The organism is Oceanisphaera arctica, from assembly GCF_002936955.1.
GTDB lineage: Bacteria > Pseudomonadota > Gammaproteobacteria > Enterobacterales > Aeromonadaceae > Oceanimonas > Oceanimonas arctica.
Genome location: NZ_MPZM01000010.1, coordinates 1 through 56,733, shown reverse-complemented (window position 1 = coordinate 56,733; position 56,733 = coordinate 1). Strand labels below are relative to the sequence as shown.

Sequence of the window (56,733 nt, the reverse complement as noted above, 5' to 3'; positions counted from 1 at the left end):
CGTCTGGTCAAATGATATTCAGAGCCTGTTCGGTTATACCCTGGCGGCCTCGCTGTTCCTGTCTTACGGACTGAACGGCTGGGCGGTCATGGCGGCCATCATTCTGGCCGGCTGCATCGTGATGGTGCTGGTCAACCTGACCGGCAAGCCCAGCGTGAAATACGGCATTCCCTTTCCGGTGATGATCCGGTCCAGCATGGGGGTGCGCGGTGCCAACTTCCCGGCCCTGTTGCGGGCCATCATCGGTATCTTCTGGTACGGGGTACAGACCTACTTCGCCTCGACTGCCGTCACCCTGATGCTGACCGCCCTGTGGGGACCGGGCAGCGGCGAAACCTATCTTGGCATGTCCGGCACCGCCTGGCTGGCCTTCGTAATTGTGTGGGTGTTCCAGATTGCCCTGTTCTGGCAGGGCATCGACAAGATAAAGATATTCCTCAACCTGGCCGGACCGCTGGTGTATGTGGTAATGCTGGTGCTGATGGCCATCGTCTGGTTTGAGGCCGGCGATGAACTGCTCCCCGCGGTCGGCACTATCTTCAGCGGTGGCGCCAGCTACGAGGGGGGCGATATCGCCGCCTTTACCGCCATCGTCGGTACCATGGTTGCCTATTTTGCCGCCGTGGTGATCAACTTCGGCGACTTCACCCGCTTTGTACGCAGTGAACGGGAAATGAAAATCGGCAACCTGGTGGGCCTGCCTCTGAACGTAGCCTTCTTTTCCTTTATTGCGCTGATCATTACCGCCGGTACTCTGGTGCTGTTCGGTGATGCGCTGACCAATCCGGCGGATATCGTCGAACGGGTCGACTCCCTGCCGCTGACCATTATCGCGGCGCTGACCTTCTTTGCGGCCACCGTCGGCATCAACCTGGTGGCGAACTTCATTCCGCCCGCCTACGATCTGGCCAACCTGTTCCCCAGGGTGATCAGCTTCCGTATCGGCGGTCTGCTTACCGCTATCGTGGCCTTTTTTGTCGGCGCCTTGTGGGTATCGGTGATCAGCCAGATCGGTATTCCCGGCTTCGTTAACGCCCTGGGCTCGGTGGTGGCGCCTTTTTACGGCATCATCGTGGTCGATTACTATCTGATCAAGCGCCAGGAACTCAATATGGAGCAGCTATTCTCGGCGGATCCCAAGGGCGCTTATTACTACAACAAGGGCTGGAATGGCCGGGCGCTGCTGGCTTTTGCCATGGCGGCGGTATTTTCCATCTCGACGGTACTGGTGCCGGCACTGAGTAACCTCAACGGCTACGGCTGGTTGCTCGGCGCCGGACTGGGTGGGCTTTTCTACTATGTTCTGATGTCCCGCACCAAGCACTAGCGAACGCCGGAACGAGCATTTCTGCCATGAAAAAGACGAGACTACGGTCTCGTCTTTTTTTGTTTGCCCAGCGAAGCTGGCAAACCCGGAGGGCTGAAAGAAGTCCGGATCACCACGACTGAGGGGAAGACAATCCGACAGGTAAGGGCATGGCCGACCCAAGCGTCGTTATTCTGAACTTAGTATTATTCAGCTTTCTTTTAAGGGGTCGTTCAGGTCTAAAAATCAGAAGAACGAGCCCTTTGCTGTTAACAAAAAGATACCGTATTTGTACTCATAGTGATTTTTATGGGGGGACGTGAAGGGATGCTTCGCCTGTCAATGAACATAGGCCATGATTTTATAGTGTTGTTTTTTTTATTGTTTTTGTTTTTTCGGCAGTGGTGGTGGGCCTTTGTTGTTATCAGTGTTTGTAACAAAGAGGAGATTATTGGTAACAAAATGGTTTGTATTACAATGGATGGCGCATTATTGTTAATGATAGGTTGTGCTTTTCGTGAGCGAAATGTGAGAATGAAGAGCATCACCCAGTCGCACCCGACACCAGTACGATCCGGCCCGTCCATTTTTCGGTGTCGGACCGATTATTTTATTCATTTAGGGAGAGTCATTCATGGATGACAGCAACCTCGACATCAAGCACAGGGATCCCTCGCTGTACAACGAGGATCTGGCCCCGATCAAGCACAAGGACAGATCCTGGGGCTGGTTCGAGATCTTCAACGTCTGGTCAAACGATATTCAGAGCCTGTTCGGTTATACCCTGGCGGCTTCGTTGTTCCTGTCTTACGGACTGAACGGCTGGGCGGTAATGGCAGCCATCATTCTGGCCGGTTTCATCGTGATGGTGCTGGTCAACCTGACCGGCAAGCCCAGCGTGAAATACGGTATTCCCTTTCCGGTGATGATCCGGGCTAGCATGGGGGTGCGTGGCGCCAACTTTCCGGCCCTGTTGCGGGCCATCATCGGTATCTTCTGGTACGGGGTACAGACCTACTTCGCCTCGACTGCCGTCACCCTGATGCTGACCGCCCTGTGGGGACCGGGCAGCGGCGAAACCTATCTTGGCATGTCCGGCACCGCCTGGCTGGCCTTCGTGATTGTGTGGGTGTTCCAGATTGCCCTGTTCTGGCAGGGTATCGACAAGATCACGATATTTCTCAACTGGGCCGGCCCGCTGGTGTATGTGGTAATGCTGGTGCTGATGGCCATCGTCTGGTTTGAAGCCGGCGATGAACTGCTCCCGGCAGTCGGCACCATCTTCAGTGGTGGTGGTGACTACGAAGGAGGGGATATCGCTGCCTTTGCCGCTATCGTCGGTACCATGGTTGCCTATTTTGCCGCCGTGGTGATCAACTTCGGTGACTTCACCCGCTTTGTACGCAGTGAACGGCAAATGAAAATCGGCAACCTGTTGGGTCTGCCCCTGAACGCGGCTTTCTTTTCCTTTATCGCGCTGATCATTACCGCGGGCACCATGGTGCTGTTCGGTGATGCGCTGACCAATCCGGCCGATATCGTCGAGCGAGTCGACTCCCTGCCGCTGACCATTATTGCGGCGCTGACCTTCTTTGCCGCCACAGTGGGCATCAACCTGGTCGCGAACTTCATTCCGCCGGCCTACGATCTGGCCAACCTGTTTCCCAGGGTGATCAGCTTCCGTATCGGTGGTCTTATCACCGCCTTTGTGGCCTTTTTTGTCGGTGGCCTGTGGGTATCGGTGATCAGCCAGATTGGTATTCCCGGCTTCGTTAACGCTCTGGGAGCTGTGGTGGCGCCTTTCTACGGCATCATCGTGATCGATTACTATCTGATCAAGCGCCAGGAACTGAATATGGAGCAGCTGTTCTCATCTGATCCCAAGGGCGCTTATTACTACAACAAGGGCTGGAATGGCCGGGCGCTGGCGGCGTTTGCCATGGCGGCGGTATTTTCCATCTCGACGGTACTGGTGCCGGCATTGAGTAACCTCAACGGTTACGGCTGGCTGCTTGGTGCCGGTCTGGGCGGACTCTTCTATTATCTGCTGATGTTCCGGACCAAGCGCTAACGGGGGCGGGGGCCGTATCCCTGAAATGAAAAAAGACGAGACTCCGGTCTCGTCTTTTTTTTTCGGGTGATTACCGGTGTAAGGCCGGGGATCAGTGCTTTTGTGTCGCCGGTTCGGTAGTGGCGACTTTTTCGGGGCGGGGCACTATCAGGGTGGGAATACGGGACTCGCGCAGCACGTTCTTGGCCACGCTGCCGAGCAGGGTATGAAACCACCCCTTCTCGTGGGCGCCCATCACGATCAGATCGCAGTTCAGCTCCCTGGAGCGCTTGAGGATGGTTTGGGTGGGATAACCTTCTACTACCTCGCAGCCGATGATTTTGCTGCGCATGGGCTGCTCTTGTGGCGCTATCACATCCCAGAAATGGTCCAGGCGCTGCTGCAGCTGGTCCCGGGCGTGATTGAGGCGCTGATGCAGAAACTCTTTACGGCTGCTCTGATTGAGAATGTAGGACTGCAGGGTCAGCCGTTCATCGCTGGACAGCTCTTCGACCACCTTCAGAATATGAATCTCGGCACCGGTCTGTCTGGCCAGATAAACGGCGTACTTGAAGGCGTAAGAGGCGTTCTTGGACAGGTCGGTACAGTAGAGGATCTTGTTTACTTCCGGCAACATGGGCGTATTCCTCATCGTGAATATAAGGACAGGGCCGACAGCTGTCGGCCCTGTCTATCATAGTGAACCCGTCGCTAATATCCCAGCAGTCCGGGCAGGAACAAGGTGATCTGCGGTATGTAGGCGATGATGAACACCGCGAGTACCGAGGTCACGGCAAACGGCAGAGCGCGAACCGAAATTTCTTCGATGGAGGTACCGGACACCCCGGAGGCGATAAACAGGTTTTCGCCCAAAGGCGGGGTCTGGAAGCCGATGGACAGGCAGCACACCACCACTATGCCGAAGTGAATCGGATCTATGCCCAGGTTATAGGCTATCGGCAGCAATACCGGCGTCAGTATCATGATGGCGGCCAGGGTTTCCATGAACATGCCGACAAACAGCAGGAAGAAGATGATCAGCGCCCAGATAAGATACAGGTTGGTGGTCATTTCCAGCATGGAGGCGGCGACGATGGCCGGGATCTGGTTCTCGACCAGCAGACGGCCGAACACAGTGGCGGTAAACAGGATAAGCAGCACCCGCCCGGTCAGCCAGGTGGTGGTTTCCAGCGAGCGCATCACGTCCTTGAACTTCAGTTCCCGGTGCACGAAGAAACCGATCACCAGTGTATAGAAGATGGCGACGATGGCCGACTCGGTGGGGGTGAACAGACCGCTGTAGATGCCGCCCAGAATTACCACCGGCGCCAGTATCGACCAGAACCCCTTGCGCAGGGCAGTTCGGGTAACGCGGGCCGACCAGCCTTCGGTTGTGCCCTTGTAACCGTGCTTGCGACACAGAAAATAGTTCATGATAAGCAAGCCACCCGCCAGCACCATGCCCGGCAAGACACCGGCGATAAACAGCTTGGGAATGGAAACCGACTGAAACTGGCCGTATTGGGCAATGGCCTCGGGAGGCGCCATCATGCCCATGGCGGAAATACCGAAGATCACCATGGGAATGGAAGGCGGTATCACCACACCGAGGCCACCGGATGAGGCGGTAATGGCAGAGGCATAACCCTTACCGTAACCGCGATCTATCATGGCGGGTATCATCAGCATGCCGACGGCGGCAGTGGTGGCCGGACCCGAGCCGGAAATGGCGCCGAAGAACATGCAGGCCATAACGGTGGCGGCCGACATGCCGCCGGTAAAGGGGCCGGCAAAGCTTTCGGCCAGATCCACCAGCCGCTTGGATATGCCCGCCGCTTCCATCAGGGCACCCGCCAGAATAAAGGCAGGCAGGGCCATCAGGGGAAAAGAGCCGACCGAGGTAAAGGCGATCTGCACAAACTTGATGGGGTTCTCGTCCAGATAAATAAAAGACGCCAGAGCGGCTACCCCCAAAGACACACTGATGGGAGCGCCGAGCAGCAGTAACAGCAGAAAGCTCCCGAACAGGATCATGACGACTGATGATTCAACCATGGGTATGCTCCTGCTTTAACTCGGTTGTGCTGGTGGAATTTTTAGAAGAAGAGGAAGATTCGATCAGCTTCTCGACTTCCAGTGATTCGGGATCCCGGATATCTATACCCTTAATCAGCTTGTAATAATTGACCTGCAGTATGCGTATGGTCATGAGTGCGAAGGCAATGGGCAGTATCATGTAGACATATTTCATCGGGAAACCCAGGGTCTGGGATTTCCAGAACAGGTTCATCTTGTTGAACACGAAGTCGTAGCTCAAAAAAACAAAGTAGGCGTTGAAACAGACCCAGATCAGATCCGCGATGGCCTCGGAAATAACGGCGACAATGGGCGGAAAGAATTTGAACTGAAAGGTGACCCTGTTGTGGGCGGCGAGCTTGGTGGCGTAGCTGGCGCCGAAATAAACGAACCACACAAACATGTAGGTCGACAGTTCCTCGGTCCAGGACAATGAATGATCGAATACCTGGCGCGATATGATCTGGATGAAGAGCAGGATGACAAAAGAGGCGAGCAGCGTCCTGCAGATCACGTTTTCGATATTGTCGATAATCTTGAATATCAGTTTGCCGATGGTCATGGCAATTTCTCCCTGAAAAAAGAGCACCCGTTCAGGGGTGCTCTCCGGTTGCAGCAACGGTTTAGATGGTGTCGCGTCCCAGGGATTTAAGGATGGTGTTCAGCTTGTCCTTGCCACCCAGCTGGTCATAGTACTTGGGCCAGACTTGGTTGACGGCTTTCTCCATCCACTCCTTTTCGCCGTTGGCCGGCTTGGTGATTTCCATGCCTTTGGCGGTCAGCTCGGCCTTGATCTTGTCTTCCTGCTCTACCAGCCATTTGGCGCTGTGCTCGGTCGCGGTCTGACCGGCTTCCAGAATGGCCTGCTGTACGTCGGCAGGCTGAGACTGGAACACGGCTTCAGACACGATCAGCGGCTCGATGGAGAACAGGTAGCGGATATCGGTGATGTACTTCTGCACTTCGTCAAACTTCATGGCCGAAACGGTGAGATATGGGTTGTCCTGACCATCTACCACGCCCAGCTGCAGGCCGGTAAAGGTTTCTGACCAGGCCATGGGGGTCGGGTTGATGCCCCAGGCGCGATAGGTATCGATCATGATTTCGTTCTGAGGAACGCGGATCTTAAGGCCTTCCAGATCCGCCAGTGTCTCTACCGGTTTCTTGGAGTTGGTCAGCACCCGGAAACCGGTATAGGTCCAGCCGACGATGCGCACACCGGCGTCACGAATGGTATTTTCTGTCAGTTCCTTGCCAACGTCGCCCTGAGTCAGGGCCACCGCATCTTCCAGGCTCTGCATCATGTAGGGTAGGGTCAGAACGCCAACGGTAGGAGAAAAGGGGGTCACGTTGTTGATGGCCAGAATGGAGAAGTCGAGCAGCCCCATGGAAGCATCGTTGATCGTTGCCTGCTCGTCACCCAGCTGACCGTTGAGGAACATCTTGGTGTCGTGTTTGCCGTTGGTTTTTGCCTTGAACTCTTCCGCAAATTTCAGTCCCAGCGCGTGCTGTGCGCTGCCGGCACCGTCACCGACCGCGACCCTGAAGGTGGCGGCATGGGCCATCGAACTGGCTGCGGCAATGGCGCCCGCACAAAGGGCGAAGGACATAGACTTGATAAAACGTTGCTTGAATAACATGGCTTCTTGCTCCGGTTTTTGATGCTCCGCCACTGGGGGGGAGTCGTGACCTTCCGTGATGCCAGGCGAATGAAGCCTTCTGCTTCAGGTCGCCTACAACTGGCAGTGTTTTTTATTCATGCGCTCTCCCGGCCTGCAGGCTTCCTGCCGGGCCGAGAGGATATACCCATGGTCAATACTCGAATCTGGCCCCTTAAATAGTTAGGGCCACTTGTGTCTGTGGGCTGGGACCAGAATTTAATTTCTTTAATTTCAGATGCTTGCAATTACGCATTGTAAACTTAATGTTATTTTTTGGTTATCTATTTTCCAGCGTCTTACCCATCAACGCCAGCACTTCATCGAATACTTTGTTGTCCAGAGTCCGGCTCAAATCCAGCAGCTGGCTGTGCCGATAGTAGTCGCTCAGATCCAGTCCCACGCCCAGGGCGCAGAGGGAGATTCGGCCCTCCCGTTCCAGCCGGCCACTGACCTGTCGCAGGTGCAAGTCGAGAATATCCTGTTCGTTGCACTGACGGGTTGCGGTGTCCATGGGGCAGCCGTCGGAGATCACCAGCAGCAGCCGATCCTGGGCGGGCTGTGCCAGCAGCCGCTGTTCCGCCCATAACAGCGCCTCGCCATCCAGCCCCTCGCGGAACAAGTCGGCCTTGAGCAGGGCTGCGATATTGCGGCGGGCTCGTCGCCAGGGCGTATCGGCATCTTTGTAGACCAGGTGACAACGTTCGTTCAGCCGGCCGGGATTGGCCGGACGGCCGCTTCGCTGCCAGCGCCGCAGCGGCTGACCGCCGTTCCAGTGACCCGTGGTGAAACCCAGTATTTCCACCTTGGCGCCGACCCGTTCCAGTGCCCGGGCCAGGGTATCCACCAGCATGCTGATACTTTCGATATGGGGACGCATGGAGCCGGAGTTGTCGATGAGGAAGGTGACCACCGCATCGCCTTTCGGCTCTTGCTGTTCCTGCTTGAATACGCGACGGTCGGCCACCGAAGTGACCAGGGTCGACAGCCGGCGGCCGTCGAGTTGCCCTTCTTCTTCGCCGAAGCTCCAGCCCTGACGTTGTGGGCGGGCCAGCAGGCGGCGCAGTTTCTTGGTCAGCACATTCAGGTTCAGCCCCTGCTCACGGATGCGGTTATCCAGACCTTCTCGCAGGCGCTCCAGCAGCTCGGGACGCACCCGCTTGTGAGCGGGCCACTCCCGGTCGAAACTGCCGTCGTAAACGTGATAGTCCAATGCCTCGGCGGCCTGGCGCAGGCGACTATGGTGACTTTGTTCGGCCAGGGCCTGGCCGGCTTCATCGCCGCCTTCCAGATCCAGCAAGAGGCCGAACGCCCGTTTGGTGTCTTCGCTGAGCGCTTCTTCCTGTTTGCCATCGGCGCCTTGCTTCTGGCCGAGATCGTCGATCAGCTCGTTCATACACAGGGCGATAGACAGAGCCTGCTCGGCGAAGGCGGCCTGATCATGGCGATGGCGGCGGATCAGACCGAAGGCGGGGCCTATCTCCCGTAGCAGAAACATGCGGGTCGACTCAATCATCATCTCGGTGGTTTCTTCCAGCGGCCCGCCGCCCAGCTGCACCCAGCTCATCTGGGCCAGGGTGAACAGCAAGAGCCCGATATGGGTTTCGGTCTGGCCCGAGGCCTGAAACTGGTTGCACCAGGCGTCAAATCTGTGATGCAGGTTGTGTTTGCTGCCCGGGTGCCAGGATTCGACCAGAGACTCGACCCTGAGCTGTTCCAGCAGTTCGAACACCAGCCGGGCGATGGGCGGCGTCGGCAGCCAGTGTCGGTGAAGCTCGGCATCGTTGTGGCGCAGGCGCAGGGCGATGGCATCGGCGACGCCACGAAATGAGCCCAGATCGTCCAGCCCCTGCTGCGGGTGCAGATGGGGTGCGCGCAGCGGATAGGGCCGCCCCTGCAATTCCAGCCGGTGCCCCCGGTAACGCAGAGCATGCTGGGCCGACAGGGCGCGGATCAGGGCGGCGCTCAGTTCTTCGAGTCGCTGCTGCCTGCGTTCTTGTTGGGCCTGGTCCTGGCCCTGGCCCGGTGTAGTAGGGGGTGTAGTAGGGGGCGTGGTCATATTGGGGCTTCCTCACAAGACGAGAGAGGGAACCGACGGGGAAAAGGGATTAGCTTAGCCTCCATGAAGGATTGACGGCGAGCCGGGAAAGCCGGCCGTTTTTCCACCACAACGCAGAATGTGGGTATCTACCTTAATCACCGCCGGTTCAATCCGATAATATTGCTTACATCAGGGCCAGCTTGAGTGACCGGGATTCTTCCAGTTCCTGATCGAAACAGCGCTGGTAATACTCGGCTACCAGGGGGCGTTCGGCCTCGTCACACTTGTTGAGAAACGACAACCGGAAAGCCAACGCCGGATCGCCGAAAATCTCGGTGTTTTCGGCCCAGGCGATCAGGGTGCGCGGCGACATCAGGGTAGATAGATCGCCGGCGGCAAAGCCGGATCGGGTCAGCTCGGCCACTGCCACCATGGTGCTGATCAGCTGGTAGCCTCGCTCGTCCGCATAACGGGGCACCTTGCCCTGCACTATGCTGATTTCGTCTTCTCGTGGCAGGTAATCCAGGCTGGCCACTATGTTCCAGCGGTCCATCTGCGCCTGGTTTACTTGCTGGGTGCCGTGATACAGGCCACTGACGTTGCCCAGGCCCACGGTATTGGCGGTGGCGAACAGTCGGAAGTGGGAATGAGGGGTGATCACCTGATTCTGATCGAGCAAGGTGAACTTGCCGTCCTGTTCCAGTATCCGCTGGATCACGAACATCACGTCCGGACGACCGGCATCGAACTCGTCGAAAATCAGTGCCACCGGCCGGCGCAGGGCCCAGGGCACTATGCCTTCCTGAAACTCGGTGATCTGCTTACCGTCCTTCAGCACTATGGTGTCTTTGCCCACCAGATCCAGCCGGCTGATATGGCCATCCAGATTGACCCGTACGCAGGGCCAGTTCAGCCGGGCGGCCACCTGTTCGATATGGGTGGATTTACCGGTGCCATGCAGCCCCTGAATAAGCACCCGCCTGTTGCGGGTAAAGCCGGCCAGAATGGCCATGGTGACATCGGGATTGAAACAATAGGCCGGATCGATATCGGGCACGTGTTCGTCTTTATGCTCGAAGACCGGCACCTTGAAATCGGAATCGATATTGAATAGCTCGCGCACCGAAACAAGCCGGCTCGGATGGTCGTGAATAAGACTGGTCATGGTTCTGCCCTCGGTTGCTATAGCGACACGGGTAAACAAAGTGTTAACAGTGTATCTGTCGACACAGGCCCGGGCAGGGGCCAGTTGACTCGGGGGGATGTGGCCAGTGGACCACCGGCAGGGTTTAGCCCTGCCGGAAGCGTTCAGGCTTTCTGCTGCGTAATGATTTGAGCGTCGGCAGGGCGCTCGCCGGGCGGGGCCACATGACACTCCTGGAAGATCCTGGCGGTACAGGTCTTGCAGACCGCCGGGTCCAGTTGCGCGTAGATGCGGTGAATGGCCCGACCCTTGTTGATGAAGATATGATCCTCACCCAGCCGTTCGATCAGGTTGTTGCGTTTGAGAATACGCAGCACGCCTTCCTTGAGGTTGCTGAGATAGAGGTCACCCCCGGCGGCCCGTCGCCGCAGTGATTCCTGCAGCAGCATTTCGGCCCCGACGATATCCACGAAATTCATGCCGTTGCCCACGATCAGCAACCGAGGCTCGCGAATATTCTGCAGGTATTCCTGCACATGGTTCACGGCGCCGAAGAACAGGGAACCCTCGATGCGGATGATGCGCAGCTGTGGGCAATAGGGCAGACGGCGGTTCTCGGCACCGACAAAGAAGGGATGCCTGGCATCCGGGTCCGGCAAGATGGAGACGATGCGAGGGGTCGAGGTGCGTTTCAGATAAAACACCAGCGACAGTATCACCCCCGCATAAATGGCGAATTCCAGCGCCACCAGCAAGGTGGCGGCAAAGGTGACGATCAGCACAGTGGTTTCGGACTTGGCTGCGCGGACGATCAGTTTGATGTGACGAAAGTCGATCAGGTTCCAGGCCACCACCAGCAGCAGACCGGCCATGGCGGGAATGGGCAGCCAGGCGGTGAGGTCGGAAAACAGCTGCAGTATCACCAGCAGAAAACAGGAGGCAAAAATCGCCGCCATCGGGGTACGGGCCCCGGAGGTATAGTTGACGCCGGTGCGGGTAAATGATCCGGAAGAGGCATAGCAGGAGAAGAAGGCGCCGACCAGATTCGACAAGCCCTGGCCGATAAACTCCTGATTGTCATCCAGTCGCTGGTGAGAGCGACTGGCGATGGCCCGGGAGATGGAGGAGGCTTCTACCAGCCCGAGCAGACTGATGGCCAGGGCGCCCGAGGACAGGGCGCTCATACTGCCGAAGCTGAGATCGGGGATACTCAGTGGCGGTATGCTGGCGGGAATGGCGCCGACCATGGCGATGTGCTGTTGCCCGGGATCGAGAATGAAGGCCAGGCCACTGGCCAGGGTCAGGGCTATCAGCATATTGGGCCAGCGCGGCCGGAGTTTTTTGATGACCACGCAGCTGACCAGGGTCGTCAGGCCCACCGCCAGACTGTAGGGGTCGGCACTGGATAAATGGCTGAGGACCTGCCAACCATTATCGGTAAAGGTGCCTTCGGTCGGCAACGACAGCCCCAGCAGGTTTTGCAGCTGACTGACAACGATGACCACGGCGGCGCCAGCGGTAAAACCGATCACCACCGAGTGGGACACGAAGTTGACCAGGACTCCCAGCCGGGCAGCGGCCATCACCAGCTGAAAGACGCCCTTCATCAGGGTCAGGGTCAGCGCCAGGGCGATGAATTCGGCCGAACCCGGCTCTGCCAGTGGGCTGACCGAGGTGAACACCACGATCGACATGGCGGCGGTGGGGCCAGAAATAAGATGCCAGGAAGAGCCGAACAGGGCGGCGATAATGGCTGGTATGATGGCGGCATAGAGCCCGTATTCCGGCGGTAAGCCGGCGATCAGGGCATAAGCCACGCCCTGGGGCAGCACGATAACAGCGTTGGTCAGCCCGGCCTGGGCGTCGGCCCGCAGACTGACGGCATTGACCATAGGTGCCCACTGCAGGAACGGCAGCAGCCGGGCCCAGATACCCGGCTTCCCCAGGGCTTGGTTTGCCATGTTAGATCTCCCTTCTGTTGTGGCGTGGCCGCTTCCGTCAGCCGACTGGCTGCGGATCATGCAGCGGACCAGATTATTTGGATCTATCGATCGAGGATAACTGGCCATTGTAGCGCCGTTTGCACCCGGATAACGTCACGGCAAGTTTGATCTTTACCATGAGCTCGCGGTGGTGGCGCCAGTGGCGTCTTCCTAGTATATCACCGCTGGCATCATCCCTCGCCGAAGCCGGGGTTCAGGCGGCAGGAGGCCGAAACCAGCATGACGACATTTATTTCCTATCATCCCGCTTCGGGAACTGAGCTGGAGCGCGTCGGTTCGCTGCCGGCCGCCGCTCTAGAGCGGCGGGTGCAACAGAACGCTATGGCCGCGCAGGAATGGCGACACAGTGCCTTCGCCGAGCGCAGCGCCTTGCTGAACCGGCTGGCGTCCTTGCTGTCGGCCAACCGGGAACGACTGGCGCTGACCATGACGCAGGAGATGGGCAAATTGTTGAGCGAAGGGCTGGCCGAGGTAGACCGCTGTGCCCGGGAATGTGCCTATTTTGCCGCTCATGGCCAGGCCATGCTGCCGCTGGCGCGTAGCATGACCACTTTCGAACCCATGGGCACTGTGCTGTTGCTGACATCCTGGCGTTTTCCCCTGTGGCAGGTCTTCCGGGTGCTGGCACCGACGCTGATGGCTGGCAATGCCCTGCTGCTGAAACTGGCCGAGAATCTGCCGCGTTGTGCCCGGGAAATCGAGGCGCTGCTGGCGGAAGCGGAGGCGCCCTATGGTTTGGTGTTCAGCCTGTTGATCGGCAAGCCGCAGGTAGCGACCCTGATTGCCGACGCCCGGGTGAAGGCGCTGGCGTTCAGCGGTAACCGGGAAGATGCCAGTCGGGTGGCGGCACTGGCCGGGCAGCAGCTGAAGCCGATAGTGCTGGAACTGGATGAAACCGAGTTGCATGTCATTCTGGACGACGCCGATCTGGAGCAGGTGGTAGAGGCGGCGCTGCGTTCGCGCTTTCGCAATGCGGGCCAGCTGGGGCATGCGGCGCGGGGCTTCATGGTGACGCAGGGCATTGCCGATGACTTTGTGGACCGGCTGTCGGTCCGGCTGAGTGAGCTGCAATCCGGCGACCCAGAACAGCTGGCGTCCAGCCTGGGTCCGCTGGCCACCCGTTTGCAGCGGGATGAATTACACCAGCAGGTCAAGGCCGCATTGGCAGGCGGCTCCCGGGCTGTGCTCGGCTGTGAGCTGCCGGCAGGAGAGGGTTGGTATTATCCGGCTTCCCTGCTGGATGGCGTACAGCCTGATATGGAAGTATTTCGCCAGCAGCTGAGCGGCCCTCTGGCCTGCGTGATACGGGTGCCGCATCTGGATGCCATTACCGGTATGTGCCGGGAGCTGGGACCCGACGGTACCGTCAGTATCTGGACCCGGGATCTTACGCAGGGCGAGCAGTTGGCACGACGGCTGCCGTTCGGCCGCAGTCTGGTGAATATGGATCCTTATCAAGGCAAGGGTTATCCGTCGGGACTGAATCCGGCCCCGGAAGGGCGCTTCAATATCAAGGCCTTCTGTCACCTCAAGACGCTGTACATATCGGTCTGACGGCCTGGTTCCAGCCGTTTTGGCATCTGGCTCTGTCATTTTGCGACAGAGCCAGATTATACTTGCACTAATATTGCTTCGCGCGTTCGCCAGGAATGGCTCTGTCTTTATCGATTATCACGGCTCGGATGCCTTCGATACCCTGCCACTTTTCCGGTGGCAGCATCTTTAACCTGCATCACTTTTTGGGCCATATCAGATGACATCACAATACCCGACCCTGGAACAGATGGGGATCACCTCATTCGACAACATCAGCCGTTACAGCCTGCGCCGCGAGGTTCGAGCCGACGTGCTCAAGGTCTATTATCACAGACCGAGTGGCTCTTTTCTGTCTCGCAGCAAGAAATTTACCTACGCCCGACCCAAGTCCAATGTGGCGGTCGAGTTTCAGAAAACCGCAGAGTGGCATCAGCTGGAAGACACCAGCCCGGTATTGCGCCAGGCACTGGTGGAACTGCATGCCTTGCTGCAACCTGCCGAAGTCGCTGCTGGCGACAAGGCATCGCTGCAGGACACCAAACAGCAGTTGCTGGCCGATCTGGAGCATATGGAACGGGTGATGAAAGACAAGCTGGACGAGCTTCGCCGGCAGATAGACGCGCTGAAATAACGCAGAAAGGGCGGCCAGGAGCCGCCCTTTTTCATTCGGAAAAACACCGGCTTAGGATGCCATTGCCTGTTGCTGTTTAAGCATCGATTCTGCCATTTTCTTGCCAAACAATTCCATCACCGCCTCTTCATCGCCATCAGCATCACGCAAGGCACCTACCATGGCTTCCAGAGTCGGCATCGTCTTTTCGATCAGCTGCTGAACATACACTTCCGGCGAGACGTGGGTAAAAGCCTCGTACTCGGCAAACAGACGGGCGGTATCGCTGCTCAATGTAATATTCAGCTCTGTCTTCTCTGACATGGTCACTCCTGTTGCTATTCGGCTGGGTATGAACGGCAATCTAGAATGCCTGCATGGGCAAAGTTAGAGCCAAAGGGGGTATTTGACTGGAACCAAGGTTGCTGGACTCATTGGCGATCTCGCTCTGGCTCTGGTCGGTAGACCCGAGAATCGTTAGCGTGATACTTTGTTAAATAATTGTAATCACAACGCTGCGGCGGGTTTCATCTGTAACGGGGTAGCTATATGTCCGAATTTCCAACCTTGACCGCCATGGGTATCAAGGATGTCCGTGATATCGCGCGTTTTACGGTACGTCATGCATCGAGCGAAGATGAACTGAAAGTCTATTTTCATCCGGCGCAGGAAGGTTGCCAGCCGGCCAGCCTCAAGTTCGCTTTTTCACTTCAGGGCGAGAAGACCGTGTTGGGGCAAGCCCTGAGCGAGCTGAATCGGTTGCTGGGTGAAACGCCGCCGGCAACCGATGCCAAGACGGCGATCGTCGAAAACCTGGCTAGTCTGGAGCAGGTGATGCACGCCAAGATGGAGGAAATCCGTCGGCGGCTGGCAAGTTTGTAATATTCGGTTCAGGCCGCCTCCGTCTGACAGCAGACGGCCAGCAAACGGCCTGAATATTCAGCAGTTACTTGCTTGAAATTGCCTGATGTTGCTTGCCGTAGTCCAGAACCAGAGCGGTCATGGTACTGACGCCGATGGGCAGGGCCCGTTCATCCGGGTTGAACTCGGGTGAGTGGTTGAAGTGAACCTTCGCGGGGTCTTCCGGGTTGATCCCGAGAAAGACATACATGCTGGGCACTTCTTCGGCGAAGAAGGCAAAGTCTTCTGCCGCCATGCTCCGGTCGGCTTCGACGAACTTGTCACCGGCGATACGTTGCAGAGTCGGGATCATGGTTTTGGTCAGATCGGGATCGTTAATGGTGGCCGGAATACCGCCAGCAAAGCTGACCTTGGCGCTGGCACCGGCACTTTCGGCAATATTCACCGCGGTTTGTTCGATGCGCTGGTGGATCTCGGCACGGGTGTCATTATCGAAGGTACGGATGGTCCCTTCCATCACCACATTGTCGGGAATGATGTTGCTGCGCACACCGCCCTTGATGGAGCCAATGGAAATGACGGAGGGTGTCCTGGTGACATCGAGCTGACGGGAAGGAATGGTCTGTAATCCCATTACCACCTGACTGGCCGTTACTATGGGGTCTATCCCGCTCCAGGGGCTGCCGCCATGGGTCTGCTTGCCGGTGATCTCGATACGCAGGGTGTCGGCGGAGGCCAGTTGTCCCTTGGTACGCACGGCCACCTGACCGAGAGGAGCCGGCATCACATGCAGGCTGAACATGGCGTCGGGCTTCAGGTCGTCGAACACCCCTTCTTTCAGCATCAGCTCGGCACCGCCTTCCTCGCCAGCAGGGGGGCCTTCTTCTGCCGGCTGAAACACAAACATCACGGTACCGGCCAGTTCCTCTTTTGTCTCGGCCAGCACCTGCGCGGTGCCCATCAGTATGGCCACATGCATATCGTGACCGCAGGCATGGGCCACGCCTACTTCCTCGTCGTTATACTGGGTGCGGATCCTGGATGCGAACGACAGTCCGGTGGCCTCGGTTACCGGCAGCGCATCCATATCGGCACGCAGGGCCACTACAGGACCAGGCCTGGCTCCTTTCAGGATGCCGACCACACCGGTATGAGCGATGCCGGTTTTGACTTCCATACCCAGAGATTTCAGGTGCTTGGCCACCAGAGCGGCGGTGCGCGTCTCCCGGTTGCCCAGCTCCGGATGCTGATGAATATCCCGCCGCCAGGACACCACATCGGGCGTCACTTTTTCGACCAGGCTTCTTACTTCGGTGGACAGGCCATCCGGCGTCTCGGCCAGAGTGAGCATGGGCATGGCCAGCAGGGCGGCCATGGTCACGGCCAGTCGGGTACGTTTTGCGTGTTGTATTCCTTTCATATCAACTTCCTTTGTATGTCACGGCATTGCTGCATATAACAATATGATGCGTGAGTGAGCATTTGAACTGATTTTTACCGTATTACAGGTTAGCGATAGATAATTATATCGCCAGCATGAACATCGGTAGGGTGTTAGATGACCAGTTTGTTAACGAAGATATAAAAACGATTATTGGCCGGTACGGTGCGAACGGTTGATTTTTCGTCTGACAGCTTGCTGAAAAGAGGGTAGGCGGTAAACAGGGAGGAATAAAGGAGATGACAGGGAAAGAAAAGGGCGGCAGTTGCCGCCCTTGGTACTTATGTACAGATACTTACATGTAAATGAACTTGGCGATGAAGACGACGCTCAGTACATAGACGCCGACCGAGACTTTGCTGGCCTGACCGGTGGCCAGCTTGAGAACGGCGTAGCTGACAAAGCCCATGGCGATGCCGTTGGCGATGGAGAAGGTCAGCGGCATCATCAGGGCGGTAATGGCGGCGGGGGCCATCTCGGTGTAGTCGTCCCACTCTATCTTGGCCAGGCTGCTCATCATGGCGAAGGCCACGTAGAGCAGGGCGCCGGCGGTGGCATAGGGGGGGATCATGCCGGCCAGCGGCGCCAGGAACATGGACAGCAGAAACAGCACGGCAATGGTGATGGCGGTCAGGCCGGTACGACCACCCGCTGCAACGCCGGCGGCGCTTTCCACATAACTGGTCACCGGCGGGCAGCCGACGAAGGTACCTATGACCGACGAGGCACTGTCGGCCTTCAGGGATTTTTTCAGCCCTTCAATCGATCCATCTGGGTTACGCAGGTTGGCCCGTTCGGCCACGCCCATCAGAGTGCCGGCGGTATCGAACATGTTCACGAACAGGAACGACAGGATCACGGTGATCATGCCCACATTCAGCGCGCCCATGATATCCAGCTTCATGAAGGTGGGCGCTATGCTGGGCGGCATGGCGAAGACGCCGTTATATTCCACTATGCCCATCAAGAGACCGGCCAGGGTCACGCCGATCACACCTATCAATACGGCGCCGAAGATCTTGCGATAGGCCAGAATGGCGATGACCAGGAAGCAGACGGCGGCCAGCCAGGCGTTGGGCTGGGTAAAGTCACCCAGGGTGACCATGGTGGCCTGGCTTGGAACGACTATGCCGGCGGTCTTGAGGCCGACCAGACCCAGAAAGAGGCCGACACCGGCGGTCATGGCGAAGCGCAACGACTCAGGAATGGCGTCGAGCACCCATTCACGGATTTTCCAGAAACTCATGGCGGTAAAAATCACGCCGGACCAGAACACGGCGCCGAGCGCTATTTCCCAGCTGTAACCCATTTCTCCGACCACGGTGAAGGCGAAGAAGGCATTCAGGCCCATACCCGGCGCCAGGCCGACCGGCCAGTTGGCGTACAGACCCATGAAAAGAGTGGCGATGGCGGCACCGATGCAGGTCGCAACGAAGACGGCACCGGCATCCATGCCCGAGGCGGCCATGATGTTGGGGTTAACAAAAATGATGTAGGCCATGGTGATAAAAGTAGTGAGGCCGGCAACCAGTTCGGTTTTGACCGAGGTGCCGTGGGCACTTAACTTAAACCATTTGTCCAGCACGCCCCCGGAAGCAGGGGTGGAGTGCGGGGTTGACTCATGTTTGGCATTTTCCATGACCGGAAATCCTCGAATAGATTGGGTGGCAGACTGCCAATGCCGGGCGGTGTTTTATCTGCCGGCATTGGCAGGGGCTGTCCTCTACCCGTTAGCTGCCTCGGTAAGTAGAGTAGCTGTAGGGTGAGATCAGCAGGGGTACGTGATAGTGCTCTTGACCAGCGGCAATTCCGAAACGGATAACCACGTCATCCAGGAAGGCCGGTTCGAGCAGTTCAACGCCTGATTTTTTCATGTAGGTACCGGTGTGGAATACCAGCTGGTATTTACCGGGTACATAGTCTTCGCCTTCCAGCACCGGAGAATCGGTACGGCCATCGCTGTTGGTGTACACAGTATTGATCAGGGTAGTGTGTTCACCTTCAACCCGGTACAGCTCGATTTTGATATCAGAACCGGGTAGGCCCTTGGAGGCGTCGAGGATATGTGTGGTTAATCTTCCCATGTTTCGTTACCTTGCGCGTATTACGCGTCTCCGTTAATTCAAGGTACTGCCTTCGCATTTCCCCTTGCCTGCTGGCGTAGGAGAGTACGGCGACAGAAATAATTTTACATCAAGATAATATTATAGGTCTACATTTAGTTAACATCGCCGTTCAATATGTTTACAATTGCTGACACTACTGCATTCTTTATTATCCTGATAAGACAGGATTGTCTTTGCTTTGGTGGTTCAAAGCAAGATTTCCTGCTAGGGCGGATACAAAAATCAAACCTGTTATTTACATATATTGGTTCTATTGTATACAATAAAATCATTACCATGACTGGCCAGCCCTCTGCAAGCTTGTTTCGGCTGGTGTCTTAACCTGCGTTTCAAGGAGTTTTTCCGATGAGCCAAAACAATGACTATCCCCGCGATTTAGTCGGGTATGGTGCCAACCCGCCTCACCCCAAGTGGCCGAACAAGGCCCGTATCGCTATCAACTTTGTACTGAACTACGAAGAAGGCGGTGAGCGCAACGTACTGCATGGCGATGGCGAGTCTGAAGCCTTCCTGTCCGAAATGCCGACTGCAGTCGCGTTTCCTGATGCTCGCCACATGAGCATGGAATCCATCTATGAGTATGGCAGCCGTGCCGGCGTATGGCGTCTGCTACGCCTGTTCAAGCGTTACGATATTCCCATGACCATCTTCGCCGTGGCCACCGCCATCGAGCGTTATCCCGAGATCGCCAAGGCGTTCATGGATGAAGGTCATGAAATGTGCTCTCACGCCTACAAGTGGATCAGCTACCAGTTCATGAGCGAAGAAGAAGAGCGCGAGCACCTGTACAAGGCGCTGGAAATCTTCGAACGTGTTTGTGGCGAACGTCCGCTGGGCTGGTATACCGGCCGCGACAGCCCCAACACCCGTAAACTGGTGATGGAAGAGGGCGGTTTCCTGTATGACTCCGACTCCTACGCCGACGATCTGCCCTACTGGGTCGACAACAATGGCAAGGGCCACCTGGTGATCCCGTACGTGATGGACACCAACGATATGCGCTTTGGCCTGAATGGCTATAACAACGGTGAAGAGTTCTACCAGTATCTGAAAGACGCCTTCGACGTATTGTACGAAGAAGGTGCCGAAGCGCCGAAAATGCTTTCTATTGGCATGCACTGTCGCATATTGGGTCGTCCCGGCCGTATGGCGGGTCTGGAGCGTTTCATCAAGTACGCTCGCAGCCACGACCAGGTGTGGTTTACCCGCCGTATCGACATTGCCAAGCACTGGCACGAACATCACCCCTATAAAGGAAACAAGTAATGAGCCGCTTTACTACCTGTACTCCTAGTACCATGAGCCGCGACGAGTTCGTGGCCGCGTTTGCCGACATCTACGAGCACTCTCCCTGGGTGGCCGAGCAGACCTTCGATCAGGGCCTGACCAGCGACGATGACAACATCGAGCAGCTGCACGGCCGCATGGCGGCGGTGATGAGCAATGCCGACAAGAAAGCGCAGCTCGACCTGATCAACGCTCACCCGGACTTGGCCGGCAAGGCCGCCCAGCGTGGCGAGCTGACCGAAGCCTCGACCAACGAGCAGGCCGGCGCCGGCATCAGCGAGTGCAACGCCGAAGAGTTTGCCCGTTTTACCGAGCTGAACAACGCCTATAAAGAAAAATTCCAGTTTCCGTTCATCATGGCGGTGAAGGGTTCTAACCGGCACCAGATCCTGGCGGCATTCGAAGAGCGTATTCACAACGACTACGACACCGAATTCGCTCGTGCTGTCAAAGAAATCAACAAGATAGCCGAGTTTCGTTTAAGCGCTATGTAATAAAGGACACGGGGTGCCAGTCACCCCGTTTTTATGTTTTCTCGGAGGCAGAAATGATCAAGACCCTTAAGATAGAGCCGCTGACCAAAGAAGCGTTCGCCCCCTTTGGCGACGTGATCGAGTCTGAAGGCCGTGACTACTTCATGATCAACAACGGTTCTACCCGTCGTTATCACAAGTTGGGCGACGTACAGCTGGACGAGCAGGGCCAGGGTATTATCAATATTTTTCGGGCCGATACCCTGGAGTATCCGCTGCCGATCAAGATGCTGGAGCGTCATCCGTTCGGCTCCCAGTCTTTCATCCCGCTGTTCGGTCACGAGTTTCTGCTGGTGGTTGCCCCTGTTGGTGACGGCAGCATGAACATAGATCCTTCTACCGTGCGAGCCTTCCGCGCGTCTGCTCGTCAGGGCGTCAACTATCACCGTGGCGTCTGGCACCACCCGATCATGGCACTGCGCGATGGTGATGAGTTTCTGGTGGTCGACCGCTCCGGTCCCGGCAACAACTGTGACGAATTCTACTTCGATGAGTCTATTCAGCTCACCGTAGAACTCGACTAAGCCGTGTATTCTTTCCTCTTGCCGTCTGGCAAGAGGAAGCCCCATTTTTGTTCACGCTTCACGCTTCACGCTTCACGCTTCACGCTTCACGCTTCACACCTCACGACTTGTACGGATCTTCTCCGTTGAACTCGCGCGTGAAAATATCCCAGACTACCAGAAACAGCGCCGCCACCAGCGGGCCTATCACAAAGCCGTTGATGCCCATCAGGCTCAGGCCGCCCAGGGTGGAGAACAGCACCAGATAATCGGGTAACTTGGTGTCGCGGCCCACCAGCAGCGGTCGCAAGACGTTGTCGGCCAGGCCGATTACCAAGGCGCCGAAGCCGACCAGCACCGAGCCGGCTATCCAGTCGCCGGTGGCATAGAGGTACAGGGCTACCGGCAGCCATACCAGACCGGCACCCACCGCCGGGATCAGCGACAGAAAGGCCATCACTACGCCCCACAACAGCGGGCCGGGAATCCCCAGCGCCCAGAAGATAAAGCCTCCTAGGGCCCCCTGTACCATGGCCACCAGAATGTTGCCCTTGACCGTGGCCCGGGTCACTTCCGAGAACTTGCTGAACAGCTTGCGCTCACGCTCATCACCCAGCGGCAGCGCCTTGACCAGCACCTCGATAAGCTGATGGCCGTCGCGCAGCAAAAAGAAGGTCAGGTAGAGCATCAGCGCCACGTTCATCACGAAGGCGAAGGTGCTCTGGCCGGCGCCGAGGGCTTTTTCTGCCAGCAGCTTGCTGGTGGCCACGGCCCCTTCGGACAGCTTCTGGCGAACGCTGTCGATATCTATGCCCAGCCGTTCAAACAGCTCGGGCACCAGCGGAAAGGCGTGACGCATCTGCTCCAGCCAGTCGGCCGGCTTGATTTCGCCCTTGTCGATACGTTGATAGAGCGCCAGCCCCTCCTGAATGAAGGAAGTGGCGATCAACAGCACCGGCAGCACCACTATGACCATGCAGATAAGCAGGGTGAGCAGGGCGGCGCGATTGGGCTTGGGGCCGATCAGGCGCAGAATGCGATCCTGCAGGGGATTGAAGATGACGCCGATGGCGCAGGCCCAGAAAATGGCGCCCCAGAAGGGTTTGAGCACCAGCCCGAACAGCAGGCTGACCAGCAGCAGCATAAACAGAAAAGAACGTTGTTCGAGTTTTTCGCGCATGGTGAAAGAGATTCCTGATAAGACACAGTGCCCATGGTAAAGAAGGGGGGGAAGCTAAGCCACCGATTTACCACTTCTTAATCTGGTCCACGAGCTACCTGATGATGCCGATTGCGACGTTATTCATAGTGTGCAGCACTGGATCTAACGGCAGGGTCAGACGCAGCTTGAGCGCCTTGTCTTTAAAGGGAGAACCGGCACCGTTATGATGCCCCATGACCTTCTTCAGCAGACACGACATGAGTTCCACTATTATCGCCGGCCCCATATTACGCCGTGCCAGTTGCGAACGGCTGGTGTTCTGGCTGGCCAGCCGGAGGCCGGTGCAATTCCGCCTGTTGCTGCCCGATGGCGCGCCACAGGAACTCACCGGCGAGCGACAACAACAATTGCAGGTGGGAGATCGTTGTTTCATTCAGCTGCTGGACGTCGAGCTGGAAACCCCGTTGCCGGCCGATACCCTGGTGGCCTACGACCTGCAATGGCGTACATCGGAGCAGGATGAATGGCACGGCATGGCCGACTGGGCCTCGGAACTGTGCTATCCGGGTGAGCGGCTGCCGCAATTGGTGATCCGCAGCCGGCTGGAAGAGGTATTACACGGCTCCTGCCGCAAACCCCATCACGTGGCGCCCGATGGTCTGGTGGCCGCCGATACCTGGCTGCGGCAATGTCATGCCCAGCCCCTGAGTCGCCCGGCGGTGCTGATGCTGAGCGGCGATCAGATTTATGCAGACGATGTGGCCGGGCCCATGCTCACCGCCATCCATCAGCTGATTGCAGAGCTGGGACTGTATCCGGAAACCCTGGAAGGTGCCCTGGTCGCCGACAGCGCTGAGCTCTTTACCAGCCCGCTCAATTACTACCGCCGCAGCGAGCTGTTGCCCAGCATCAAGGGCAATCAGACGTTGCAGCAGCGTTTCTTCGAAGGAGCGCGCAAGCCCATCTTCACCACCAGTAGCGCCGATAACCATCTGATTACCCTGGCCGAGGTGCTGGCCATGTATCTGCTGGTCTGGTCACCGGAGCCCTGGCGTGGCTTGTCGGATGCGCAGCCGGAGCTGAGCCCGGAACGACAGCAACAATATCAGACCGAACGGCAACGGCTGGCCGCCTTCGTCGAAGGGTTACCGGCGGTGCGACGTCTGCTGGCTCACCTGCCAACCCTGATGATCTTCGACGATCACGATGTGACCGACGACTGGAACCTGACTGCAGCCTGGGAAGAAAGTGCCTACGGGCATCCCTTCTCTCGCAGGGTCATCGGCAATGCACTGGTGGGTTATCTGATCTGTCAGGGCTGGGGCAACGATCCCGACGCCTTCAGGGGTGATTCGATGGCCTTGCTCGATGCCTGGAGCGAACGGCCGACGTCAGAATCCCAGGATCGGTTGATCGACCATCTGTTGAAATTTGATCGCTGGCACTACCATCTGCCGACCAGCCCCAAACTGCTGGTGCTGGATACCCGCACCCGCCGCTGGCGTGCCGAGTCCAACCTGAGTCATCCCTCGGGGCTGATGGACTGGGAAGCTCTGACCGAACTACAGGGCGAGCTGCTGAATCACGAGGCGGTGGTGATCGTGTCGCCGACGCCGGTATTCGGGGTCAAGCTTATCGAGGTGATCCAGAAGATCTTCACCTGGTTTGGCAAGCCGCTGCTGGTGGATGCGGAAAACTGGATGGCTCATAAGGGCACCGCCAACGTGATCCTCAATATCTTCCGGCATGCCCGCACCCCGGCCAATTACGTGATCCTGTCGGGCGATGTGCATTATTCCTTCATGTATGACATCAAGCTGCGGCATCGGGGCGGGGAGCCCCATATCTGGCAGATCACCAGCAGCGGCATCAAGAACGAGTTTCCGTCCCGGCTGCTGGACGTGCTGGACCGGCTCAACCGCTGGCTCTATTCCCCTCGCTCGCCATTGAACTGGTTTACCCGACGGCGGCGGCTGGAAATTACTCCGCATCCGCCGGTATCGGCGTCAAAAGGCGAACGATTATTGAACCGTTCCGGCGTCGGCTATGTGCGCTTCAACGACGCCGGCGAGCCGGTATGCGTGCAGCAGATCACGGCCGAAGGCGCGGTGGATTTTGTCGCCGACAAGGCGGCAGAGCCTGAAGCGTCATTGAGTCGGGAAGAACGCTGAACGTTCGGTTCTATAGGGGGCTCGATAACAATTTAAACGCTTAGGTCTCATCGGGCAAAGGGCCCGCTCCGCCGACTCGCCGTGAATCCCTCCCTGGAGGCTCAGCCGTGCCATCCGTGGCACGGATGGTCGGCTGAGCAGATCCCTTTGTCCTCCTGAAGCACCGATATCGCCTGATTTTTCCGCTAGCAGTCTATTCTGTCAGCCCCAACGGCTGGCCGTGGCTGAATTCCACGTAGTTGCCGTTGGGATCCTTCACCCCGCAGTAATAGCCTACCGGCCAGGGCTCGTCTCTGGGCGGCCAGATCAGGCAACCGGCGGCCTCTGCTTGTGCGGCAATCTCATCCACCGCCGCCCGGCTGGGCAGGGCGAAGCCGAAATGGCGGTAATCGTGGTCGGACAGCTGCAGATCCTCACCGCCGTTCATCAGCACGAAGATAAACTCCCGCTCGCGACCGGGCTCGGCCAGCCAGACGATGGTCTGTGACGGTTTGTCTCGCCGGTGGGTTTCGATCATGCCGCAGAAGTCTCGGTAGAAACGGATGCAGGCCTCTATGTTCCGCACATGCAGGGCGATATGGGTGAGGCGGGGATAATGTCGCTCAGGCATGATGGTGGTCTCCTCGAGTCGGGTGTCTCTCGAGTATGGTTGCGGCGGGCAGGGTTGCCAAAGGGCCGCCTGGCGGGTGCGCCGGTCGTCGGCGGCTGTTACAGTACCGCCAAACTCACTACCGATAATGAAGCAGCATGAGCAATATCACCGGGACCCTGATTAAAATGCCCGCCACCCTGGCGTCTCCTGTTACCTATCAGCTGGCGCTGGGCGAGCATCGCATCGATCTCAACCCCCTGCTGGGGCAGACGCTGACCCTCACCCATACCGGCAACATTTACTGCAATGCCTGCGGCCGCAAAACCAGCAAGAGTTATTCCCAGGGACACTGCTTTCCCTGCATGAAGAAGCTGGCCCGTTGCGACATGTGCGTGATGAAGCCGGAGACTTGCCACTATTTCGAGGGCACCTGCCGCGAGCCGGAATGGGGTGAGCAACATTGCATGGTGGGGCACATCGTCTACCTGGCGAACACCTCGGGCCTCAAGGTGGGTATTACCCGCCACACTCAGGTGCCGACCCGCTGGATTGATCAGGGTGCCACTCAGGCACTGCCGATTCTACGTGTGGCCACCCGTCAGCTCTCCGGCCTGGTGGAAGTGGCCCTGGCCGAGATGGTGGCGGACAAGACCAACTGGCGCGCCATGCTGAAAGGCGGCGAAGCCGATATGGACCTGAAAGCCGAAGCCGCACGGCTGCTGCCGGAAATACAGCAGAAGATCGGCGATTTACTGCTGAAATATGGCGAAGACGCTGTGACCGTTCTGGATGAAGCGGTGGTAGAGCTGAACTATCCGGTACTGGAATACCCGACCAAAATCGCCAGCCACAACTTCGACAAGAACCCGGTGGTATCGGGCACCCTGCTCGGTATCAAGGGGCAGTATCTGATGCTCGACACCGGAGTTATCAACCTGCGCAAGTTTACCGGTTATGAAGTAATTTTTGGCTGACACTCAGAGGCCGATGTCACCGGGGGCGCCATGTCGCTCCCGGTATCGGCTGGTCGGTTCTTCACGCATAACCATGATTGTAGAGTTCGATCAGGTACTTCCAGAAGACGTCTACCTCGGGTTTGACCGTATGCCTGAACCGATAAAGCAGTATCTTCAGTTCCACGGCGCGGAGCGGGGATGGCAGAATCGCCAGCTGCTTGTTCTGCAGTTCGTTCTGGATCAGGCTGGACGGCAGCCATGCGACGCCGTAACCCTGTATCGCCATGGCTTTCAGGCCTTCGGCCAGGGCGTTCTCGCACACAATCGTATATTGAGTATCGGGCGGGATCCTGGCGAGACACTGCTCCTTTATGAGGCTGCCCAGATAGGAATCATCAGGGTAGGCCAGCAGTTTGAAGGGGGCATGGCTGTCGGCAGAATAGAGCGGAGTGCCATTGGCATTTACCGCCGACACCGGCACCAGCTTGTCGGTACCCACCTGAATACAGATTGTGTCGTTGCGTGATAGTTGAGAGATGTTTTCGTCGGACGAGTAGCAGAGCAGGAAGTCCCCCATGCCCGCCATGAAGGATTCCATCACATCGTGCAGGTTGCCGGCATTCAGTTTGACCAGAGTGGGGCCCACCAGCGGTTCCAGGGTCCGGATCCAGTGCGGAAAAAACGAAACCGCCGGGGAATGCTGGGAAAAAAACACCAGGCTCTGACGTGACTCCTGTCCCTGCAATCGCTCGCGCACCCGGTAAGTGTCGTGAATCATCCGTTTGGCTTCTTCAACGAACGCCAGACCGGTCACGGAGAGGGTGGTTGGATGTTTTTCCCGGTCGACCAAGGGGATACCCAGCCAGTTTTCCAGCGAACGGATACGTCGGCTAAAGGCCGGTTGGGTGACGAAGCGAGCTTCGGCCGCCTTGGAAAAACTACCATGCTCGCTCAATGCCACAAAATCCTTTAACCACTTTAATTCCATTAGGATCAATACCTTACATAGAGTTAATTCTGCGTATACCGAAAAGTAATCGTGCGCGAAGCCAAGATAGCATTGGTCGGTCAGGGAATCCTATCTCAGTATGGTGGTGTTACCAGATTGTTCCGACAGTGTTCTTAAAATGAGAAAGGAGTGTTACCCATGCTTTTGGCCCGTTACCCGCGTCTTCATTTCGCCCATCTTAATACCCCCCTTGAGCCTATGCCTCAGCTGACCAAGTTGCTGGATGGTCCCACCCTGTGGATAAAGCGTGATGATTGTACCGGCCTGGCTGGCGGTGGCAACAAGACCCGTAAGCTGGAATTCCTGATGGCCGATGCCCTGGAACAAGGTGCCGACACCATTATTACCCAAGGCGCAACCCAGTCCAACCACGCTCGTCAGACCGTGGCCATTGCCACCAAGCTGGGCCTGGATTGCCATATCCTGCTGGAAGATCGCACCGGCTCCGAGGATGTTGATTACGTCTACAACGGCAACGTCATGCTGGACCAGCTGTTTGGTGGCCAGCTACGCAAGTATCCGGGCGGTACCGACATGAACGCGGCGATGGAAACGCTGGCCACCGAGCTGAAAGCCGATGGCAAGAAGCCCTATATCATTCCCGGTGGCGGCTCCAATGAAATTGGTGCCCTGGGTTACGTCAACTGTGCGCTGGAGCTGCTGGGCCAGGCCAATGATCGCGGACTGCGCATCGATCACCTGGTACACGCCACCGGTTCAGCTGGTACTCAGGCCGGTCTGGTGACGGGTCTGTACGGCAGTAACAGCCAGATCCCGGTGCTTGGTATCGGTGTGCGGGTACCCCGCGAGCAGCAGGAAGCCAACGTGTTCCGCCTGGCCGAGCGTACTGCCGAGAAACTGGGCATCCCCGGCGCCATCAAGCGCGAAGACGTGGTCGCCAACTGTGATTATGTAGGCGAAGGCTACGGCATTCCTGCCGAAAGCACCCTGGAGGCCATCGAGCTGTTTGCCCGCCACGAAGGCATACTGCTGGATCCGGTTTATTCCGGAAAAGGTGCAGCAGGCCTTATCGATTTGATCCGCAAGGGCCATTTCAAGAAAGGGGAAAACATCGTGTTTCTGCATACCGGTGGTGCTCAGGCGCTGTTCGGTTATCGCGAAGTCTTTAACCTCCCTAAATATAGTTAACCTGCGCGCCCGGTTCCTCCTGGAGGGGCCGGGCCAGCAAGGGCAGGGCAGCATGCCTTGCTAATAACCAAAGCTTCCTTTTTAACAGGTGTCATACCATGGAATATCTTAAAAGAGCGGCAGCAGAAGGCGATGTTGCACAGGAAGATGAGCGCATCCAGGCTGTGGTCAAGGAAATGCTGACCCGGATCAAGCTTGAGGGTGAGTCGGTGGTGCGCGAATATGCCAAGCAGTTTGATAGCTGGCAGGGCGACTTTGTGCTTACCGAGCAAAAGAAGCTGGCGCTGATCGAACAGGTGCCGCAGCGTGTGAAAGACGACATTGATTTTGCCCATCGCCAGATCAAACGCTTTGCCGAAGCACAGCGCGACAGCCTGCAATCCTTCGAGATTGAAACCGAAGAAGGTGTACGTCTTGGCCAGCAGATTTTGCCGGTCGAGTGTGCCGGTTGCTATGTGCCCGGCGGACGCTATGCCCATGCCGCCTCCGCACTGATGAGCGTGGCCACGGCTAAGGCCGCGGGTGTGCCCTTCATCGTGGCCTGTTCACCGCCCCGTGGTGACAGCATCAACCCGGCCGTGGCCTACGCCATGCATGTGGCGGGTGCCGACGTGATACTGGAGATGGGTGGCGTACATGCCATCGCCACCATGGCCTACGGTCTGTTTACCAACAAACCTGCCGATATTCTGGTCGGTCCGGGCAATGCCTATGTGGCAGAAGCCAAGCGCATGCTGTTCGGCGAGGTGGGCATCGATGTGTTTGCCGGTCCAACCGAATCGGCCATTATTGCCGACAAACATGCCGACCCAATGACTATTGCCGTCGATCTGGTCTCCCAGGCAGAGCACGGCCCCAACTCACCGGTCTGGCTGTTTACCGACAGCCGCGAGCTGGGTGAAAAGGTGCTCGAGATCATGCCCAAGGTGATCGCCGATATGCCCAATGCCGATGTATGTGAAGCCGCATGGCGCGATCATGGTGTGGTGATTCTGGGTGACAGCCGCGAAGAAGTGGCCAGGATCAGCGACGAGTGGGCCTGTGAGCATCTGCAGATACTGGCCGAGGATCTGGAATGGTGGAAAGCCAATCTGAATAACTATGGCTCCCTGTTTCTGGGCGAGGGCAGCACCGTTTCCCACGGTGACAAGTGCTCCGGTACCAACCACATACTGCCGACCAAGAAGGCCGCCCGTTACAGCGGTGGCCTGAATGTGCAGAAGTTCATGAAGGTACTTACCTATCAGGAGCTGAGCGAAGAAGCCAACCTGGTGTTCAGTGCCGCCGGCTCCCGGATCTCCCGTACCGAAGGGATGGAAGGTCACGCTCGTGCCTGTGACTGGCGCCTGCGCAAGTACTTCCCCGAGACCGAGTGGGACTTCCAGGTTTATAACCAAGAGCGTTATTGCTGAGTCAGACAGGCAGGTGCCTGGCACCAGGCACCTGCCCGGAGAGCTTTCATGAACAAATTCAATAAGTCTTTCACCCAGCAGGAACCGATTCCCGAGCAGGGTATCGAGCAGGCCATCGCCGTGATGAGAAGTGGTCGTTTGCACAGATACAATTCTCTGGCCGGGGAACCGACGGAAACCGAACTGCTGGAGCAGGAGTTTGCCGCCTACCTGGGCAGCCGCTACAGCCTTGCCTGTGCCTCGGGTGGTTATGCACTGCACATTGCCATGCGTACCGTGGGCGTTCAACCCGGTGACAAGGTATTGTGTAACGCCTTTACTCTGGCACCGGTTCCCGGTGCAATCAATAATGCCGGTGCCGTTCCGGTACTGGTGGAAACCACCGACGATTACACCATCGATCTCGACGATCTCGAGCTGAAGGCGGCGGCCGACGATGTGCATTATCTGTTGTTGTCCCATATGCGCGGTCATCTTGCCGACATGGACCGGCTGATGAGCATCTGCGAGCGGCATCAGATTATCGTTATCGAAGATTGTGCCCACACCATGGGGGCCAGCTGGAATGGCCGCAAGAGTGGCACTTTCGGTCGGATAGCCTGCTTTAGCACCCAGACTTACAAGCATATCAACTCCGGCGAAGGTGGTTTTCTTACCACTGACGACGACGATGTGATGGCCAAAGCCATCATCTATTCCGGCTCCTACATGCTGTATGAGCGGCACCTGGCGGCGCCGCCGAAAGAAGCCTTTGCCCGTATCCGTTTCGAGACACCTAATTACAGCGGCCGCATGGATAACCTGCGAGCGGCGATATTACGCCCCCAGCTCAAGAATCTGGATGAACAGTGCCGGCGCTGGAACCTGCTTTACAACGCGACCGCCGAGGGGCTGAGCCAGGTCGAGGGCATTCGTTTACCGGTTCGTCCCGCGGCGGAATTCTTTGTCGGCAGTTCCATCCAGTTTTCTCTTCCGGATCAGAATCCTGCAGCCATTGCACGGTTTATTACGCGTTGCGAAGAGCAGGGTGTACCGCTCAAATGGTTCGGCGATGCGGATCCCAAGGGTTACACCAGCCGTTTTGACAGCTGGCAATACATGGGCCAGATGCCATCGCTACCCGAGACCCGGCGTGTGCTGGCGACCATGTGCGACATGCGGTTACCGCTGACGTTTGTCGAGGCGGATTGCCGGCTGATTACCCGGATTATCGCGGAAGTGTTTGATGAGGTTTGCGGCTCTTCAGGGAACGGATAACTCCCTGTACAGCTGAACAGATTCCAGTTTCATGGATGTAAAAACACACAAAATACATTGAGGTAATGAATATGTTCTCTATGAAGAAGTTAGCAAAGTGCCTGACGATTTCTCTTGCTTGCGCCTCCGTTGCCCTGCCGGCGCTGGTGGATGCCAAGACCATGCGACTGGGTATGGGCGATCCCCTGGATTCGGATCAGGGAGCATATGCCAGCCGTTTCAAGGATCTGGTGGAATATTATTCCGCCGGCGATATCAAGGTGACCCTGTATCCCAACGGTGCCATTGGCTCGGAAACCGAGATGGTGCAGAACGCACGTCTGGGGTCTCTGGACATGGCTCTGGTCGGCATCGGTAACGTGACGCCTTTCTCCAAGGAGCTGGGTGTGCTGACCATGCCCTACGTGATCAAGAGCTCATCCGATGCGGTGACGATTACCACCGGCTCTCTGGGGGACCACTGGAACCAGCTTGCGCAGAAGCAGGTCGGTGTCAATATCCTGGGCTGGACCTACTCCAACTTCCGCCATCTGACCAACTCCAAGCGTCCGGTAAAGAACATGGAAGACTTGAAGGGGCTCAAGATTCGGGTGCCGCAGAACCCGATTATGCTGGCTTCCTGGGCAGCCTGGGGCGCCAACCCTATCGCCATGGCCTGGACCGAAACCTTTACCGCCCTGCAACAGCAGGTGGTTGATGGTCAGGACAACCCCTACATCGTCAACAACACCATGAAGTTCTATGAGATTCAGGATTACGTGACCGAAATTCATCATCAGTACTCGCTGCAGCCCCTGCTGATCGGCAAGCGTACCTTCGACAAGATGAGCGACGAAGAGCGTAATATTCTGACCCGAGCCGGTCTGGAAGCCCAGCAGCATGCGTTGATGTTCCAGATGTCCGAAGCCGATAAGGCCAAGCAGAACATGATCGATAACGGCATGGAAGTCTTTACCCTGGAAGATGAAGATAAATGGATTGAAATAGCCAAAGAAAAGGTCTGGCCCCAGTTCTATGACTCCATCGGTGGTAAAGAAAGCTTCGAGGCCGTGCTGGAGCAGTTGAAGTAACCCTGATTTCGAATGCTGTTAACCGGTTTTGACGAAGTGGGTTGAAAGTTGAATAAGGGGGCGGAGTCTTCACTCCGTTCTCTTTATCGGAGCGTTACCATGTTTAAACTGTTAAAGCAGATGGACAAGCTGGAAAATTATGTCTGCCAGCTATTGCTGTGTTTGTTTGTGGTCTTGTTGTTCATGCAGGTCATATTGAGGGTGTTCTTCAATTACGGTATCCCCTGGAGTGAGGAGCTGTCCCGGTTTGCTTTTGTCTGGTTTGTTTTTCTTGGCGCCTCTTATGCGGCAAGGCTGTCGGCTCACAACCGGGTGACCTTTCATCTGAGAATGATGCCGGACAAGCTGAGGAATATTGTTGAGCTGTTGGGTGATGTTTTCTGGATTGCCTTCAATACCCTGATGACCATCAAGAGTATCGAGGTCATTGACTCCATGATGGAGTTTACCTATTTCTCTCCGGCCCTGGATTGGTCGATGGCTTACCTGTACATGATTTTCCCGATTTCATTCACCCTGACCAGCCTGCGGATTATCCAGGTGAATTACCTGAAACTGGTCTGCGGGGTGAAATTTGGTGATGTGGATGAGCCCAACCTGGAAGAGAATATTATGAGCACACCGGCTTCAAAGACTGGGCACAATGGCAGTGGCCCCTTGGCTTAATAGATGGATTTTTTGGGGTAAGAGGATCAGATAATGACAGCTCCCTTTATTTTGTTTGGTATGTTTTTCTTTTTGCTGGTCATCGGTGCTCCTATCGTGGTGGCCTTGGGGGCGTCGGCGCTGACCGTTTATCTGGCGGCCGGCGATGACTTTGTGTCTCTGGTGCAGACCGCATGGAACGCAGTGGATTCCTTCCCCATCATGGCACTGCCAGCTTTTATTCTGTCCGGCGCCTTGATGCAGAGCGCGGGCATTTCACGCCGGCTGGTGCATATTGCCGAGGTAATGGCCGGACCCATGGCTGGCGGTCTGGGTTTTTCCGCCATTCTGGCGAGCATGTTTTTTGGCGCCATTTCCGGATCTGGTCCGGCGACCACTGCGGCGGTGGGCATGCTGATGATCCCCGCCATGGTCGACAGGGGCTACGGGCGCAGTTATTCGGCGGCGCTGACGGCATCATCCGGTGGCCTTGGCGTGGTGATACCGCCTAGCATCCCCATGGTTATCTATGGGGTAACCGCCAGTGAGTCCATTACCAAGCTGTTCATGGCCGGCATACTGCCGGGGATCATGCTGGCTGGCGGCCTGATGATTGCCAACTATGTGATCAGCAAGAAAAAGGGGTATGTTTCCGGCAATATTCATCCGCCTGGCGCCCTGCGCAAGGCCTGTAAAGACGGTATCTGGGCGATACTGGCACCGGTGGTCATCCTCGGTGGCATCTATTCGGGACTCTTTACCCCCACCGAAGCCGCTGTGGTGTCGGTATTCTATACCCTCTTTATCGGTATTTTCGTTCATAAAGAACTGAAACTGGATGGCTTCAAGGAATCGCTGAACTCCACTACCTGGCTGACCGGCCGGGTGCTGATCATCATGTTCACTGCCACCGCCTTTGGCCGGATCCTGGTAGAAAATGACATTCCGGGGATGATTGCCCAGTCGATGCTGGAAATGACCGGCAGTCTGGCGCTGATCTGGATCATCGTGATCGTCTTCCTGATCTTCGTCGGCATGTTCCTGGAAACCCTGGCCACCATCATGATAGTGACGCCGGTGCTGTTGCCGGTGATGGTCAGCCTGGGCGTGGATCCCATTCACTTCGGTATCGTGCTGGTGTGCTGCTGTGAAATCGGCTTCTCCACCCCGCCGCTGGGAGAAAACATGTTTATCGGCTCCAGTATTGCCAAGGTTTCCATCGAGGAAATTTCGGCCAAGGCAATTCCCTTTGTGCTGGTGGAGATCTTCGTGGTGGTGTTGCTGGCCTTCTTTCCCGAGCTGGTACTCTGGCTGCCGGAGCTCTTCGGATATTAATGCTGCCGGAACCGCAGATGGCAGAGTTATCATTTTTTGAACTGGATGGATCTAAATGAGTGAACAGACTGTTGGTGTGATAGGAGGTATGGGGCCGGAGGCGACGGTGGATTTGATGCGCCGTGTGATTGCCGCCACCCCGGCCTGGGATGATATCGACCATATCCACATGCTGGTCGACAACAACCCCAAGGTCCCCTCCCGGATCAAGGCCTTGATAGAGGGGACGGGAGAAAGTCCGGCCCCCTTCATGGCGAAGATGGCCCGGGGACTTGAACGGGCCGGTGTGGACTTTCTTGTGATCCCGTGCAATACCGCCCACATGTATTACCCGGAGGTGGTAGCCGCGGTTTCCATCCCGGTGGTGAATATCCTGGATGTGACGGTACAACATGTTAAGCGCTGTCAGCCGAACATTCGCAAGGTCGGTATGCTGGCCTCCACGGCCGTCGAAAATATCCGTCTGTATCATGACAAGTTCGATGTCGAGGATGTGGAAACCCTGTTTCCATCCCCGGAGCATCAGGACAATGTGATGGAATTGATCAAGCGGGTGAAGGCAAAGACGCATGATGCCGACATTCTGGCCAGATATCATGAAGCGGCCGAAGATCTTAAATCAAGAGGTGCCGAGTGCCTTGTTCTGGCCTGTACCGAACTGTCGGTGATTTCCGACAAACTGACCACGGATCTACCCGTTTATGATGCTTCTCAGCTGCTGGCAGAGCATATCGTTTACAGGGTGAAAGGGACGATAAAAGAGTCAGCTTGATGATATTGGTACTGACCTTGAAAATACGGCTTTCAGATTTTTGATGTGACGTTGAATGGCATTCTGTTTTTCTTTTCCAGGAATCTCAGTAATGCCATTTTTTTGTGCCGATAAGGCTATGAATAAAAAAGAAAAGGAGTTCAACGATGAGTACCCTAACGGCGCAGGTAAAAATGAAAGATGCCAACTGGTGGAAAAGACTGCAGATCTGGCAGAAGGTATTAATTGGTTTGGTTTTGGGAGCAGTCACGGGCTTTCTGTTGGGAGAAGATGCGGCGGTTTTGCATCCCATCGGCAAGGCCTTTATCGCCGCCATCAAGATGCTGGTTGTTCCCCTGATTTTTATCTCCCTGGTCTGTGGTGTCACCGCCATCAAGGACGTGACCCGCATGGGGCGGATAGGAATAAAAACCTTTGTTACCTATATCGTGACCACAGCCATTGCCATTCCCATTGGCCTGGCACTGGCCGTCTGGCTTGAACCCGGTGTTGGTATGGATCTGGGGAGTGCGACTGCTATTGATGTGAAGTCGGCGCCAAGTATCGTCGATACCCTGCTGAACATTATCCCCACCAATCCCTTTGCCTCCTTTGCCAACGGTGATGTGCTGCAGATCATCCTGTTTGCCATTTTTCTCGGTATCGCCATCAACCTGGTCGGAGAAAAAGCGGATCCGGTGAGAAAGGTATTCGATGCCTTTGCCGATGTGATGTACAAGCTGACCGACTTGGTGATTGCCTTCGCCCCTTACGGTGTGTTCGCATTGATTGCTACCACTACCGGTCAATACGGTCTGGAAGTGTTATTGCCTCTGGGTAAGGTCATTGCTGGTGTTTATCTCGGTTGTATCATCCATGCGGTGGTCACCCTGGGTGGTGGGCTGGCGCTTCTGACTCGTCTAAATCCCATTGTGTTTTTCAAAGGGATTTTCGAAGCTCAGCTGGTCGCCTTCAGCACGACCACTGCCGCCGGTACTCTGCCTGTAACCATGGCTTGTGCGCGTCATAATCTGGGCGTATCCAAGGATGTGGCCAGCTTTGTCTTGCCCGTCGGTACCACCATTAATCTGGATGGCACCGCCCTCTATCAGGCGTTGACCGCCGTATTCATCGCTCAGGCCTACGGTATTGATTTGGGAATGGCCGAATACGGCATGATACTGCTGACCGCAATCCTGGCTTCTATCGGAACCGCATCGGTACCCGGCGGTGGTCTGATTGTACTGTCTCTCGTACTGAGCTCGGTCGGCCTGCCACTCGAAGGGATTGCTCTGGTTGCCGGCATCGACCGTATTCTGGACATGGCACGTACCACCATCAACGTCACGGGTGATGCGGCGGTATCCGTGTTGATCGCCCACAGCGAAGGTGAGCTGGACAAGGACATCTACTACAAGAAAGCGGTTTGATTTATTAATACTCGCTTTGGCTCACGGAAGCACCAGACTATTTCGGTCTGGTGTTTTTTTTGAATGTTCCTTTACCAGAAGGAAAGTGGTGCCAGTTCCTCAGAACAAACCGGATCGTTACATCAAATCGGAACTGACCAGGATAAAACTTAGGATTAAAAGATGGTTGATATTGTTATTTCAGAGTTTATGGACGAGGACGCAGTCGATGCATTGAGGAATGAATTCTCGGTACATTATGATCCGACTCTGGTTGATCGTCCGCAAGAGTTATTGTCCCTGTCGACATCGGCGCGCGCCCTGATCGTGCGTAATCGTACCCAGGTGAGAGGCAAGCTGCTGGCAGCATTGCCCAGCCTGCGTGTTGTCGGTCGGCTTGGTGTGGGTCTGGACAATATCGATATGCAAGCCTGTGAAGGGGCGGGTATTCGGGTGTTTCCCGCCACCGGCGCCAATAGTGAGTCGGTCGCCGAATATGTCATTACCGGCCTGTTGATGTTGTTGCGAGGAGCCTATCACTCTAACGCGGCAATGCTCTCCGGCGACTGGCCACGCACCCAACTGGTTGGCAGGGAGGTAAATCAACGTCACCTTGGACTGGTGGGTTTTGGTGGTATATCCCGTTTGGTTGCCCGCAAAGCCAAGGCACTGGGTATGCGGGTTTCGGCTTTTGATCCTTATATCAAAGACAGCAATGGGGTATGGGAGGAAGAAGGCGTTACTCCACTGTCCCTGGACCAGTTGTTAAGACAGGTAGATGGACTCAGCCTGCATGTGCCGCTGGTCGAGAGTACCAGACACCTGATTAATGCCGATTCTCTTTCCTTGATGAAACCGGATGCAGTACTAATAAATACTGCCCGCGGTGGAGTTGTCGATGACAGCGCCTTGGCCGATGCCTTGAAAGAACAGCGTTTGGCCGGTGCCATGCTGGATGTATTTGAAACCGAACCCATGACAGCCGATAACCCCTTTCATGGCGTGCCAAATCTGGTATTGACGCCTCATATTGCCGGCGTGACCGAAGAGTCGAATGTGCGGGTGAGCAGTGTGACGGCCGAGAATGTGCGGCTGGCATTGCGGGATAATCAATAATGGCAAGGTGTCAGCTGTCCTGGTAGGTTGAGTAGCCGTAGGGCGACACCTACAGCGGTACATGAAAGTCGGGCCGAGGACGAACCCTCTTACTTTGAATAGTTACGCAGACCGAACCAGCTTGCCTGGGCATGGCGCCGACTATGTTCCCGCTGCAAAGCGGCACATAGGCGGCACACAAAAAAGGACTGGCAGCCATGAAGCTGTCAGTCCTTTTTATATTTGGTGGCCCCTCCCAGACTTGAACTGGGGACCTAACGATTATGAGTTACGGCCAATATGAATCCCTGAATATCCCGCCTGATGTTCAATTATAACTAAATCAATGCTTTATCATGACTTGTTGCTCCCCTTGATTCCCTGTGAATACCCCGCTAAAGTATCCCAATGGTATCCCAAGGTATCCCATAGGTATCCCGCAGGACCAAACGATCAGGGCGAATAAGGGCGGCAGAATGGATAAATTCAACTTCACCAAGCGGGCTTTAGCTGACCTGCCAGTACCAGAGACTGGCCGCAAGGAGTACGCAGACACCAAGGTTTCCGGGCTGCGTGTTCGAGTGGCACCCAGTGGGCGAAAAGCCTTCTGTGTGATCCGCAAGAAAGGCGGCAAGTTCATCCGTTCCACTATCGGCGTATGGCCTGATCTGACTATTGACGGGGCGAGAAGGAAAGCCCTGGACGTGCTGCAAGAGATCGCCACCACAGGGAACAACCCGAACGAGACACGCCGCGTCCATGAGCAGGCTAATGTCACCCTATCGGAAGCCCTTGAGGAATACATTGCCAGCCGAGGCGACCGTATCAAGGAGACCACCCGCAACCAATACCGGGCCGTACTGGGCAACTACTCACAGGAATGGATGCGCCAGCCCTTGCGCCACATTACCCGCGAACGGGTACAGCAACGGCACAAGGCGATCAGCGAGGGGCGCGTGTCCTGGACGAACGCCGAGGGCCGGCGCGTGGAGATGCGAAAGGCCAGCAAGGCCCAGGCGGATTTATGGGGGCGGGCACTGAGGGCCGTTTACCGCTTTTCACATGACCACTACCGCGACGAGGACGGGCAGACCCTGCTGCCCGATCCGCCAACCATGGTGCTATCCACTAAACGGCAATGGAACCACGTCTCCCGCAAGACCAGCCGAATCCGTAACCACGATTTGGGCCGCTGGCTGGCCGCCGTGGAGCTGGTACGAAGCGAGGCCATAGCCAGCCGGGAGGATACCCGCGCCGCTATCTGTGACGGGCTGGACGTGGCCCTGTTTACCGGCTTGCGCCGTTCGGAGGTGTTCGGGCTGACGTGGGACCGGGTAAACCTTGGGGGCCGTTACTTCTGGATTGAGGAAACCAAGAACGGCGACCCGTTGGAGCTGCCGATCACCGATACCCTGTTAACCATCTTTCGCCGCCGCTGGAACGTGTGCGGGACCATTAGCCCCTATGTGTTCCCAGGGCCGGACATGGCCAAGCCTGCCCACGATCCCCGCAAGACCATCACCCGGATTGTTGCCGCCACCGTGCCCAACCCCAACCCGGACGGGCTCAAGCCGATCGCCTTTGCCTGCCATGATGCCCGGCGCACCTTTGGCAGCGTGGCCGAGCTGGTGGGCGTGGGCACCTACATTCTCAAGCGGCTGATGAACCACAAGAGCAAGCGCGACGATGTGACCGAGGGTTATTTATCATTCAGTGCCGACGAGCTGAGGGACCCCGCCGAACGGATAGAGCGGGCCATGCTGGAACATGCCGGGCTGGCGCAAAAGCCCGATGCCGCCCTTGATAGCCAACTGGCCGCCCTGGTGGAAGGGATGCCCGACAAGGACAAGCGCCGCCTGCTGTTCGAGCTGGCCGCCAAGCTACACGGCACCGACGACGACACCAGCGCCAGCAACGGCAGCGAACAGGGATAAGGGGCAAGCATGGCAAAGCGAATCAACAAGCCCGAGCAGTTGCCCGAGTGGTTTAACCTGGAACGGTACGAGGCACTTTTGTCTTTGAGCGTGGCCGATTTCATCATGCAAATGGATTTCAGGGTCTGGGCAAAAGATCCAGAGACCATAAAAGAGAACCTGATCCATATTGCCGACAATGCCCTTGCGCCAGTTGCCTTTGAAGGTGATTCGGGAGAATGGAAGGACGGAGTTTGTGATTTAACTGTTGGCAATTACGCTTCACCATTAAGCAACTTTCACCTGTGCCTGTATGACGCGGCCGCCAGAAAGAAAGGGGCTTATGGCGAAAAGGCGGAGCAGAGCGCGTCCCGGCAATTCGTCATTGAAGGAATTACCCTGGATAAGGCACAGGCATTTAAGAGCGTCCCCCGTCCAATGGTTGACCGATTACCTGTATCGCTAAACCTTGAAGACGCCACCGATGAACAGATAGTTGATGAACTGAGGAACTTGTTGCCGCTATGGCGAAAGCAGACCAATACACCCGAGCCGAAACCAGAACGGGAGAGGGCCGGCTTTTCTATTCTGACAAGGCTTGTCGAATATCAGGCCATTTCCATGATGGACTTGATGCTGTGGGAGCAAGCCGAGGACGTGCGGATCACGAATGAGTTAATGGCGCGAGTTTTGTTTCCCGATCATTCCAGAGGCGGCCAGCATATCGCACAGACAAACCGCCCCTTTGTGGCCGAAATGATGAAAGGTGATCAGCACGAAGGTTTATTGCTGGCGCTGGAAAAAGAGCCGCATTATTACGACTGGACGATCAGCGATTTTATGAAATGGAAAGAATGAGCGGGTTAGCTATTTTTTCGAATTACGAGGTTTACGGTTTTCGATAGAGTCCCTACTACTCCCCCGAGATAATGCCCCTATAAAAACCAACTGTAAGGGGCATTACATGCAAACCGCTACCCACCACCAGCACACCCACAACCCCCGCCTGGCCGCCGAGCTGGACGCTAACCCCCGCTTTACTCGCAAAGAGGCCGCCGCCTATCTGGGCTTGGCTGATAAGACCCTGGCGAACTGGGCCAGCACTGGCCGCTATGGGCTCAAGTACCACCGTTGCGGAAAAAAAGCGATCTACATGAAGGCCGATCTTGATACCTGGCTGACCGAACAAAGCGGAACTCAAGCGGAATAAGGGGCGGCAGCATGACAGCAAACAAAAAGGGCCTGAACCCGGCACAGGTTCAAGCCCCTCAATCAGCGCAGCATAACAGCACTGCCGACGAGTGTAGCACCACCCACCAGCGCCAGCCAGCCAGAGCAACCACCAAGACCGAACGGGCCTACTTGCTGCTGTTGTCTTGCCCTGGTGGAGTGACCGAGAACGACATTCTCCGGCATTGCCGCCTGTCGTCGGGCCGCAACTATGCCAGCCAAGTAGAGCGCACCTTGGGCATCCGTCTTCACCGTGAAGATGCTCCCAACCCGGACGGCATTGGCAGACATTACCGTTACCGCATTACCAACCGAAGCGATGCCGAACGGGTAGCCGGGCTAATTGGCCAGATGCGCCAGCGCCGTAAAGTGCCAGCACTGAGCCCCGGAGAGGTTGCGCACCTGATCACCCCTTACCCATTGGCTACCAGCACCACCACAACGGCTTAACCCGCCTGGAGATAGCACGCCATGACACCGTTAATTTATGGGCAACCCGCCCAGGGGATCGGCTTGCCCGCATTCAGGGTCAAGACCGGCAACCGCCGTCACCCTTTCGGCTCAATGCCCCGTGTTTTCAGCTCTTTTCTGATTACGCGCTTAATCCATGCTGAGACAGAGGCGTCCCCATCTTCTGCCAAGGCTTTCATGATGCCTTCTTCAAGTGTTGGCTCGACTCGCAAAGCGATCTGCTTGTTACCTTTCGATTTAATGGTGGTTGACACCTGTCTTACTCCAATTTACTCTGTTCACGTAAATCAAGTGTATGACACCCGTCATTCAAAAACAACGAAGCCCGGCAGTGTTGGAGCACTAACCGGGCCTCTGATCACCACCGTTAAGAGACTAACGAAGATGACTATCAGCAAGTTTACCTTTGTCCTGGCACAGGGCAAGCAACGCATAGCAACAATGCGCCGTATCCGCTTTATCACCGTATTGGCTGGCACCGAACAAGAGGCCCGCTCGATTGCTGGCGCTCCCGCCCTGGTATTCGTGAGCCGTTGCCCGGCGCAGGAGGTGGCAGCATGACCGCCATTGCCGTTACCCGCCCCCTGTGTACTGACCAAGCCAGCGCCAGCACCGCCGATCCCCTGGTGTTTTTCCTGCACGTTATCGCCCCGGACGGGCGCGACATGATGCCCGGTCCGTTCGCTGCCGGTTGTGCCAATCAGGACCAAGCAACCGCCGAGGCAAAAGCCGCCCTGGCCGGCACCGGCTACCAGCCCCGCGCCATTCTGTTTAATGTGGCCGTATCCGTGGACGAACTGCCGGGCGAGCTGCTGCCCTGGAACGAGGGTAAGGGCTTGCGCCTGTTCGGTATCGAGCAGGAGGGTAGCCAATGAAACCCTTTGCCGAATTTTGCCAACGCTACGAACTGAACCCGGCCACCGACGAGGCACGGGAGCAATACGCCGAGTATCAGCGCCAGCTTGAACTGTTCCGCAATGCTGCCGGACTGGGCACCGACGACGAACCCCCGGCCCATACCTTCCCCTGTGCCCTTGGAGAGGTGACGGTTTGCCGTGTAAGTGGCGACCGCTTCACCGTGCGGGATCAGCGCATGGGCCTGTATGCCCAGTGCGAGCGGGAACACATCACCGTTGAACGCTGGCCCGGCTTACCCGAGCTGGGGGAAGCTGCTGGCGCTCACCTGGTGCTTTCGGCCCCTGGTGGTTTGCGTGTGGTGCTGTGTGAACTGACCCCGGACGAAGCGCCCCGTCTGGCGTGGTTCGTGGGCGTAAAGCTGATGGAGGGTGACGAATGAACCAACCTACCCCCGCCGCCGCTTTTGAAATAGAGCTGACCGTGTTTGCCCGGTTGCCGCTCAAGCTGGGGCCATTCCATACCAGCGCCAGCCAAGACGAGCTCGCCGCCGAGCTGGTGGCCCTGTTCGAGGGGCTGCCCTGTCGGCTGGATGGGCTGGATTACCAAGACCACAACGCAGCGCCACACGTCGAACAGCTCCCGCCCTGGCGGGGCCGGGCTACCCTACTGGCGCATGGCCTGAGGCCAAAGCCCAGGGGCGAACCCTTCACCGTGGAGGACGTCCCCCTGTTGCGCTCCCTATTGGCTTTCCGCTTCTGTGACTACCAGCAAGGCCGCTGGCATAGCAGCAAGGGCGCTGTGTTTGCAATGGAGCCGGGGCCGCTGGCTTGGCTGATGCAAGACCGCCTTGAAAGCCCGCACTTGGAGCGAGAGGGCGGCGAACAAGGGGGCCGGGAAGTGCTGGCGCTGTATATGGCGATGACAGGCGGCAGTGGGTTAACCCCTGTGGGCTTTGAAACCCTGTGCATGATGCTGGAAGGGTTTGCAGAGCAGGTGGCCAAGAAAGGCGAAGATCAGGAGCCTAGCGCCCTGGTTTGTCACTGACAGGGGGCAGCATGACCGCAGCACGAACAGCCCGCCTTAATCAGTACGCCCTGGACTTTGGCCCCCGTGAGCATATCCGGCTGATCCACGGCTCACCGCAGGCCCGAGCCAGCCATATAGCCATTGCCGTAAACGGGGAGAGCTGGAGCGAACAGTGTTACCCGCTGGCCACCGCCCCGGAGCAGGCCGAGCAACTGGCCGCCCTGGAAGCTGCCGATGTATACATGAGTCAGAACGGCATGGCCCCCTTTCGCCGCCGTAGCGTAGCGAACGTGGTACACCTGAACGCCTGCTTTGTGGATCTGGACACCTACCAGATCCCCGGCTTGGGCGGGCTGAGTTACCCGGAGCGGTTACAGGCAGTAATGGCCAATGCCGGAGACCTGCCATTACCGACCCTGGCCGCCGATAGCGGGCGCGGTATTTACCTTGTCTGGGCGCTCAAAGCGCCCTTTTTTATCGGCACCGACAAGGGCAGCGGCACCGCTCAGGCCGCATTAAGGGCCAAGTACCTTGGGCGCTGGCAGCGTGTGGAGGATTTGCTTATTCGCCGCCTGGCCGACTTTGGCGCAGACCCCAAGGCGCGGGACGCTGCCCGAGTGCTGAGGCTGGCCGGTAGCGTGAACCAGCGCAACGGGCGGGCCGTGAGTTATTCCCAGCTTGCCCACCCGATCGCATTCGACGAGCTGGAACGCCCTTTACTTAAATGGTACGAGCAGGCGCACCCGACACCGGCCAAGCCACCACGGGGCCAGCGCCAGCCGCGAGAGAATAACGGGCAGACCGTGCGCCAGCTTCTTAACGCTCGCACCCTGGCCGCTTCCCGCATGGCCGATTTGAATACCCTTTCCGGTTTGCGGCATGGCCTGAGTGACCGAAGGGGCCGGGCCTTGTTCGCCTTTGCCCAGGCTGCCGCCGACTTCTGCCATGATGAACGGTCATTGATAACCGAGTGCCAGCAATACGCCGCCGAGTGTTTCAACGACCCGCACGGCAAGTATGCCCCCGAGCGACTACCGGCCCGGCTGGGCGCAGTGCTGGCGCGGTTTCGGGAAAGCGTCGGGCACTCGGGCACCAGCGAGCACAATAAGCGGTACAAGCTGACCAATGCCCGGATCATTGAAGACCTGGCCATTACCGAGCAGGAGCAGGGCCACATGCTGACGCTGATCGGCAAGCCTGAGAAACTGCGACGGCACGCCAAGCGGATGGAGAAGCGCAGAAGGAGCCAAGGGGTTAGGGCTGCCGCCGAGTATCAGCAAGAGCGCCAGCGCACCCAGGCAGAACGGCGACAACGCGCGCGAGAACTGGCCGCCCAGGGCTTGAGCCGCCAGCAAGTGGCCGACCGATTGGGAGTGAGCAAGCGAACTGTTCAACTGATATTGAACACCCAGCCTTAAAGAGGGGACATGATGTGTCCCTTTATATGATGGGTATTGCCCAGGGGGTGAAATGATGTGTGCTCTTATATGTTTATATTCACCGTTTAAAGGGAATTTAGGGCCTTTATACGCGAGCGGTCCCGAACGCTGCCGACCTGGTGAATATTCTTCACCCCTACCCAGCGAACACCAACCGGCCAGCCCCGCAAACCAACGGCACAAGCTGACAGCCAGCCATCACCAGAACGGCACAAGCGGGGCGGGCAAGGCCACCGGCAGGCATGGCGCAGCACTGAGCGCACCCACTCCCGAATATTCGGGAGTGATAACGAGTCGGCCCCTACATTACCCGACACATTGCTCGACACATTCAGGCCCAATAACAGCGGGACGCTAACAGGCAATAGCAACACTTAACCCGCCACATTGCCCGACATATTGCCGGGAGCGGGGCCGCTCACCGCTGGCGCTCCCTAACCGGGGTGTTTGCTGGTTACTGTGTATTCATACAGCACCCAGCCCGGCAATATTCACGGAGTCGGTGAAGGTTTTACAGGAACGGTAAAGGCCGAACAGCAACCCCCGCAAAAGTCCGGGCGTTAACCGTGGTCATGATGACCATGCCTTGCCAACAGCCGAGAGCTCGACCGTTCACCACATTAGCGGAACCTGCTAACCATTAGCAGCAATAGCTAACCTTTCCCCGAAACCGGGAATCATTCCCCGAAACCGGGAACCCTTGGACCAGTTACGGCCACCCCACCGGGGGCGGGTTCAATCTCTAGGGTCCCATAGCCCGGACACCGCACCCTCAGGCGCTTTTTTATGCGTGAGAAATAAGGGATATTTTTCCGACGATCGGCGAGCTGGTGCCAAGCAGGCCGGCACTTGGCAGCATTTACAGCGGTTAGCGATCTAAGGGGAGGATTGGCACGGTAGGGGCTGCCCGGTTGCTGGTGATTTCCCGCCGCCACTCCCGCGCCGTTCACCTGGCAGCCCTGCCCTGTGGCACCCGAACCCGTGAGCATGGCCGGCAGCATAGCAAGCCAGACCCGACCGCCAGCGCCAGCCACCGGCAGGCCACCAACCCGAAACAAAAAGGTACTCCCGAGGGGGCACCCCTGTACGGGTACGCAGAGGCGCGATCGTTGGCTATTTATGAAAATTTTCTGGCTGGTTGTTGTTGTTATTCTTTGCCTGTGGGGGCGGGCGCTATGCTGGCCGCTGAGGTGGACGCCGCTCCCTGGCTGGCGCTGGCAAACAGCAACACCGACACCCAGAACGGCAGAACGGGCAAGGGCTGGCCCCAGATGCTGCTGCCGACCCAAGAGCCCCGAAAATCAGCCGAGATCCGCGCGTCTGTGTCCCCGTGGTCAGGCGATTTGACGGCCAGAAGAACCTAGGTTTTTCCGGCAGGCAGAGCCAACCCAACCCACCAACGCGGGGCACGGCTACCCAGTCCGTGAAGTTGTGGATCGCTAGCCAGTGGCCAGACTCCCCAAGAGCTGCCGGGCGTGTACCGATATGGAACACCTGAACGAGTACCAAAGCGGCACACAAGAGGGCAGCCCGTCACCATTTTGGTGACAGTGACGCCAAATCAGCGACACCAGCCACCACCAAGCAGGGGAGGGGCCACCCCGAAAGGAATAACCCCTTGCCGTTCTAGACCACGCCCTCCCGCATCCGTGGATTTTTTCCCCGTTAACAGAGGTTGTTAACCCCGGAGTTAACTTAACGATGTGCCAGCAAAGCCGATCCCATGACGCCCGCCATCACCACCGGGCGCAATACCACACAGGTCAAAGCAGGATTTCCGGCTTTGAGGTATCCGCCCAGGGCGAGCGCCAGCAACGAGCAGGGCACCGGCAGCCCGTGAACGATGATGAAATGAGATCCGCCGCTCAGGCACACATCACAAAGCGCGAGGCCATGAACCCACAGGGCCGCCCCCCTGGCAAAGTACCTTTGAGCCAACGGGGCCGGCTGGGCTGTGAGCGCCAGCACGAAGGCCGCCACCGAATAGGGCGCGGATTTGTAGGGCAGGCAGGGCAAGGGTTGGGGGGGGGGAATGGCTGCCACTTTGGGCGCGGAATTGGTGCCGGCTGGCGCTGGTGAACGAGAACCATAAAGCAGGGGCGGGACGGCTGAAAGATACCTAGTATTCCCTGCCAAAGGTATCCCATAGGTATCCCAAAGAAAAAGGGTTAGCGGCTGTTAACCTGCTAACCCTTGATATTTGGTGGCCCCTCCCAGACTTGAACTGGGGACCTAACGATTATGAGTCGTGTGCTCTAACCAACTGAGCTAAGGGGCCAAAAGTGGAGCTGATTATAAGGAAAGCCGTCTTGGCTGTCTAGTCGGGGAGGCCCATATCAGTTTGATTTTTAAACGGTTGGTACTGAAAGCTGAAAAGAGAAAGGGCGCCGAGGCGCCCTTTTAACGTTTTTGACTGCCGTAAACTACCCGTTATTCGTCGAGGAAGCTGCGCAGTACTTCGGAGCGGCTGGGATGGCGCAGTTTGCGCAATGCCTTGGCTTCGATCTGGCGGATACGCTCGCGGGTAACGTCGAACTGCTTGCCCACTTCTTCCAGGGTATGGTCGGTGTTCATGTCGATACCGAAACGCATACGCAGTACCTTGGCTTCCCGTGCGGTCAGGCCAGAGAGTACGTCCTTGGTGGCGTTACGCAGGCTCTCGCTGGTGGCGGAGTCGGCCGGCAAGGACAGGGTGGTGTCCTCGATAAAGTCGCCCAGATGGGAGTCTTCATCGTCGCCGATAGGCGTTTCCATCGAGATCGGCTCTTTGGCGATTTTCAGCACCTTGCGGATCTTGTCTTCCGGCATTGCCATACGATGAGCCAGTTCTTCCGGGGTCGGTTCACGACCCATTTCCTGCAGCATCTGGCGGGAAATACGGTTGAGCTTGTTGATGGTCTCGATCATGTGCACCGGGATACGGATGGTACGGGCCTGATCCGCGATAGAGCGGGTAATGGCCTGCCGGATCCACCAGGTAGCGTAGGTCGAGAACTTGTAGCCACGACGATACTCAAACTTGTCCACGGCCTTCATCAGACCGATGTTGCCTTCCTGAATCAGATCCAGGAACTGCAGACCCCGGTTGGTGTACTTCTTGGCGATGGAGATAACCAGACGCAGGTTGGCTTCAACCATTTCTTTCTTGGCGCGACGGGCCTTGGCCTCGCCGATGCTCATACGGCGGTTGATGTCTTTGATCTGCGAGATGGTCAGGCCGGTTTCTTCTTCTACCAGCTTGAGCTTGCCGATCGAACGAAGTACGTCTTCGGCCACGTCTTCCATCTTCACCGACCAGGTTTTACCGGCAGCCAGTTGTTTTTTGAACCATTCCTGCTCGCTTTCGTGTTGAGCAAATGCCTGCACGAAGGTCTTCTTCGGCATTTTGCACTGCTCTACACACAGCTTCAGGATGAGGCGTTCCTGGATACGGACGCGCTCCATGGTGCTGCGCATGGCATTAACCAGGCGGTCGAACTGCTTGGGTACCAGGCGAAACTCGCGGAAAATATAAGCCAGCCCGGCTATTTCTGCAGCTGCTTCCGGTGAGGTGCGCCCTTTGCTTTCAATAACGCCGCGCATGATTTCGTACTGTTCACGCAAGACGCCAAATTTTTCGCGAGCCAGCTCGGGATCGGGACCGGTATCGACTTCTTCTTCGTCTTCGTCGTCGTCTTTATCGTCTTCGTCTTCCAGCTCTTTATCGCTCAGCTCTGAGCCGATATGGGTGGCTGTGGGGGCGACGGTGTCGACGGCGTCCGGGTCGAGAAAACCGGAGATGATATCGCTCAGTTTGATATCACCGGCTTCGAAGCGGTCAAACTGATAGAGCAGAGAGGTAATGGTCTCGGGGTATTCGGATACCGAGCTCTGTACCTGGTTGATGCCTTCTTCGATCCGTTTGGCGATGTCGATTTCGCCCTCACGGGTCAGCAGCTCAACCGTACCCATTTCGCGCATGTACATGCGCACCGGGTCGGTAGTGCGGCCAATTTCCGACTCGACAGAAGCCAGCGCCTGGGCGGCGGCCTCGGCGGCGTCTTCGTCGGCGGTGGTTTCAGACATCATCAGATCATCGGCATCGGGGGCGCTTTCCACCACCTGAATGCCCATGTCATTGATCATCTGAATGATATCTTCGATTTGATCGGAATCGACGATATCCTGAGGAAGATGATCGTTTACCTCGGCATAGGTCAGGTAACCCTGTTCTTTACCTTTGGCAACGAGAAGTTTAAGCTGAGACTGCGGGGTTTGCTCCATAGAACTCGTCCGGTTAGATGTTGCAAGAGGGTGTAGGCATTGGGCACTCTTTTATGGCGCACAAGTAGCCGATTATAACAAAATTTGACCAGCCTCGCTATGCTGGTCTGAGCTTGCCAACACGCCTCGCCTTCATAAACGGTGAGAGTGCTGCAGCGTTCAATGGTTCATCATTTTACCCGTTTGCCGGGCCTGTTTTACAATATTGGGGCGTATCGCCCACTTTTCAATGTTCAGCCACCACCACCCTTGCTTTCGCTGAGCAGTAGCAGTAATTCCTGTTTTTCTGCCGAGGTCAGTCCATGCTGACTGCTTTTTCGTTGCAGAGATTCGATGCGGCTGGCCAGGTACTCGTTGATCAACACCACGAAAATATCCTGCAGCTCTTGCTCGATATGATCGCCTGCGAACAGGCCTTCAGCCATTGCAAGTCGAGCCAGCGCCGGTTCGGATTCATGACCTCGCCAGTGTTCGAGCAACTGGGCCGTGGTCATTTCCGGTCGGTGTTGTACCTGACTCAGCAGTGTCTGCAGCAGTCCCATGCCGGGTAATGGCAACTCGGCCAGTTCGGGCATGGCCGGCAGTCTGGCAGCGGCAGCCGGATATTGTAGCACAAGGGCAATGGCCCGGCGAAGAGGGGTCAGCTTTATCTTTTTGCTGGCCCGCCTGGTCGGCGCTGGCGGCTCGGCACTGCTCTTTTGTAAACGACCGAACAGCTCTCGTACCCGGCGTTCGTTTTCGCCCCAGTTCAGCTGGCGGGAGAGGTGGGTGATCAGACCCTCGCGGGTAAAGCCTTCCGGCACTCGAACGATGGCTTCCGCCGCCTTGTTGGCCAGCTCGTGCTGGCCTGCGTCTCCGCTCATGGTGTCTTGGGCCAGCCGCTCGAACAGGAAGTCGCCGAAGTCCTGGGCCTGGTTCAGTTGCTGCTCAAAGGCGGGCGCGCCGAGTTTGCGTATCAGGGTGTCGGGGTCTTCACCGTCGGGCAGAAACACGAATTTCAGGCTGCGGCCATCCTGCATCAGTGGCAGGGCGTTTTCGAGCGCGCGCCAAGCGGCCTCACGCCCGGCCCTGTCACCATCGTAGCAGCAGATCACCTCGCGGGTGGTGCGAAACAGCAGTTGCAGATGGTCGGGTGTGGTGGAGGTACCAAGGCTGGCGACCGCATAGTCGATGCCGAACTGGGCCAGGGCCACCACATCCATATAGCCTTCCACCACCAGAATGCGGTCCGGATTGCGGTGTGCCTGCCGTACTTCATAGAGGCCGTAGAGTTCGCGGCCCTTGTGAAACACCGGTGTTTCCGGTGAGTTCAGGTATTTTGGGGTACCGTCACCCAGCACTCGTCCGCCAAAACCGATCACCCGGCCGCGTCGGTCGTGGATGGGGAACATGATGCGATCGCGAAAACGGTCATAGACCCGGCCATTGTCGCTTTGCAGCAGCATGCCGCCTTCAATCAGCTGACGTTCGGCCTCTGGGTTTCGGGCAAACTGGCGTTTCACGCCGTCCCACTGATCCGGTACGTAGCCGATGCCGAAGTGCTTGACCACCTCACCGCTCAGGCCGCGGCCCTTGAGATACTGGATGGCGTCTTGCGATTGGCGCAGCTGGACCTGATAGAAGCGGCTGATATCGTTGAGCTGACCGTAGAGATCCTGGCGTACGGCCTTTGCCGCCGCCTGTTGTGCGGGAGACAGGGAGGAGCCGCCGCTTTCCCGCGGGACCGTGACCCCGTGCATGCCGGCGAGTTCGTCGATGGCATCGAGAAATTCCAGTCCGTCATATTCCATCAGAAAGCCCAGCACGGTGCCGTGGGCACCACAGCCGAAGCAATGATAGAACTGTTTATCGGAACTGACGGTAAAAGAGGGGGATTTTTCGTTGTGAAAGGGGCAGCAGGCCTGATAGTTCTTGCCGGCTTTTTTCAGTTTTACCCGCTGATCGATAAGATCGACGATGTCGGTTCTGGCCAACAGGTCGTCAATAAAGGATTGGGGGATTCTGCCTGTCATCATTCACCGGAAAGCGAAAAAAACAAAGCCGTGCTTCATGAAGAGGCACGGCCCGTCGGCAGGGAACAGCTTGAGCGCTTAAGCCAGTCTGGCTTTGATGCTGGCGCTGACCTTACCCATATCTGCACGTCCCTGGATTTGCGGTTTGAGCACCGCCATCACTTTGCCCATATCCTGCATGCCAGTGGCACCGGTATCGGCGATGGCTTGCGTCAGCAAGGCATCCAGTTCGTCTGCTGTCAGAGGTTGCGGCAGGAATTCCTGCAGCACCACAATCTCCTGGCGTTCACCATCGGCCAGCTCCTGACGTCCGGCCTGCTCAAATTGAGTGGCGGAGTCTTTACGCTGTTTCACCATTTTGGTGACGATAGTGATGATGGCGTCATCATCCAGGAGCTCGCGGCTGTCTATCTCTTTCTGTTTGATCTCTGCCAGCAGCATACGCAAGGTGCCGAGGCGCGCCTTGTTTCTGGCACGCATGGCAATCTTTTGTTGCTCCGACAGCTGGTCTTTTAAAGACATGAGATCAACAACAACTTAGTACAGACGAGTACGACGTGCGTTTTCACGAGCCAGTTTCTTGGCATGACGCTTAACAGCAGCAGCCTTGGCGCGCTTGCGTTCGGTAGTTGGCTTCTCGTAGTGCTCGCGACGACGCACTTCAGACAGAATACCGGCCTTTTCGCAGGAACGCTTAAAACGACGCAGGGCTACGTCGAAGGGCTCGTTTTCACGTACTTTAATTACTGGCATGTGCCTCTCACCTCGGTTAACTGGTCTGTCACCGACCAGTTTGACTAATAAAAATGGTGCGAAATTCTACTCTGAACCGGAACATAAAGTAAAGTCCGACAGCCCTTCGCTGGTTAAAAAATCACGGGGAGGGTAACATAGGCCCCTCTTTTCCGACAGCCTTGAATGATTAGACCGACATGCGTGTACTAGGTATAGAAACTTCCTGTGATGAAACCGGCATCGCCATCTACGACGACCAACTCGGTATCATGGCTCACCAGTTATATAGCCAGGTAGCGCTGCATGCGGACTACGGTGGCGTTGTGCCCGAGCTGGCCAGCCGGGATCATATCCGCAAGACCATTCCGTTGATCGAGGCGGCGCTGCGTGACGCCGGCTGCAGCCGTGACGATATCGACGGCGTGGCCTATACCGCCGGCCCGGGCTTGATGGGCGCCTTGCTGGTCGGCGCCACCATAGGCCGCAGCCTGGCCTTCGCCTGGAACAAGCCTGCGGTGGCGGTGCATCATATGGAAGGCCATCTACTGGCCCCCATGCTGGAAGAGCGGGTACCGGCCTTTCCTTTCGTTGCCCTGCTGGTTTCCGGCGGTCATACCCTGCTGGTTCGGGTGGATGGCATCGGCCGTTATCAGATCCTGGGCGAGTCGGTTGACGATGCGGCCGGTGAGGCCTTCGATAAAACCGCCAAGCTGATGGGGCTGGATTATCCAGGAGGCCCCCGGCTGGCCAAACTAGCCGAGCAGGGTCAGCCCAATCGCTTTAAATTTCCGCGCCCCATGACCGACAGACCCGGGCTGGACTTCAGCTTTTCCGGTCTCAAGACTGCCACCGCTACGACCATTGCCCGGGAGGGCAATGATGAGCAGACCCGGGCCGATATCGCCCACGCCTTTCAGCAGGCGGTAGTGGATACCCTGGCCATCAAGTGCAAGCGCGCCCTGCAACAGACCGGGCTCAATCGCCTGGTGGTAGCCGGTGGTGTGAGTGCGAATGTGTCGTTGCGCCAGCAGCTGGAAACACTGATGAAGGGGCTGAAGGGCGAGGTCTTTTATCCGCGTAACGAATACTGTACCGACAACGGCGCCATGATTGCCTTCGCCGGCCTGCAACGGCTGAAAGCCGGTGAGAGTGAGCCGTTGGCGGTAAGAGCCCGACCGCGCTGGCCGCTGGACGAGCTGGAAGCGGTTGATTGAACTGGTTGTCAGGAGCGAAGGGGAGGCGTGAGGTGGAAATCGTTTGTCCCTCACCCTTCACTCATCACGATTTCGCTTGAACTTGTCCATAATCGGGGTTTCCTGATGATGATAGAGCCGACTGATATTACGGTGGTGGCGCAGTATGATCAGGCAAGAGAGCAAGGCGACCGATAGCGTATATTCCGGTTTGATGAAATAGACATAGAGTGGCGCCACCAAGGCGGTAATGAGTGATGCCAGCGAAGAATAGCCAAACAGTCCCAGACTGACCAGCCAGGTCAGCAGCATCAAGCCGGTCATGTCCATGCCCAGCGGCAGCAGGGTACCGAGGGCGGTGGCCACGCCTTTACCGCCGCGGAAGTGGAAAAACAGCGGGAACATGTGTCCCAGGCAGGCGGCCATGCCGATAAGCGCCAGATACAAGGGGCTGATGTTCAGAAACCAGCCCAGATACACTGGCAAGGTGCCCTTGAGAATATCGAGCAGCAGCACCCAGACCGCGGCGCTGCGGTTGCCGGTACGCAGCACATTGGTGGCACCGGGGTTACCCGAGCCATGCAGGCGTGGGTCTGGCAGGCGGTAAAGACGAGAGATCAGCACAGCGCTGGAGATGGATCCCCCCAGGTAGGCGAGCATGATCATAAACAGGGTGAGGGCCGTCATTCTCGGTTTATACCTCGGGGTCAATCCGTTACTATTACGCGCTTAAAAACCGAGCTACTGGCGGAGCCAGCAAGGCCCGGTCGCCGAAGATAACCACAGCTTAACAGAAGATATAAACGATGGATAAAGTGTTTGTACAAGGCCTCGAAGTGCTGACGACCATAGGCGCTTATGAGTGGGAAAAAAGCATAAAACAAAAGATCCGCTTCGATCTGGAGATGAGACATGACAACCGGCCGGCGGCCTTGGGCGATGATCTTACCAAGGCGCTCGATTATGCCTCCCTGTCCCAGAAAGTGACGCATCACGCGGAACAAAATCATGTGGAGCTGGTCGAAACCATGGCCGAACAGATAGCTCAGTTGATCCTGGCGGAGTTTCCGGTTCACTCGGTGAAGGTCAGGTTGACCAAGCCAAGCGCGGTGGCCAATGCCGCCGGGGTTGGAGTGGAGATAGAGCGTTTTGCCCACGGCAGCTGAATTAGTTGAAATGTCATTAAGGCGTAATTGAACACTGCTAGCCTGCGGACGTAACCACTCAAAGGAATAACAACATGGAAGTGCACGTCATACTGCTCGCTCTCATTCAGGGTTTTACCGAGTTTCTTCCCATCTCCAGCTCGGCGCACCTTATCTTGCCTTCGGTGTTGTTGGGCTGGCGCGATCAGGGCATGGCCTTCGACGTGGCGGTGCATCTGGGCAGCTTGCTGGCGGTGCTGTATTACTTCCGCAAAGAAGTGGTCACCCTGACTCTGGCCTGGTCTCGCTCGTTACGTGGAAAAGAACATAATGCCGAATCGCGGCTGGCCTGGAGCATTGTGCTGGCGACCGTGCCGGCCTGTGTGGTGGGAGCGTTTTTTGGCGGCGTGATTGCCGATTATCTGCGTTCCGGTTGGGTGATTGCGACGGCCACAGTGGTGTTTGGTTTGTTACTGTGGGTCGCGGACAAGATGGCGCAGCTGCACAAAGACGAATATCAGACCGGCTGGCGGGGCGCCTTGCTATTGGGATGTGCCCAGGCACTGGCTCTGATCCCGGGCACCTCACGCAGCGGTATTACCCTGACCGCCGGCTTGATGCTGGGCATGACCCGGTCCGCCGCCGCTCGCTTTTCGTTTCTGATGTCTATCCCCATTATCTTTCTGGCTGGCAGCCACCAGGCGACCGGTTTGATCGGCTCCGGCCTGACGATGCCCTGGTCGGCCATCGGTCTGGGCGTGGTGGTGTCCTTTGCCAGCGCCCTGGTCTGTATTCATCTTTTTCTCACCCTGCTCAACCGTATCGGTGTCATGCCCTTCGTGTTGTATCGGCTGGGGCTGGGCGCTGTGCTGTTCTGGGTAATGGCCGGGCAGCTTTAAGCCAGCCACAGCCTGAGTTGTTGCAGGCGGGCGGCAGCAATAGCCTCGCCGATGGCCGGCCCCCTGAGACCCTGAGCAACAAAGGGGGCGGCGGTAATGGCTCTCAGCTCGCACAACCATTGCCACAGCTGCTCCCGCTGTGGATAAGGGCGTTGCTCGAAGCCGGTTCTACCCTGCAAGTCCGCCTGAGCACACAAGAGTAACTGGGCGAAACGTTCGGGCTTGCGCCAGGCGTCGGTATGCTGAAACAGCTCCAGTACCGCCTCGGCCTGTTCCGGCGTCGGGCTGACCAGACGATGCAGGCAGATATGCCAGCGGCTCATGAGGATGGCCAGCTCCTTGTGCTCGGTGGGCACCTTGAAGCGAGCGCACAGCGCCGCTATCGGTTCTATTCCCAGCTCACCATGATCGTGATGGCTGGGCCATTTATCAGATGGGGTCAGCGCCTTGCCGAAGTCATGACAGAGGGCGGCAAAGCGACAGGGTAGCCCCGCGTCCAGCTCGGCGGCGCGTTTGAGTACCATCATGGTATGCAGGCCGGTATCGATTTCCGGGTGCCATTTTTTTGGTCCGGGTACACCGAACAGGGCATCCACTTCCGGAAACAGCACCTTGAGCGCACCGCACTGGCGCAATACCTCGAAAAACACCTGGGGATGGTCGCAGGACAGAGCCTTTTCCGTTTCTTTCCAGACCCGTTCCGGGGTCAGGGCGCCGAGCTCACCGCTGGCGGCCATCTGCCGCATCAACGCCCGGGTTTCATCGGCCACGGTAAAGCCCTGGGCGTGAAAGCGGGCGGCAAAGCGCGCCACCCGCAATACCCGTAGCGGATCTTCACCGAAGGCATCGGAAACATGGCGCAGCACTCTGGCCTCGATATCGGCCTGGCCGCCGTAGGGGTCATGCAGCGTGCCTTGCTGGTCCCGGGCGATGGCGTTGATGGTCAGATCCCGGCGCATCAGGTCTTCTTCCAGCGTCACCTCGGGGCCGAATTCGCAGATAAAACCGGTGTAGCCCTTGCCCGACTTGCGCTCGGTGCGGGCCAGAGCATATTCTTCTTTGCTTTTCGGGTGCAGAAAAACCGGAAAGTCTTTGCCGACCTGGTTGTAGCCGAGCTTGAGCAGTTGCTCGGGGATGGCGCCCACCACCATGTAGTCTCGCTCCCTGATCTCCAGCCCCAGCAGTTCATCCCTTACCGCGCCCCCCACCAGATAGACTTCCACGAATTCAGGTCTCCTCTCGAAAAAGGTCATTATAACGACTGAATATGAAAAAAGGCGCTGCAGCGCCTTTTCTTCTTCAGTCCATCGTTTGTTCTTCACCACAGACTATGGATACGGTTATAGCTTCGGGCAAAGGGCCCACTCCGCCGACTCGCTGTGAATACCTCCATGTACGCTCTCTGTTTCATCCCTGAAACAGAAGGTCGGCTGAGCAGATCCCTTTGCCCTCATCTACACTCCGGAGTCGCCGGCTTCTTGCCTCTGCTAGCTAGAGATTCAACCCTCACCCAGTGACAGCAGGGTGGCGTTGCCGCCGATGGCCGTGGTGTTGTTGGTGATGGTCTTCTCGGTGATGAAGCGGGTCAGGTAGTGGGGACCACCGGCCTTGGGGCCGGTGCCGGACAGGCCCTGACCACCGAAGGGTTGTACGCCCACCATGGCGCCGATTTGATCCCGGTTGATATAGGCGTTACCCGCATTAATGCTTTGGGCCACATACTCGGCAAAAGACTCGTTGCGGCTGTGGATACCCAAGGTCAGGCCGTAACCGGTGTTATTGATATCATTGATTACCAAGTCTATGTCTTTGGCCTTGAAACGTACCACGTGCAGTATGGGGCCGAACTGCTCTTTCTCCAGCTCGCCGATGGCACTTATCTCCAACGCAGTGGGCTGAATATAGAAGCCCTTGTCGCAGCCTTTGCCGAGCCGGGTCTGGGCGATGACTTTTTTACCGGCGGCCAGCATCTTGCTCAGGTGCGCTTCCAGACCGGCCTGGGCGTCCTGATCAATTACAGGGCCTACGTCGGTCGACCAGAGTGCCGGATCGGCCACGCTCAGCTCGTCCATGGCGCCTTTCAGTATTTCCAGTACCCGTTCGGCGATATCGTCTTGCAGATAGAGTACCCGCAGGGCGGAGCAGCGCTGGCCGGCGCTTTGGAAGGCGGCGCGCACCACGTCACGCACCACTTGCTCGGGCAGGGCGGTGGAGTCGACGATCATGGCGTTCTGACCGCCGGTTTCGGCGATCAGCGGTATGATGGCGCCTTTCCGCTTGGCCAGGGTCTGGTTGATCAGCATGGCGGTGTCGGTGGATCCGGTGAAACAGACGCCGGCGATGCGCGGATCCGCGGTCAGC

The 56,733-nt window shown here is 57.2% G+C and carries 54 protein-coding genes, 1 tRNA gene and 1 pseudogene (1 of these 56 only partly in view); 31 read left to right on the top strand and 25 right to left on the bottom strand.

Annotated features, from left to right (window positions below; genetic code table 11):
• Together UN63_RS06745 and UN63_RS06740 are read left to right on the top strand one after the other, a co-directional pair.
• On the top strand, positions 1–1,327 hold the 3' portion of the coding sequence (locus tag UN63_RS06745; RefSeq protein WP_104486010.1) for an NCS1 family nucleobase:cation symporter-1. 110 nt of this gene lie to the left of the window's left edge; 1,327 of the gene's 1,437 nt are visible here — the last part of the coding sequence; its start codon lies off the left edge, out of view; the stop codon is at positions 1,325–1,327.
• A gap of 613 nt (positions 1,328–1,940) precedes the next feature.
• Positions 1,941–3,377: an NCS1 family nucleobase:cation symporter-1 gene (locus UN63_RS06740; protein ID WP_104486009.1), complete on the top strand. Its 1,437-nt coding sequence runs from the start codon at positions 1,941–1,943 to the stop codon at positions 3,375–3,377.
• A 91-nt stretch (positions 3,378–3,468) separates the two neighbouring features.
• Here UN63_RS06740 and UN63_RS06735 read toward each other — a convergent pair whose 3' ends face one another.
• From UN63_RS06735 to UN63_RS06705, 7 genes are all read right to left on the bottom strand, one after another.
• Positions 3,469–3,993, bottom strand: a complete 525-nt coding sequence (locus UN63_RS06735; RefSeq protein WP_104486008.1) for a universal stress protein — start codon at positions 3,991–3,993, stop codon at positions 3,469–3,471.
• Positions 3,994–4,067: 74 nt separating this feature from the next.
• Complete coding sequence (locus UN63_RS06730; RefSeq protein ID WP_104486007.1) at positions 4,068–5,411, bottom strand: TRAP transporter large permease; 1,344 nt, start codon at positions 5,409–5,411, stop codon at positions 4,068–4,070.
• Positions 5,404–5,994 (bottom strand): TRAP transporter small permease, encoded by a 591-nt coding sequence (locus UN63_RS06725; protein WP_104486006.1) that lies wholly within the window; start codon positions 5,992–5,994, stop codon positions 5,404–5,406. The genes UN63_RS06730 and UN63_RS06725 overlap by 8 nt, the downstream gene beginning before the upstream one ends.
• Before the next feature lie 61 nt (positions 5,995–6,055).
• A complete protein-coding gene (locus UN63_RS06720) occupies positions 6,056–7,072 on the bottom strand; it encodes a TRAP transporter substrate-binding protein (RefSeq protein ID WP_104486048.1) in 1,017 nt (338 codons plus the stop codon).
• Positions 7,073–7,370: 298 nt separating this feature from the next.
• Complete coding sequence (locus UN63_RS06715; protein WP_104486005.1) at positions 7,371–9,149, bottom strand: cobaltochelatase CobT-related protein; 1,779 nt, start codon at positions 9,147–9,149, stop codon at positions 7,371–7,373.
• A gap of 166 nt (positions 9,150–9,315) precedes the next feature.
• Positions 9,316–10,296: an AAA family ATPase gene (locus tag UN63_RS06710; RefSeq protein WP_104486004.1), complete on the bottom strand. Its 981-nt coding sequence runs from the start codon at positions 10,294–10,296 to the stop codon at positions 9,316–9,318.
• 143 nt (positions 10,297–10,439) lie between these two features.
• Complete coding sequence (locus UN63_RS06705; protein WP_104486003.1) at positions 10,440–12,236, bottom strand: SulP family inorganic anion transporter; 1,797 nt, start codon at positions 12,234–12,236, stop codon at positions 10,440–10,442.
• Positions 12,237–12,497: 261 nt separating this feature from the next.
• Here UN63_RS06705 and UN63_RS06700 point away from each other — a divergent pair, with 261 nt between their 5' ends.
• Positions 12,498–13,832 carry an aldehyde dehydrogenase family protein gene (locus tag UN63_RS06700; RefSeq protein WP_104486002.1) on the top strand — a complete coding sequence of 445 codons (1,335 nt, stop codon included), beginning with the start codon at positions 12,498–12,500 and terminating at the stop codon, positions 13,830–13,832.
• A 199-nt stretch (positions 13,833–14,031) separates the two neighbouring features.
• The gene (locus UN63_RS06695; RefSeq protein ID WP_104486001.1) at positions 14,032–14,445 is read left to right on the top strand and encodes a DUF3461 family protein; all 414 of its coding nucleotides are present in this window, start codon (positions 14,032–14,034) and stop codon (positions 14,443–14,445) included.
• A gap of 51 nt (positions 14,446–14,496) precedes the next feature.
• Here the strand turns inward: UN63_RS06695 and UN63_RS06690 are convergent, their stop codons facing one another.
• Positions 14,497–14,748: a hypothetical protein gene (locus tag UN63_RS06690; RefSeq protein WP_104486000.1), complete on the bottom strand. Its 252-nt coding sequence runs from the start codon at positions 14,746–14,748 to the stop codon at positions 14,497–14,499.
• A gap of 225 nt (positions 14,749–14,973) precedes the next feature.
• Here UN63_RS06690 and UN63_RS06685 point away from each other — a divergent pair, with 225 nt between their 5' ends.
• Positions 14,974–15,306, top strand: coding sequence for a DUF3461 family protein (locus UN63_RS06685; RefSeq protein ID WP_104485999.1), 333 nt, complete (start codon positions 14,974–14,976; stop codon positions 15,304–15,306).
• Between the two features lie 64 nt (positions 15,307–15,370).
• Here UN63_RS06685 and UN63_RS06680 read toward each other — a convergent pair whose 3' ends face one another.
• From UN63_RS06680 to uraH, 3 genes are all read right to left on the bottom strand, one after another.
• Positions 15,371–16,705, bottom strand: coding sequence for an amidohydrolase (locus tag UN63_RS06680; protein ID WP_219821081.1), 1,335 nt, complete (start codon positions 16,703–16,705; stop codon positions 15,371–15,373).
• A 316-nt stretch (positions 16,706–17,021) separates the two neighbouring features.
• Positions 17,022–18,365, bottom strand: a complete 1,344-nt coding sequence (locus UN63_RS06675; protein ID WP_104485998.1) for an NCS2 family permease — start codon at positions 18,363–18,365, stop codon at positions 17,022–17,024.
• 91 nt (positions 18,366–18,456) lie between these two features.
• The gene (gene uraH / locus UN63_RS06670) at positions 18,457–18,810 is read right to left on the bottom strand and encodes a hydroxyisourate hydrolase (protein WP_104485997.1); all 354 of its coding nucleotides are present in this window, start codon (positions 18,808–18,810) and stop codon (positions 18,457–18,459) included.
• A 387-nt stretch (positions 18,811–19,197) separates the two neighbouring features.
• Between uraH and puuE the strand changes: the two genes are divergently transcribed.
• From puuE to UN63_RS06655, 3 genes are read left to right on the top strand one after another with little or no spacing between them, the layout of a single operon-like run.
• Positions 19,198–20,118, top strand: a complete 921-nt coding sequence (gene puuE / locus UN63_RS06665; protein WP_104485996.1) for an allantoinase PuuE — start codon at positions 19,198–19,200, stop codon at positions 20,116–20,118.
• On the top strand, positions 20,118–20,633 hold the full coding sequence (gene uraD, locus UN63_RS06660; protein ID WP_104485995.1) for a 2-oxo-4-hydroxy-4-carboxy-5-ureidoimidazoline decarboxylase: 516 nt from the start codon (positions 20,118–20,120) through the stop codon (positions 20,631–20,633). Before puuE ends, uraD begins: the two co-directional genes overlap by 1 nt.
• A 53-nt stretch (positions 20,634–20,686) precedes the next feature.
• Positions 20,687–21,196: an ureidoglycolate lyase gene (locus UN63_RS06655; protein ID WP_104485994.1), complete on the top strand. Its 510-nt coding sequence runs from the start codon at positions 20,687–20,689 to the stop codon at positions 21,194–21,196.
• A 100-nt stretch (positions 21,197–21,296) separates the two neighbouring features.
• Here the strand turns inward: UN63_RS06655 and UN63_RS06650 are convergent, their stop codons facing one another.
• Together UN63_RS06650 and UN63_RS17065 are read right to left on the bottom strand one after the other, a co-directional pair.
• The gene (locus tag UN63_RS06650) at positions 21,297–22,355 is read right to left on the bottom strand and encodes an AI-2E family transporter (protein WP_104485993.1); all 1,059 of its coding nucleotides are present in this window, start codon (positions 22,353–22,355) and stop codon (positions 21,297–21,299) included.
• Between the two features lie 94 nt (positions 22,356–22,449).
• Positions 22,450–22,596 carry a hypothetical protein gene (locus UN63_RS17065; protein WP_181068195.1) on the bottom strand — a complete coding sequence of 49 codons (147 nt, stop codon included), beginning with the start codon at positions 22,594–22,596 and terminating at the stop codon, positions 22,450–22,452.
• On the opposite strand from UN63_RS17065, the gene UN63_RS06645 reads away from it, so the two are divergent.
• Positions 22,595–24,508, top strand: a complete 1,914-nt coding sequence (locus UN63_RS06645; protein ID WP_104485992.1) for an alkaline phosphatase D family protein — start codon at positions 22,595–22,597, stop codon at positions 24,506–24,508. The two genes, UN63_RS17065 and UN63_RS06645, sit on opposite strands and share 2 nt — an antisense overlap.
• A gap of 193 nt (positions 24,509–24,701) precedes the next feature.
• Here UN63_RS06645 and UN63_RS06640 read toward each other — a convergent pair whose 3' ends face one another.
• Complete coding sequence (locus UN63_RS06640; RefSeq protein ID WP_104485991.1) at positions 24,702–25,118, bottom strand: VOC family protein; 417 nt, start codon at positions 25,116–25,118, stop codon at positions 24,702–24,704.
• 137 nt (positions 25,119–25,255) lie between these two features.
• On the opposite strand from UN63_RS06640, the gene UN63_RS06635 reads away from it, so the two are divergent.
• Positions 25,256–26,074, top strand: coding sequence for a DUF2797 domain-containing protein (locus UN63_RS06635; protein WP_104485990.1), 819 nt, complete (start codon positions 25,256–25,258; stop codon positions 26,072–26,074).
• 61 nt (positions 26,075–26,135) lie between these two features.
• Here UN63_RS06635 and UN63_RS06630 read toward each other — a convergent pair whose 3' ends face one another.
• Entirely contained in the window at positions 26,136–27,044 is a 909-nt protein-coding gene (locus UN63_RS06630; RefSeq protein WP_104485989.1) for a LysR family transcriptional regulator, read from the bottom strand.
• A 159-nt stretch (positions 27,045–27,203) separates the two neighbouring features.
• On the opposite strand from UN63_RS06630, the gene cuyA reads away from it, so the two are divergent.
• The 13 genes from cuyA (at position 27,204) to UN63_RS06565 (ending at position 40,781) form a co-directional block, all read left to right on the top strand.
• Positions 27,204–28,214, top strand: coding sequence for a D-cysteate sulfo-lyase (cuyA, locus tag UN63_RS06625; RefSeq protein ID WP_104485988.1), 1,011 nt, complete (start codon positions 27,204–27,206; stop codon positions 28,212–28,214).
• 98 nt (positions 28,215–28,312) lie between these two features.
• Entirely contained in the window at positions 28,313–29,626 is a 1,314-nt protein-coding gene (gene hisD / locus UN63_RS06620; RefSeq protein WP_104485987.1) for a histidinol dehydrogenase, read from the top strand.
• A gap of 48 nt (positions 29,627–29,674) precedes the next feature.
• Positions 29,675–30,883 (top strand): DegT/DnrJ/EryC1/StrS family aminotransferase, encoded by a 1,209-nt coding sequence (locus UN63_RS06615; RefSeq protein WP_104485986.1) that lies wholly within the window; start codon positions 29,675–29,677, stop codon positions 30,881–30,883.
• Positions 30,884–30,963: 80 nt separating this feature from the next.
• Positions 30,964–31,953 carry a TRAP transporter substrate-binding protein gene (locus tag UN63_RS06610; protein ID WP_219821080.1) on the top strand — a complete coding sequence of 330 codons (990 nt, stop codon included), beginning with the start codon at positions 30,964–30,966 and terminating at the stop codon, positions 31,951–31,953.
• Between the two features lie 99 nt (positions 31,954–32,052).
• Positions 32,053–32,619, top strand: a complete 567-nt coding sequence (locus UN63_RS06605) for a TRAP transporter small permease (RefSeq protein WP_104485985.1) — start codon at positions 32,053–32,055, stop codon at positions 32,617–32,619.
• A 33-nt stretch (positions 32,620–32,652) separates the two neighbouring features.
• Positions 32,653–33,933, top strand: coding sequence for a TRAP transporter large permease (locus UN63_RS06600; RefSeq protein WP_104485984.1), 1,281 nt, complete (start codon positions 32,653–32,655; stop codon positions 33,931–33,933).
• 55 nt (positions 33,934–33,988) lie between these two features.
• Positions 33,989–34,705 (top strand): cysteate racemase, encoded by a 717-nt coding sequence (cuyB, locus tag UN63_RS06595; RefSeq protein ID WP_104485983.1) that lies wholly within the window; start codon positions 33,989–33,991, stop codon positions 34,703–34,705.
• 146 nt (positions 34,706–34,851) lie between these two features.
• Entirely contained in the window at positions 34,852–36,114 is a 1,263-nt protein-coding gene (locus UN63_RS06590; RefSeq protein WP_104485982.1) for a dicarboxylate/amino acid:cation symporter, read from the top strand.
• Positions 36,115–36,276: 162 nt separating this feature from the next.
• The gene (locus UN63_RS06585) at positions 36,277–37,209 is read left to right on the top strand and encodes a hydroxyacid dehydrogenase (RefSeq protein WP_104485981.1); all 933 of its coding nucleotides are present in this window, start codon (positions 36,277–36,279) and stop codon (positions 37,207–37,209) included.
• 455 nt (positions 37,210–37,664) lie between these two features.
• Positions 37,665–39,122: a tyrosine-type recombinase/integrase gene (locus UN63_RS06580; RefSeq protein WP_104485980.1), complete on the top strand. Its 1,458-nt coding sequence runs from the start codon at positions 37,665–37,667 to the stop codon at positions 39,120–39,122.
• A gap of 9 nt (positions 39,123–39,131) precedes the next feature.
• The gene (locus UN63_RS06575) at positions 39,132–39,959 is read left to right on the top strand and encodes a DUF6387 family protein (RefSeq protein WP_104485979.1); all 828 of its coding nucleotides are present in this window, start codon (positions 39,132–39,134) and stop codon (positions 39,957–39,959) included.
• A gap of 106 nt (positions 39,960–40,065) precedes the next feature.
• Positions 40,066–40,311 carry a helix-turn-helix domain-containing protein gene (locus UN63_RS06570; protein ID WP_104485978.1) on the top strand — a complete coding sequence of 82 codons (246 nt, stop codon included), beginning with the start codon at positions 40,066–40,068 and terminating at the stop codon, positions 40,309–40,311.
• A gap of 11 nt (positions 40,312–40,322) precedes the next feature.
• Entirely contained in the window at positions 40,323–40,781 is a 459-nt protein-coding gene (locus UN63_RS06565) for a hypothetical protein (protein ID WP_104485977.1), read from the top strand.
• 98 nt (positions 40,782–40,879) lie between these two features.
• Here UN63_RS06565 and UN63_RS17060 read toward each other — a convergent pair whose 3' ends face one another.
• Positions 40,880–41,056 (bottom strand): hypothetical protein, encoded by a 177-nt coding sequence (locus tag UN63_RS17060; RefSeq protein WP_181068194.1) that lies wholly within the window; start codon positions 41,054–41,056, stop codon positions 40,880–40,882.
• 130 nt (positions 41,057–41,186) lie between these two features.
• Between UN63_RS17060 and UN63_RS17055 the strand changes: the two genes are divergently transcribed.
• Genes UN63_RS17055 through UN63_RS06545 form a run of 5 tightly spaced genes read left to right on the top strand, consistent with a single transcriptional unit; the run spans position 41,187 to position 44,104 of the window.
• Entirely contained in the window at positions 41,187–41,363 is a 177-nt protein-coding gene (locus tag UN63_RS17055; protein WP_181068193.1) for a hypothetical protein, read from the top strand.
• On the top strand, positions 41,360–41,677 hold the full coding sequence (locus UN63_RS06560) for a hypothetical protein (protein WP_104485976.1): 318 nt from the start codon (positions 41,360–41,362) through the stop codon (positions 41,675–41,677). Before UN63_RS17055 ends, UN63_RS06560 begins: the two co-directional genes overlap by 4 nt.
• Positions 41,674–42,099, top strand: a complete 426-nt coding sequence (locus UN63_RS06555) for a hypothetical protein (RefSeq protein ID WP_104485975.1) — start codon at positions 41,674–41,676, stop codon at positions 42,097–42,099. Before UN63_RS06560 ends, UN63_RS06555 begins: the two co-directional genes overlap by 4 nt.
• Complete coding sequence (locus tag UN63_RS06550) at positions 42,096–42,704, top strand: hypothetical protein (protein WP_104485974.1); 609 nt, start codon at positions 42,096–42,098, stop codon at positions 42,702–42,704. The genes UN63_RS06555 and UN63_RS06550 overlap by 4 nt, the downstream gene beginning before the upstream one ends.
• A gap of 11 nt (positions 42,705–42,715) precedes the next feature.
• A complete protein-coding gene (locus UN63_RS06545) occupies positions 42,716–44,104 on the top strand; it encodes a helix-turn-helix domain-containing protein (RefSeq protein ID WP_104485973.1) in 1,389 nt (462 codons plus the stop codon).
• A gap of 1,716 nt (positions 44,105–45,820) precedes the next feature.
• Here the strand turns inward: UN63_RS06545 and UN63_RS06535 are convergent.
• From UN63_RS06535 to rpsU, 6 genes and pseudogenes are all read right to left on the bottom strand, one after another.
• A complete protein-coding gene (locus UN63_RS06535; RefSeq protein WP_146084722.1) occupies positions 45,821–46,168 on the bottom strand; it encodes a hypothetical protein in 348 nt (115 codons plus the stop codon).
• A gap of 158 nt (positions 46,169–46,326) precedes the next feature.
• A tRNA-Ile gene (locus UN63_RS06530) sits at positions 46,327–46,403 on the bottom strand.
• A gap of 152 nt (positions 46,404–46,555) precedes the next feature.
• A pseudogene (gene rpoD, locus UN63_RS06525) lies at positions 46,556–48,394 on the bottom strand (RNA polymerase sigma factor RpoD); the annotation flags it as partial.
• A gap of 227 nt (positions 48,395–48,621) precedes the next feature.
• The gene (dnaG, locus tag UN63_RS06520; protein WP_104486045.1) at positions 48,622–50,400 is read right to left on the bottom strand and encodes a DNA primase; all 1,779 of its coding nucleotides are present in this window, start codon (positions 50,398–50,400) and stop codon (positions 48,622–48,624) included.
• A gap of 78 nt (positions 50,401–50,478) precedes the next feature.
• Positions 50,479–50,922 (bottom strand): GatB/YqeY domain-containing protein, encoded by a 444-nt coding sequence (locus UN63_RS06515; RefSeq protein ID WP_104485969.1) that lies wholly within the window; start codon positions 50,920–50,922, stop codon positions 50,479–50,481.
• A gap of 15 nt (positions 50,923–50,937) precedes the next feature.
• Positions 50,938–51,153, bottom strand: coding sequence for a 30S ribosomal protein S21 (gene rpsU / locus UN63_RS06510; protein WP_014293599.1), 216 nt, complete (start codon positions 51,151–51,153; stop codon positions 50,938–50,940).
• Between the two features lie 179 nt (positions 51,154–51,332).
• Here rpsU and tsaD point away from each other — a divergent pair, with 179 nt between their 5' ends.
• Complete coding sequence (gene tsaD, locus UN63_RS06505; protein WP_104485968.1) at positions 51,333–52,349, top strand: tRNA (adenosine(37)-N6)-threonylcarbamoyltransferase complex transferase subunit TsaD; 1,017 nt, start codon at positions 51,333–51,335, stop codon at positions 52,347–52,349.
• A 57-nt stretch (positions 52,350–52,406) separates the two neighbouring features.
• Here tsaD and plsY read toward each other — a convergent pair whose 3' ends face one another.
• Complete coding sequence (gene plsY, locus UN63_RS06500; RefSeq protein ID WP_104485967.1) at positions 52,407–53,015, bottom strand: glycerol-3-phosphate 1-O-acyltransferase PlsY; 609 nt, start codon at positions 53,013–53,015, stop codon at positions 52,407–52,409.
• Between the two features lie 119 nt (positions 53,016–53,134).
• Between plsY and folB the strand changes: the two genes are divergently transcribed.
• Together folB and UN63_RS06490 are read left to right on the top strand one after the other, a co-directional pair.
• Complete coding sequence (gene folB / locus UN63_RS06495; RefSeq protein ID WP_104485966.1) at positions 53,135–53,494, top strand: dihydroneopterin aldolase; 360 nt, start codon at positions 53,135–53,137, stop codon at positions 53,492–53,494.
• A 74-nt stretch (positions 53,495–53,568) separates the two neighbouring features.
• Complete coding sequence (locus UN63_RS06490) at positions 53,569–54,372, top strand: undecaprenyl-diphosphate phosphatase (protein ID WP_104485965.1); 804 nt, start codon at positions 53,569–53,571, stop codon at positions 54,370–54,372.
• Here UN63_RS06490 and UN63_RS06485 read toward each other — a convergent pair.
• The gene (locus tag UN63_RS06485; protein ID WP_104485964.1) at positions 54,369–55,595 is read right to left on the bottom strand and encodes a multifunctional CCA addition/repair protein; all 1,227 of its coding nucleotides are present in this window, start codon (positions 55,593–55,595) and stop codon (positions 54,369–54,371) included. The two genes, UN63_RS06490 and UN63_RS06485, sit on opposite strands and share 4 nt — an antisense overlap.
• Before the next feature lie 276 nt (positions 55,596–55,871).
• Positions 55,872–56,733: aldehyde dehydrogenase family protein (locus UN63_RS06480; protein ID WP_146084721.1), on the bottom strand; the 862-nt coding region annotated here is incomplete at its 5' end.

Excerpts from the sequence above, each read along its gene's own strand:
- UN63_RS06740 (WP_104486009.1), top strand. The coding sequence starts at position 1,941 with ATGGATGACAGCAACCTCGACATCAAGCACAGGGATCCCTCGCTGTAC.
- UN63_RS06735 (WP_104486008.1), bottom strand. The coding sequence starts at position 3,993 with ATGTTGCCGGAAGTAAACAAGATCCTCTACTGTACCGACCTGTCCAAG.
- UN63_RS06730 (WP_104486007.1), bottom strand. The coding sequence starts at position 5,411 with ATGGTTGAATCATCAGTCGTCATGATCCTGTTCGGGAGCTTTCTGCTG.
- UN63_RS06725 (WP_104486006.1), bottom strand. The coding sequence starts at position 5,994 with ATGACCATCGGCAAACTGATATTCAAGATTATCGACAATATCGAAAAC.
- UN63_RS06720 (WP_104486048.1), bottom strand. The coding sequence starts at position 7,072 with ATGTTATTCAAGCAACGTTTTATCAAGTCTATGTCCTTCGCCCTTTGT.
- UN63_RS06715 (WP_104486005.1), bottom strand. The coding sequence starts at position 9,149 with ATGACCACGCCCCCTACTACACCCCCTACTACACCGGGCCAGGGCCAG.
- UN63_RS06710 (WP_104486004.1), bottom strand. The coding sequence starts at position 10,296 with ATGACCAGTCTTATTCACGACCATCCGAGCCGGCTTGTTTCGGTGCGC.
- UN63_RS06705 (WP_104486003.1), bottom strand. The coding sequence starts at position 12,236 with ATGGCAAACCAAGCCCTGGGGAAGCCGGGTATCTGGGCCCGGCTGCTG.
- UN63_RS06700 (WP_104486002.1), top strand. The coding sequence starts at position 12,498 with ATGACGACATTTATTTCCTATCATCCCGCTTCGGGAACTGAGCTGGAG.
- UN63_RS06695 (WP_104486001.1), top strand. The coding sequence starts at position 14,032 with ATGACATCACAATACCCGACCCTGGAACAGATGGGGATCACCTCATTC.
- UN63_RS06690 (WP_104486000.1), bottom strand. The coding sequence starts at position 14,748 with ATGTCAGAGAAGACAGAGCTGAATATTACATTGAGCAGCGATACCGCC.
- UN63_RS06685 (WP_104485999.1), top strand. The coding sequence starts at position 14,974 with ATGTCCGAATTTCCAACCTTGACCGCCATGGGTATCAAGGATGTCCGT.
- UN63_RS06680 (WP_219821081.1), bottom strand. The coding sequence starts at position 16,705 with ATGAAAGGAATACAACACGCAAAACGTACCCGACTGGCCGTGACCATG.
- UN63_RS06675 (WP_104485998.1), bottom strand. The coding sequence starts at position 18,365 with ATGGAAAATGCCAAACATGAGTCAACCCCGCACTCCACCCCTGCTTCC.
- uraH (WP_104485997.1), bottom strand. The coding sequence starts at position 18,810 with ATGGGAAGATTAACCACACATATCCTCGACGCCTCCAAGGGCCTACCC.
- puuE (WP_104485996.1), top strand. The coding sequence starts at position 19,198 with ATGAGCCAAAACAATGACTATCCCCGCGATTTAGTCGGGTATGGTGCC.
- uraD (WP_104485995.1), top strand. The coding sequence starts at position 20,118 with ATGAGCCGCTTTACTACCTGTACTCCTAGTACCATGAGCCGCGACGAG.
- UN63_RS06655 (WP_104485994.1), top strand. The coding sequence starts at position 20,687 with ATGATCAAGACCCTTAAGATAGAGCCGCTGACCAAAGAAGCGTTCGCC.
- UN63_RS06650 (WP_104485993.1), bottom strand. The coding sequence starts at position 22,355 with ATGCGCGAAAAACTCGAACAACGTTCTTTTCTGTTTATGCTGCTGCTG.
- UN63_RS06645 (WP_104485992.1), top strand. The coding sequence starts at position 22,595 with ATGAGTTCCACTATTATCGCCGGCCCCATATTACGCCGTGCCAGTTGC.
- UN63_RS17065 (WP_181068195.1), bottom strand. The coding sequence starts at position 22,596 with ATGTCGTGTCTGCTGAAGAAGGTCATGGGGCATCATAACGGTGCCGGT.
- UN63_RS06640 (WP_104485991.1), bottom strand. The coding sequence starts at position 25,118 with ATGCCTGAGCGACATTATCCCCGCCTCACCCATATCGCCCTGCATGTG.
- UN63_RS06635 (WP_104485990.1), top strand. The coding sequence starts at position 25,256 with ATGAGCAATATCACCGGGACCCTGATTAAAATGCCCGCCACCCTGGCG.
- UN63_RS06630 (WP_104485989.1), bottom strand. The coding sequence starts at position 27,044 with ATGGAATTAAAGTGGTTAAAGGATTTTGTGGCATTGAGCGAGCATGGT.
- cuyA (WP_104485988.1), top strand. The coding sequence starts at position 27,204 with ATGCTTTTGGCCCGTTACCCGCGTCTTCATTTCGCCCATCTTAATACC.
- hisD (WP_104485987.1), top strand. The coding sequence starts at position 28,313 with ATGGAATATCTTAAAAGAGCGGCAGCAGAAGGCGATGTTGCACAGGAA.
- UN63_RS06615 (WP_104485986.1), top strand. The coding sequence starts at position 29,675 with ATGAACAAATTCAATAAGTCTTTCACCCAGCAGGAACCGATTCCCGAG.
- UN63_RS06610 (WP_219821080.1), top strand. The coding sequence starts at position 30,964 with ATGAAGAAGTTAGCAAAGTGCCTGACGATTTCTCTTGCTTGCGCCTCC.
- UN63_RS06605 (WP_104485985.1), top strand. The coding sequence starts at position 32,053 with ATGTTTAAACTGTTAAAGCAGATGGACAAGCTGGAAAATTATGTCTGC.
- UN63_RS06600 (WP_104485984.1), top strand. The coding sequence starts at position 32,653 with ATGACAGCTCCCTTTATTTTGTTTGGTATGTTTTTCTTTTTGCTGGTC.
- cuyB (WP_104485983.1), top strand. The coding sequence starts at position 33,989 with ATGAGTGAACAGACTGTTGGTGTGATAGGAGGTATGGGGCCGGAGGCG.
- UN63_RS06590 (WP_104485982.1), top strand. The coding sequence starts at position 34,852 with ATGAGTACCCTAACGGCGCAGGTAAAAATGAAAGATGCCAACTGGTGG.
- UN63_RS06585 (WP_104485981.1), top strand. The coding sequence starts at position 36,277 with ATGGTTGATATTGTTATTTCAGAGTTTATGGACGAGGACGCAGTCGAT.
- UN63_RS06580 (WP_104485980.1), top strand. The coding sequence starts at position 37,665 with ATGGATAAATTCAACTTCACCAAGCGGGCTTTAGCTGACCTGCCAGTA.
- UN63_RS06575 (WP_104485979.1), top strand. The coding sequence starts at position 39,132 with ATGGCAAAGCGAATCAACAAGCCCGAGCAGTTGCCCGAGTGGTTTAAC.
- UN63_RS06570 (WP_104485978.1), top strand. The coding sequence starts at position 40,066 with ATGCAAACCGCTACCCACCACCAGCACACCCACAACCCCCGCCTGGCC.
- UN63_RS06565 (WP_104485977.1), top strand. The coding sequence starts at position 40,323 with ATGACAGCAAACAAAAAGGGCCTGAACCCGGCACAGGTTCAAGCCCCT.
- UN63_RS17055 (WP_181068193.1), top strand. The coding sequence starts at position 41,187 with ATGACTATCAGCAAGTTTACCTTTGTCCTGGCACAGGGCAAGCAACGC.
- UN63_RS06560 (WP_104485976.1), top strand. The coding sequence starts at position 41,360 with ATGACCGCCATTGCCGTTACCCGCCCCCTGTGTACTGACCAAGCCAGC.
- UN63_RS06555 (WP_104485975.1), top strand. The coding sequence starts at position 41,674 with ATGAAACCCTTTGCCGAATTTTGCCAACGCTACGAACTGAACCCGGCC.
- UN63_RS06550 (WP_104485974.1), top strand. The coding sequence starts at position 42,096 with ATGAACCAACCTACCCCCGCCGCCGCTTTTGAAATAGAGCTGACCGTG.
- UN63_RS06545 (WP_104485973.1), top strand. The coding sequence starts at position 42,716 with ATGACCGCAGCACGAACAGCCCGCCTTAATCAGTACGCCCTGGACTTT.
- dnaG (WP_104486045.1), bottom strand. The coding sequence starts at position 50,400 with ATGACAGGCAGAATCCCCCAATCCTTTATTGACGACCTGTTGGCCAGA.
- UN63_RS06515 (WP_104485969.1), bottom strand. The coding sequence starts at position 50,922 with ATGTCTTTAAAAGACCAGCTGTCGGAGCAACAAAAGATTGCCATGCGT.
- rpsU (WP_014293599.1), bottom strand. The coding sequence starts at position 51,153 with ATGCCAGTAATTAAAGTACGTGAAAACGAGCCCTTCGACGTAGCCCTG.
- tsaD (WP_104485968.1), top strand. The coding sequence starts at position 51,333 with ATGCGTGTACTAGGTATAGAAACTTCCTGTGATGAAACCGGCATCGCC.
- plsY (WP_104485967.1), bottom strand. The coding sequence starts at position 53,015 with ATGACGGCCCTCACCCTGTTTATGATCATGCTCGCCTACCTGGGGGGA.
- folB (WP_104485966.1), top strand. The coding sequence starts at position 53,135 with ATGGATAAAGTGTTTGTACAAGGCCTCGAAGTGCTGACGACCATAGGC.
- UN63_RS06490 (WP_104485965.1), top strand. The coding sequence starts at position 53,569 with ATGGAAGTGCACGTCATACTGCTCGCTCTCATTCAGGGTTTTACCGAG.